The 57,671-nt window shown below is 62.8% G+C and carries 40 protein-coding genes and 1 tRNA gene (2 of these 41 running past the window's edge); 22 read left to right on the top strand and 19 right to left on the bottom strand.

The features are described from left to right. A protein-coding gene (selB, locus tag ACCQ08_RS16695) for a selenocysteine-specific translation elongation factor (RefSeq protein WP_373450425.1) crosses the window boundary here: on the top strand, positions 1-482 show its end. Its footprint begins 1,444 nt before the window's first position; only the last 482 of its 1,926 coding nucleotides appear in the window; the start codon falls outside the window, past its left edge; the stop codon is at positions 480-482. Positions 483-571: 89 nt separating this feature from the next. After that, positions 572-667: transfer RNA gene (locus ACCQ08_RS16690), tRNA-Sec, on the top strand. 245 nt (positions 668-912) lie between these two features. Here ACCQ08_RS16690 and ACCQ08_RS16685 read toward each other — a convergent pair. Continuing rightward, a complete protein-coding gene (locus ACCQ08_RS16685; RefSeq protein WP_239809349.1) occupies positions 913-1,992 on the bottom strand; it encodes an acyltransferase in 1,080 nt (359 codons plus the stop codon). 80 nt (positions 1,993-2,072) lie between these two features. Further along, positions 2,073-3,863 (bottom strand): hypothetical protein, encoded by a 1,791-nt coding sequence (locus tag ACCQ08_RS16680; protein ID WP_373450424.1) that lies wholly within the window; start codon positions 3,861-3,863, stop codon positions 2,073-2,075. Positions 3,864-5,158: 1,295 nt separating this feature from the next. On the opposite strand from ACCQ08_RS16680, the gene selD reads away from it, so the two are divergent. Next, positions 5,159-6,205: a selenide, water dikinase SelD gene (selD, locus tag ACCQ08_RS16675; RefSeq protein WP_373450441.1), complete on the top strand. Its 1,047-nt coding sequence runs from the start codon at positions 5,159-5,161 to the stop codon at positions 6,203-6,205. Positions 6,206-6,589: 384 nt separating this feature from the next. Then, the gene (locus ACCQ08_RS16670; protein ID WP_373450423.1) at positions 6,590-7,651 is read left to right on the top strand and encodes a class I SAM-dependent methyltransferase; all 1,062 of its coding nucleotides are present in this window, start codon (positions 6,590-6,592) and stop codon (positions 7,649-7,651) included. Positions 7,652-7,735: 84 nt separating this feature from the next. On the opposite strand, the gene ffh is transcribed toward ACCQ08_RS16670, so the two are convergent. Next, positions 7,736-9,115: a signal recognition particle protein gene (ffh, locus tag ACCQ08_RS16665; protein WP_239809352.1), complete on the bottom strand. Its 1,380-nt coding sequence runs from the start codon at positions 9,113-9,115 to the stop codon at positions 7,736-7,738. Positions 9,116-9,503: 388 nt separating this feature from the next. Between ffh and ACCQ08_RS16660 the strand changes: the two genes are divergently transcribed. The 13 genes from ACCQ08_RS16660 to groL all read left to right on the top strand — a co-directional run bounded on the left by ACCQ08_RS16660 (position 9,504) and on the right by groL (position 28,216). Beyond that, a complete protein-coding gene (locus ACCQ08_RS16660; RefSeq protein WP_373450422.1) occupies positions 9,504-13,373 on the top strand; it encodes a response regulator in 3,870 nt (1,289 codons plus the stop codon). A 47-nt stretch (positions 13,374-13,420) separates the two neighbouring features. Next, positions 13,421-14,347, top strand: coding sequence for a diguanylate cyclase (locus tag ACCQ08_RS16655; protein WP_239809354.1), 927 nt, complete (start codon positions 13,421-13,423; stop codon positions 14,345-14,347). A 211-nt stretch (positions 14,348-14,558) separates the two neighbouring features. Beyond that, positions 14,559-15,365, top strand: a complete 807-nt coding sequence (locus ACCQ08_RS16650) for an inner membrane protein YpjD (RefSeq protein WP_239809355.1) — start codon at positions 14,559-14,561, stop codon at positions 15,363-15,365. Positions 15,366-15,371: 6 nt separating this feature from the next. Further along, entirely contained in the window at positions 15,372-15,605 is a 234-nt protein-coding gene (locus tag ACCQ08_RS16645) for a PP0621 family protein (protein ID WP_312412438.1), read from the top strand. Positions 15,606-15,641: 36 nt separating this feature from the next. After that, positions 15,642-17,306 carry an ATP-binding protein gene (locus ACCQ08_RS16640; protein ID WP_373450421.1) on the top strand — a complete coding sequence of 555 codons (1,665 nt, stop codon included), beginning with the start codon at positions 15,642-15,644 and terminating at the stop codon, positions 17,304-17,306. Next, complete coding sequence (locus ACCQ08_RS16635; protein ID WP_373450420.1) at positions 17,303-18,832, top strand: sigma-54-dependent transcriptional regulator; 1,530 nt, start codon at positions 17,303-17,305, stop codon at positions 18,830-18,832. The genes ACCQ08_RS16640 and ACCQ08_RS16635 overlap by 4 nt, the downstream gene beginning before the upstream one ends. A gap of 31 nt (positions 18,833-18,863) precedes the next feature. Next, positions 18,864-19,478, top strand: coding sequence for a 1,6-anhydro-N-acetylmuramyl-L-alanine amidase AmpD (gene ampD, locus ACCQ08_RS16630; RefSeq protein WP_373450440.1), 615 nt, complete (start codon positions 18,864-18,866; stop codon positions 19,476-19,478). A gap of 396 nt (positions 19,479-19,874) precedes the next feature. Continuing rightward, positions 19,875-22,772: a ribonucleoside-diphosphate reductase subunit alpha gene (locus ACCQ08_RS16625; protein ID WP_373450419.1), complete on the top strand. Its 2,898-nt coding sequence runs from the start codon at positions 19,875-19,877 to the stop codon at positions 22,770-22,772. Between the two features lie 60 nt (positions 22,773-22,832). Further along, on the top strand, positions 22,833-23,942 hold the full coding sequence (locus ACCQ08_RS16620) for a ribonucleotide-diphosphate reductase subunit beta (RefSeq protein ID WP_239809360.1): 1,110 nt from the start codon (positions 22,833-22,835) through the stop codon (positions 23,940-23,942). A 195-nt stretch (positions 23,943-24,137) separates the two neighbouring features. Beyond that, positions 24,138-24,926: a histone H1 gene (locus ACCQ08_RS16615; RefSeq protein ID WP_373450418.1), complete on the top strand. Its 789-nt coding sequence runs from the start codon at positions 24,138-24,140 to the stop codon at positions 24,924-24,926. A gap of 147 nt (positions 24,927-25,073) precedes the next feature. Next, positions 25,074-25,754, top strand: coding sequence for a TetR family transcriptional regulator C-terminal domain-containing protein (locus ACCQ08_RS16610; RefSeq protein ID WP_239809362.1), 681 nt, complete (start codon positions 25,074-25,076; stop codon positions 25,752-25,754). 359 nt (positions 25,755-26,113) lie between these two features. Then, a complete protein-coding gene (locus ACCQ08_RS16605; protein WP_021025779.1) occupies positions 26,114-26,404 on the top strand; it encodes a co-chaperone GroES in 291 nt (96 codons plus the stop codon). Positions 26,405-26,572: 168 nt separating this feature from the next. After that, entirely contained in the window at positions 26,573-28,216 is a 1,644-nt protein-coding gene (gene groL / locus ACCQ08_RS16600) for a chaperonin GroEL (RefSeq protein ID WP_239809363.1), read from the top strand. A 195-nt stretch (positions 28,217-28,411) separates the two neighbouring features. Here groL and ACCQ08_RS16595 read toward each other — a convergent pair whose 3' ends face one another. The 5 genes from ACCQ08_RS16595 to ACCQ08_RS16575 form a co-directional block, all read right to left on the bottom strand. Next, complete coding sequence (locus ACCQ08_RS16595) at positions 28,412-29,668, bottom strand: Zn-dependent hydrolase (protein WP_373450417.1); 1,257 nt, start codon at positions 29,666-29,668, stop codon at positions 28,412-28,414. A 16-nt stretch (positions 29,669-29,684) separates the two neighbouring features. After that, positions 29,685-31,154, bottom strand: a complete 1,470-nt coding sequence (gene hydA / locus ACCQ08_RS16590) for a dihydropyrimidinase (protein WP_373450416.1) — start codon at positions 31,152-31,154, stop codon at positions 29,685-29,687. Between the two features lie 45 nt (positions 31,155-31,199). After that, entirely contained in the window at positions 31,200-32,705 is a 1,506-nt protein-coding gene (locus ACCQ08_RS16585; RefSeq protein ID WP_239809366.1) for an NCS1 family nucleobase:cation symporter-1, read from the bottom strand. Between the two features lie 127 nt (positions 32,706-32,832). Continuing rightward, positions 32,833-34,155 carry an NAD-dependent dihydropyrimidine dehydrogenase subunit PreA gene (gene preA / locus ACCQ08_RS16580; RefSeq protein ID WP_239809367.1) on the bottom strand — a complete coding sequence of 441 codons (1,323 nt, stop codon included), beginning with the start codon at positions 34,153-34,155 and terminating at the stop codon, positions 32,833-32,835. A gap of 43 nt (positions 34,156-34,198) precedes the next feature. Then, positions 34,199-35,560, bottom strand: a complete 1,362-nt coding sequence (locus ACCQ08_RS16575; RefSeq protein WP_373450415.1) for an NAD(P)-dependent oxidoreductase — start codon at positions 35,558-35,560, stop codon at positions 34,199-34,201. A 692-nt stretch (positions 35,561-36,252) separates the two neighbouring features. Here ACCQ08_RS16575 and ACCQ08_RS16570 point away from each other — a divergent pair. The 3 genes from ACCQ08_RS16570 (at position 36,253) to ACCQ08_RS16560 (ending at position 40,478) form a co-directional block, all read left to right on the top strand. Further along, a complete protein-coding gene (locus ACCQ08_RS16570) occupies positions 36,253-36,810 on the top strand; it encodes a sigma-70 family RNA polymerase sigma factor (protein ID WP_312412400.1) in 558 nt (185 codons plus the stop codon). A 41-nt stretch (positions 36,811-36,851) separates the two neighbouring features. Continuing rightward, entirely contained in the window at positions 36,852-37,958 is a 1,107-nt protein-coding gene (locus ACCQ08_RS16565) for a FecR domain-containing protein (protein WP_373450414.1), read from the top strand. Between the two features lie 114 nt (positions 37,959-38,072). Beyond that, positions 38,073-40,478 (top strand): TonB-dependent siderophore receptor, encoded by a 2,406-nt coding sequence (locus ACCQ08_RS16560; protein ID WP_373450413.1) that lies wholly within the window; start codon positions 38,073-38,075, stop codon positions 40,476-40,478. 175 nt (positions 40,479-40,653) lie between these two features. On the opposite strand, the gene ACCQ08_RS16555 is transcribed toward ACCQ08_RS16560, so the two are convergent. The 8 genes from ACCQ08_RS16555 to tal all read right to left on the bottom strand — a co-directional run bounded on the left by ACCQ08_RS16555 (position 40,654) and on the right by tal (position 51,634). Then, entirely contained in the window at positions 40,654-42,141 is a 1,488-nt protein-coding gene (locus tag ACCQ08_RS16555) for an amidohydrolase family protein (protein ID WP_373450439.1), read from the bottom strand. Between the two features lie 63 nt (positions 42,142-42,204). Beyond that, positions 42,205-43,176 (bottom strand): Bug family tripartite tricarboxylate transporter substrate binding protein, encoded by a 972-nt coding sequence (locus ACCQ08_RS16550; protein WP_373450412.1) that lies wholly within the window; start codon positions 43,174-43,176, stop codon positions 42,205-42,207. A 293-nt stretch (positions 43,177-43,469) separates the two neighbouring features. After that, the gene (locus tag ACCQ08_RS16545) at positions 43,470-44,678 is read right to left on the bottom strand and encodes a PLP-dependent aminotransferase family protein (protein ID WP_373450411.1); all 1,209 of its coding nucleotides are present in this window, start codon (positions 44,676-44,678) and stop codon (positions 43,470-43,472) included. Between the two features lie 72 nt (positions 44,679-44,750). Then, complete coding sequence (locus tag ACCQ08_RS16540; RefSeq protein WP_373450410.1) at positions 44,751-46,190, bottom strand: FAD-binding oxidoreductase; 1,440 nt, start codon at positions 46,188-46,190, stop codon at positions 44,751-44,753. A 3-nt stretch (positions 46,191-46,193) separates the two neighbouring features. Next, positions 46,194-47,567, bottom strand: a complete 1,374-nt coding sequence (locus tag ACCQ08_RS16535) for a VOC family protein (protein ID WP_313332661.1) — start codon at positions 47,565-47,567, stop codon at positions 46,194-46,196. 289 nt (positions 47,568-47,856) lie between these two features. Next, complete coding sequence (locus ACCQ08_RS16530; protein WP_373450409.1) at positions 47,857-48,747, bottom strand: transporter substrate-binding domain-containing protein; 891 nt, start codon at positions 48,745-48,747, stop codon at positions 47,857-47,859. A 276-nt stretch (positions 48,748-49,023) separates the two neighbouring features. Next, the gene (gene pgi, locus ACCQ08_RS16525) at positions 49,024-50,631 is read right to left on the bottom strand and encodes a glucose-6-phosphate isomerase (protein ID WP_373450408.1); all 1,608 of its coding nucleotides are present in this window, start codon (positions 50,629-50,631) and stop codon (positions 49,024-49,026) included. 55 nt (positions 50,632-50,686) lie between these two features. Continuing rightward, positions 50,687-51,634: a transaldolase gene (tal, locus tag ACCQ08_RS16520; protein WP_373450407.1), complete on the bottom strand. Its 948-nt coding sequence runs from the start codon at positions 51,632-51,634 to the stop codon at positions 50,687-50,689. A 186-nt stretch (positions 51,635-51,820) separates the two neighbouring features. Between tal and zwf the strand changes: the two genes are divergently transcribed. Then, positions 51,821-53,290: a glucose-6-phosphate dehydrogenase gene (gene zwf / locus ACCQ08_RS16515; RefSeq protein WP_373450406.1), complete on the top strand. Its 1,470-nt coding sequence runs from the start codon at positions 51,821-51,823 to the stop codon at positions 53,288-53,290. Positions 53,291-53,333: 43 nt separating this feature from the next. Beyond that, entirely contained in the window at positions 53,334-54,179 is an 846-nt protein-coding gene (locus ACCQ08_RS16510) for a MurR/RpiR family transcriptional regulator (RefSeq protein WP_133857719.1), read from the top strand. A gap of 95 nt (positions 54,180-54,274) precedes the next feature. On the opposite strand, the gene ACCQ08_RS16505 is transcribed toward ACCQ08_RS16510, so the two are convergent. The 3 genes from ACCQ08_RS16505 to ACCQ08_RS16495 all read right to left on the bottom strand — a co-directional run. Next, complete coding sequence (locus ACCQ08_RS16505) at positions 54,275-56,152, bottom strand: bifunctional UDP-sugar hydrolase/5'-nucleotidase (RefSeq protein WP_373450438.1); 1,878 nt, start codon at positions 56,150-56,152, stop codon at positions 54,275-54,277. Between the two features lie 160 nt (positions 56,153-56,312). Then, entirely contained in the window at positions 56,313-57,374 is a 1,062-nt protein-coding gene (locus tag ACCQ08_RS16500; protein ID WP_373450437.1) for an ABC transporter ATP-binding protein, read from the bottom strand. A 14-nt stretch (positions 57,375-57,388) separates the two neighbouring features. Further along, positions 57,389-57,671, bottom strand: the 3' portion of a protein-coding gene (locus ACCQ08_RS16495) for an ABC transporter ATP-binding protein (protein ID WP_312412363.1). Its footprint extends 716 nt past the window's final position; only the last 283 of its 999 coding nucleotides appear in the window; the start codon falls outside the window, past its right edge — the gene reads right to left on this strand; it ends in the stop codon at positions 57,389-57,391.

The raw sequence follows: 57,671 nt of genomic DNA, 5'->3' as shown, positions 1-57,671 counted from the left end.
ATGCGCTGATCGCAACCGGGCACATCGCCAGCAGCGGCGCCTGGCTGCATCTGCCCGGTCACACCGTGCAACTGAGCGACGCCGAGCAGGCATTGGCCCAGCGCCTGCTGCCCGCCATCACCGAAAGCCGCTTTGACCCGCCCTGGGTGCGCGACCTGGCCCGCGACCATGGCGCCGGAGAGGAAGTGGTGCGCCAGCTGCTCAAAAAACTCTCGCGCCAGGGCCTCGTGTTCCAGGTGGTCAAGGACTTGTTCTATGCCGCGCCGTCGATGGATGCGCTCGCGGCACTCACCGCAGAGCTCGCGCAACAGGCCGAACGCGGAGAGGTGCAGGCCCATGTGTTCCGCGACGCTACCGCCCTGGGCCGCAAACGCGCCATCCAGATTCTGGAGTTTTTCGACCGCGTAGGCTACACCCGCCGCGTGCGCGATACGCATGTGCTGCGCCCGGGTGTCCGTTGGCAAGCTGGCACCACTTCGTAAGCCACCCAAAGGTCAGCGGCAGCACCAGCCGCAGCCGCCGCGCAGAGCCGCTACAATCGGCGATCTTGCCCAACACGCAGGTGTTGCAGGGAAGGCAATCGTGCCCGGTGGTGCGGCCGGGCTTCAAACCCGGTGAGGGGTGTCAGCCACTCCTGGGTTGGTTCGACTCCAGCTGTCTTCCGCCATCTCGGTCACCACATAGGTGATATACACCGAGTGATACAGCTTCCCCATCTTCCTCTGACGATTCAGTGACTCAACACGCTGCGGTCAACCTGCTTCACCCATTACTAGCCACAAAAAGAAATGCGGCTGACCATGATGGTAGCGCGACCTACAGGATTCAGCCGAGCCACCTGAATCTGTCGGCGTTGTCAGTGCCGAACCCTACATAGCAAATTAATATCTCAATGCTTTACCCAGGGGCGGCCTAAGTGGCAGATGCACCCACCCAACGCTTGGCGTTAGCACGGAAAAACATATAAATAGGATGCTCCACCCAGCGGTAATAGAAGGCTGATGCAATTAATAAACAAACCATAGTAGCAAAAGCAGCCAGCAAGCGAGCATTATCTTCAAATTCAGCCCAAGGCAGCAAATTCAACAACATATTAAATGCCAATATATGCAGCAAATATATGGAATACGAATAATCACCAAACCTTACCAATATCAATGAGATAATATTTTTTGGAGCTGGCAATGTCAAAGCCACGCCTACGATGGCCAACGCAGCTCCGCCCACCAAAACTGAGCGCTCCGACCAATAATAAGAATTCGCCAAGCCATATGGGTAATCAGAGAAATTGGGTATTAAATAAACAATCAACCCGATAAAAATTACAGCCACAAGGCTCCATATTTTCCATGATATACGCAAAGTTGGCTGAAGGTAATTATATAAAAAATAACCCATGAAAAACTCAATAACAAGGGGGGATAGAAAAAACATCTTTATCCAGTTTATTTCAGAATCAGGATAGAAACTGGATCGATTAATAAAAATAAAGATATTTACCAGCAGAAGCATTATAAAAATCATGGCAAATATCAAGTCACGCTGATGCCTCGAAAAAAACAATCCAATTGAAAGAATAATGTAAAAGTACAACTCAAACATCAAAGACCAAATAGCAATATTGATCAACCCAGATAAATCTGTATAATAAAGAGTAAACGATGACAGTAAATTAATTGGAGGACCAAGTTGGTGAGTGAATTCAAAAAAAATGATATACAGCAATAATGCAGGCCACCAACCAGTATAAATTCTAGAAAACCTGATAATCAAAAAAGCAGCAGCAGTCTTTAGTCCGTGACCAAGACTCTTTGTGGAGTGAGCCATAATGACTCCGCTGATCACAAAAAATATATCAACGCCTGCATAGCCAAAATTAACAATAAAGCCCACCAATGAAGGCAAGCCCGTAAACACGCCAGCCATCGCACCATGAAAAATAGCAACCCACAATGCTGCTATAAATCGAAGCATTTGTATATTTTTAATCATTATTAATTATAAAAACTGTTTTCTTGAAATCCCAGGGGAGATTCACATCAATGTCACTACCCCGGGATTACATCACCACATCAATAGTTAGTTATGGTGGGTGCCCATAGTCCATACCAAATATTGCTATCATTATTATCTACTTGCTCAAGTGACCACTCAACATGGCTCACAATCAAAGGATCAGGCAAAGTTGCTATCTTGCCCTCTTGTGCCCACGCACCGTTCCTTGCCAAACATGCGATGGTTGAATACAAGTTCATTCTAACATTTTGTATGGCATTCGGATTGTTAGGCCCAAAATTACCATTGACAAAAGACTTGTATGTATTGGCAGCCGGATTCGAGATGACCGGAAGGGGAACATAGTAAGGATCAGTTCCACATATTTGATTGAGATTATAAGACGTATATTGTGCATACACCGCACCTGGATAATATCGCGACTTCTTAATATTCCAATTCCAAAGGTAATTTTTCATTGGAAACTGACTGGAGTTGAAAAAATTACCTGGATTACTCAGATTATGATCAATAGTCGCGAGAAAACCTCCTACATACGAACTTGGCGAATTCATGGTCTGAATTGTCACCATTCTATCGATGCCATCAGACCACCCTGAAGTCTTGAGAACAATCTGCAAGAATGTTATCGAAGCTGGGTTAACAGTCATAACCGCAGATCTAAAATTTAGATATGGATTATAGCTACGGGAAGCAGTTGCTAAGGCAATGGGCGCTTGGTTGCCCTGATTTGCATTTGAGGAAAGTGACATGTATGGTAGATTGCCACCACAGTCATTGGGATCATGATTGAAACCCAGGCTTGCCAAATTATAGTTACCTATAGCAGGGTCCGTCGATGTCGTTAATTGGTTAAACGACAAATTATACCCAGCTTGGCCAAAAGCAGGCCCGATCGCCAGGGGCCTGCTTTGATTAGCTGGACCATAGTTATTAGAGCATCCATTGGTCGGAGTCTCAGTATTAACACCTACCGCCCAATACGGATTTCCATCCAAATAGTTGTCTGAAGCATACCAATTGGATTTTTTTGCCATTGGATAAGGCCCACTTGCTGCACCGTAGCACTCAATACTGGTGCTACTGGCGGTACCCCCACTTGGAGTCGGCCCAGCAGTTAGTATTTTCATTCCATAAAGCGCCGCGTTATTGGACAGGCAATCGCCTGTATAGAAGGATGTTGTGTTTTGAGGCAAATCGGAACGCCATGCCGCTTGCGCGAACAAAGGATCGGAAAATCCATACCCTATTTGACTTGGCGTGGTGAGGATGACGGAATCTATAAACGCGGTGGCATCTTGGGTACTAGTGCCAACAAATGATAGTACTATGTTGCCGCCACCCCAATTGCTTAGACTAGCAGCATATGTAGTGAAATAACCTTCAGGTGGTGTAAAATATTCGCTCGTTAAACCTACACCATTCACATCCGAACCAAATTTAATAGGCAAAGGTTGACCATTTGCCAACAACCTTATCCTTTGCTTATTTCCATTATTTATTCTTTGCGTCGCACTGAATGTCAAAATTGAGCCAGGCGGAACATATATAGATTGAGATATTGACCCAGTCGTTTGGATAAATGCCACTTGTTTTCCCGCCGGTATTTCTGGAAGACTGGGGTTCCAAAAATCACTGTTTGCTCTTGTAACTCCAGCGCCGGTAAAATTCCAGGATGCTCCTACAGGATTGTATTGGAAAGTAGCATCTGAGAGTTGAGGTGCTTCAAAGCTTCCATTACTGACACCATTGACAAATGCGGAGGCATTTATTGAATAACCACCAAATATCGCAATTAAGGTTAGTCGAAAGCTGTATACAGCTAGCTTTCTGAATAAGTTCAACATGTTATTACTCCACTTAAATATAAATGTTATTAACGCAAAGCGAACACCGAGTAAAGCTCCTTTCTTTGACATTTCAATTCACATAGACCTTTGATAAATCTTTTAGCGAGCAATCAGCAGAATACCAAAGTAACTTCTCAAAACCCTTAATATTAATAGACATACTCACCAAGCAAATGAATGCAGTCAAATATCAATAGTTATTTGAGATATCAGCAACTATTGTATTTGCTTGAGCACGACACTACGACCCATGATTTCATAGTTCTTTGGGACTGACAAGTTCTTGTTGTAGCGATGACATGGAATACGTCGAATCTAGGAAAGTGGTATGCCCTATGAATTCGTGTAGCTCTCAATGCGGCAGCATCGAAAGCCGCGATGCAGAAACATATGCCATAGAGCACGAAACTGATGCACATGAGATCTGAACCATCCTCGCTCGAGTTGATTTGAGTTCCAGGAAATTGAGCGAACCCTGGCGATGAAATATTGACATCTCAGCACAATTTTCTCAACCCGACTGCTTGCCCCCTCCCAAGGACCACTTTCGGCTCAATGATACATTTAGAAATAAATCGCATACCAGAATATGTGATACATTTTGAAGCGACTTTGTTTGGAACTCCTTATTAAAGCTATCAAACACTGACTTTCCTAAATTTCTGCTTATGTAGAAGTGAAATGTAAACAAATTTGAATGCGAGGATGGCTTTGGACCACGCGTTAGCTGGGCAGTCGGTAGCGATTCAAAAAGCTAGCATCAACCCACGTCCGAGGCAGATACCAGTTCATCGAAAAGGAAATATTCAACGCGTTCGGAACGAGGCTGTCTTCACACAGGCAAATAAAGTCTTGAGAGTGCTAGGGCAATGGCATCGTTGCCGCACCACGGCTAAGTTTGCTATGCAGCGAGAAGTGTTCCGGTTCCAGATCGTCATCAGCCCGCTGAATAAACACCGAAACGAAAACTGAAATCCACAGCCTTGGAAAAATTCTCAGTTTTATAGAAGCCAAACGACGTTCGTTGAACTCCGCGCCCGATCAGGATTTGGCCGAGAACTCAAATACACAAGCTCTACGAGATGCTTGCCAATTTGGCCTGAAGGAAAGAGTTCAAAAAGTAGTCGCCCTCCGCAGTCCCGTTTTATCTTCTTGCTCCCGGCAAAACAGCACAGCACAGCGCACGCCCGCCAGCCAACGCGCCGATAATGGTGGGCCGCCCTCGGCGGCGCCGCTTTGCCCGCTCGTCTGTAACCCTTGAGGATGTCTGTATGAATGCCCCCACCACGCCCCTGTCCGCCTCGCCGCGCCTGACCTCGCTGTCGCATGGCGGTGGCTGCGGCTGCAAGATTGCACCCGGGGTGCTGGCTGATCTGATGAGCCGCAGCGCGGTACCCAAACAGTTCTATGCACCTTTGCTGGTGGGCACCGAGACGGCAGACGACGCGGCGGTCTACCAGATCAACGACACGCAGGCGATTGTCGCGACCACCGACTTCTTCATGCCCATCGTGGACGACCCCTATGACTTTGGCCGCATTGCTGCGACCAATGCACTGTCGGATATCTACGCGATGGGCGGCACGCCGCTGATGGCGCTGGCCATTGTCGGCATGCCTATCAATGTGCTGCCCCATGAAGTCATCGCCAAGATTCTCGAAGGCGGCGAATCGGTCTGCCGCGATGCCGGCATCCCGCTGGCCGGCGGCCACTCCATCGACTCGGTCGAGCCTATCTATGGCCTGGTGGGCATCGGCATCGTCAACCCCGCGCAGCTCAAGCGCAACCGCGATGCCCAGGCGGGCGATGTGCTGATCCTGGGCAAGGCCATCGGCGTCGGCATCCAATCGGCCGCGCTGAAAAAAGGCCTGCTCAGCGACAGTGCCTACGCCAGCATGGTGCGCACCACCACCCAGCTCAACCGGCCCGGTGCGGCGCTGGCGCAGCTGGCCGATGTGCATGCGCTGACGGACGTCACCGGCTTTGGTTTGCTGGGCCATACGCTGGAGCTGGCACGGGGCGCGCAGCTGACGGCCGTGATCGACAGCCAGGCGCTGCCGCTGCTGCCCGGCGTGCTGGACCTGGCCCAGCAAGGCGTGGTGACCGGCGCATCGGGCCGCAATTGGGCGTCCTACGGCAGCCATGTGGCGCTGGATGCGCAGGTGACCGACGCGATGCGCAGCCTGCTGACCGATCCGCAAACCTCCGGTGGCCTGCTGGTCTCCTGCACCCCGGATGCTGTTGGCCAGGTGCTGGACATCTTCAAGACCCAGGGCTTTGGCGACGCCTGCGTGGTCGGCCATATGCAGACAGGCGAGGCCCAGGTCGTGGTGTCCTGAGCACCAGCATCTCAACACGCCAACGCCTGCTGCCTGCAGGCGTTTTTTTATGCTTGCTTCTCCTCGGCTTGCGTCTTCATGATCTGGCAACAATCGCTCGACAGCCGCGCAATACCGCAAACGCACACTCCAACCTTGGTTCAAAGATCTTCACTAGAGAGACAAGAAAGGACGACATCCATGTTAGGGAGACTGGCAGAACAGCTTTTGGCGCGCAATTTGGCGCCCCTTGTCGTGACTGGCGTGCTGGAGGTGGCCTTCCCCTCCGGCAAAAGGAATCTCTTTGGCGCCGGGACCTCGCCCACGGCAAGCATTCGCTTCAGTGATACGCGTGCGGTCTGAGCCATTCTTCGGGATCCGGACCTGAATTTTGGCGAGATGTTCATGCAAGGCCGTCTGGTGGTGGAGAAAGGCACCATCTACGATGTGCTGGAGCTGCTGCTCCGCCACGTGAAGAACGTGCCGGTGTCGGCCATGGTGCGCACCTTGGATGCCTGGCGCATGCGCCTCAAGCCCCTGCTGCAGAACAACCTGCGTGGCAAGGCGCGTGCCAATGTCGCCCACCACTATGACCTCGATGACCGGCTCTACGAGCTGTTCTTGGATGGCGAGCGCCAGTACTCCTGTGCCTACTTTGAGCAAGGCGATGAGCCGCTGGACGTGGCCCAGGTCGCCAAGATGCGGCATATCGCCGCCAAGCTGCTCGTCGAGCCCGGTCACCAGGTGCTCGATATCGGCTGCGGCTGGGGCGGGCTTTCGCGCTACCTGGCCGAGGTCGCCGGCGCAGGCCAGGTCACCGGCATCACGCTGTCGGTGGAGCAGCTGGAGGTGGCCCGCCAACGCGCGGCCTCATCCGCCAGCGCCGGCCAGTTGGACTACCGCCTGGAGGACTACCGCGACACCCAGGGGCCTTTTGACCGCATTGTGTCGGTCGGCATGTTCGAGCATGTCGGCACCGCGTTTCATGATGCGTTCTTCCAGCAATGCCGCTCGCTGCTGCGCGAAGACGGCGTCATGCTCCTGCACTTCATTGGCAACAGCGATGTGCCTGATTTCAACAACCCCTGGATTGAGCGCTATATATTCCCCGGCGGGCATATTCCGTCGATGTCCGAGTTCATGCCCGCGCTGGAGCGCTCCGGCCTGGTTGTCACCGATATCGAGGTGCTCCGCCTGCACTACGCGCTCACCCTGCGGCACTGGCGCGAGCGTTTCATGGCCAAGCGTGCCCAGGCCATGGCGCTCTACGACGAGCGCTTTTGCAGGATGTGGGAGTTCTACCTGTCCATGTCCGAGACCGCCTTCCGCTACCAGGACATTGCCATCTTCCAGGTGCAGATTGCGCGCAAGCAAGAGGCGGTGCCGCTGACGCGCGACTACATCAGCGCACGCAAGGCCGACTTGGCGGAGCGCGAGCTGCTGCGCGCTGCAGCCGCCAACGGCTAGAAGCGGAAAGTGAAAAGGCGCCCTGTGCAAGGGCGCCTTGGCGATGAAGGGGCGCTGCGAAAGCACCTCGAATGCAGGAGGTTCTTAGAACGGCAGCTTGGGCATGCCGCCGCCCATCATGCCTTTCATTCCGCCCATCTTCTTCATCATCTTCATCAGGCCGCCACCCTTCATCTTCTTCATCATCTGCTGCATCTGGCCAAACTCGTTGAGCAGGCGGTTGACCTCCTGCACCTGCACGCCAGCGCCCGCTGCAATGCGCTTCTTGCGTGTGGCCTTGATGAGTTCGGGCTTGGAGCGCTCGAAGGGCGTCATCGAGCAGATGATGCCTTCCTTGCGGCGCACCTCGCGCTCGGCCTTGTCCATGTCGACCTGACCGGCCTTGCCAGCCAGCTCGGAAGGGAGCTTGTCCATCAACGTCGACAGACCGCCCATCTGCTTCATCTGCTGGAGCTGGCCGAGGAAGTCGTTCAGGTCGAAGCCGTCGCCGGACTTGATCTTCTCGGCCATCTTCTGGGCCGCCTGCAGGTCCACACCCTTGGAGACCTGCTCGACCAGCGCGACGATGTCACCCATGCCCAGCACGCGCTGCGCATGGCGCTCGGCATCGAACACTTCCAGGCCGTCGATCTTCTCGGACACGCCGGCGAACTTGATCGGCGCACCGGTGATCTGGCGCACCGACAGCGCTGCACCGCCGCGCGAGTCACCGTCAAGCTTGGTCAGCACAATGCCGGTCAGCGGCAAGGCTTCCTTGAAGGCCTTGGCGGTGTTGATCGCATCCTGGCCCTGCATGGCATCGACGACGAACAAGGTCTCGACCGGCTTCAGGGCGCTGTGCAATTGCTGGATTTCGGTCATCAGCACTTCATCGATCGCCAGCCGGCCGGCCGTATCGACCAGCAGTACATCGAAGTAATGCTTCTTGGCGTAATCCAGCGCAGCGTTGGCAATGTCCAGGGGCTTTTGGTCGGGGGTGCTGGGGAACCATTCGGCACCGGCTTGCTGGGTCACGGTCTTGAGCTGCTCGATCGCCGCAGGGCGGTACACGTCACCGGAGACGGTGAGCACCTTCTTCTTGCGCCGCTCGATCAGGTGCTTGGCCAGCTTGGCCGTGGTGGTCGTCTTGCCAGCACCTTGCAGGCCGGCCATCAGGATCACCGCAGGCGGCTGGGCCTGCAGGTTGATGTCGGCCACGCCTTCGCCCATTGTGGCGGCGAGCTCCTTGTTGACGATCGACACCAGGGTCTGGCCTGGCTTGAGGCTGCCCAGCACTTCCTGGCCCAGCGCTTTTTCCTTGACGCGGGCAATGAAATCGCGCACCACGGGCAAGGCCACATCCGCCTCCAGCAGGGCCATGCGCACTTCGCGCAACATGTCCTGGACGTTGGATTCGGTGATACGGGCCTGGCCACGCATTTCCTTGACGAGGCGCGAGAGTTTATCGGTCAGTGCGGAAGCCATAGGGTGGAGTCTTGAGTAATCGTGGCAAAGGTGGCGCCGCAGTCATGCAGATACCCGGTGGCCGGGCGCAGAGGGCTGGCGCCAGGGGCTGTAAGCCACAGCCCTGCAAACCTTTGATTCTACCCGCTTGCCCCCGGCAGGCCCGGTGGCGGGGCTCCCGGGCTGCTGGGGAGCGCAAGAAACTATGACCCGTCCTCGACCATAGCCAAATCTTTGCCCGGGAAGTGCCAAACGAATTTAGGCTCTGAGCTTGCGCCCAGGCCTGCCTGCAGCCACGACAATGTTTGACGAGCCGCCGCTTGCCCACATGGCCGTTGCAGGGTGGCCCGCCATGCCCCATGCCCTGCCCGCCACCCCCAGGTGGCGCTTTCTTTGACCAGGACCACCGATGCCAGATACGCCGTATCGCCACTTGCTAGACCATTTTTCGGACGCCTTCTTCGTGACCGATGTGCAAGGCCGGATCCTGGATGTCAATGCCCAAGCCTACCGGGAGATGGGCTACAGCATGGCCGAGTTGATGGCGATGAACGTGGCCGATTTTGCCCTTGACGCCTCGGCGTCGGAGTTGCAGGCGCGGTGGCAGAAGATGGAGCCAGGCGCACGCAAGGTCGTCACCAACACCCACCAACGCAAGGACGGTTCCTGCTTTCCGGTCGAAGTGCACATTACCTGCCAGCTGGTCGATGGCGAGAAGCGCTTTTTCACGATCGCGCACGACATCACCGAGCGGGTGCGCCGCGACCAGGAAATTCAATTGCTCCATGCCGCGCTGGAGCAGCAGGTCGAAAAAAGCACGCAGCAATGGCGTCAGTCGACAGACCTGCTCGACGCGGTGATGCGTGGCACCTCGGATATCGTCTTTGTCAAGGATCGGCAGGGCCGCTATGTGTTCGCCAATCCGGCCGCCGAAGCTATTGCCCAGGTGCCGCCCGGCGGCCTCATCGGCAAGACCGACGCCGAAATCCTGGGGGGCCGCAACAACTTCGCGGAGGACGATGCCGCGGTGTACCGCACCACCACGCCGTTGGTCTCGGAGTCACATGCGCTGATAGAAGGCCGCAAGCTCAGCTTCCAGTCCATCAAAAGCCAGTACCGCAATGAGCATGGCGAGGTGATCGGGCTGCTGGGCATATCGCGCGACATGACGCAGATGCGCGAGTCCGAAAGCCAGCTGCGCAAGAGCTATGACTCGCTGCGCCGCGCAGAGCGGCTCTCTCGCATCGGCAGCTGGACCCTGGACCTGGCCAGCGGTGAGATTGAAGCCTCGGAGATGATGTACGAGATGAATGGCCTGGACCCGCAGGGGCCCAAGCTGACACAGGACAACATTGCCCAGATGATGCCGCCGCAGGACTATGCCAAGGTCATGGCGGCCATTGCCCAGTGCGCCCAGACCGGCCAGCCGTACCGCCTCGACGTGACGCATTACACCCCCGACGGCGGCCAGTTCCCCGCCAGCATTCTGGGCCAGGCCGACTATGACGGCAGCGGCCGCATCGTCAGCCTCAGTGGCACCTTGCAGGATCTGTCGGAGCGCGAACAGGCGCGCCAGCGGCTTGAAGCGCTGGCCGACAACCTGCCCAGCGGAGCAATCTACCGGGTTGAGGCAACGTCCGCCAGCCTGCGCATGAGCTATATCAGCGCCGGCATTGAAAAGCTGATCGGCGTCAGCGCTCAGGCGATCATGGCCGACAACGCCGCCTATACCCGGACCATCCACCCGGCCGATCTGGCCATGTACCGGCAGCAGCAGCGCGAGGCGCTGGAGCGCCTGAGCCTGTTTGATTGCAGCTTCCGCATCATCCGGCCCGATGGCGGCTTGCGTTGGCTGCGCTGCCGCTCGGCGCCCAGCCGCCAGGAGTCCGGCACGGTCTGGGATGGCATCATGCTCGACATCACGCGCGAGCGTGAGGCCGAGCTGGCCCTGCAAAAGGCCAAGGAGATGGCCGAGGCCGCCGAACGCGCCAAGTCCGAGTTCCTGGCCACGATGAGCCATGAGATCCGCACCCCGATGAACACGGTCATCGGCATGACGCGCCTGATCCAGCAGACCCCGCTGCTGCCCAAGCAGCGCAACTACCTGGAAAAGGTCGAGCTGTCGGCCAATGCGCTGCTGTCGGTCATCAATGACATTCTGGATTTTTCCAAGATCGAAGCGGGCATGCTCACCTTGGAGAATGTGGAGTTTGCGCTCGACGATGTACTGGAGACCGTGTCGGCGGTCACCACATTGCGCGCCGAGGAAAAAGGCATCGAGGTGGTGTATTCGGTCGCCCCCGATGTGCCCCGGCAGCTGAGCGGTGACCCGCTGCGCCTGAGCCAGGTGCTCAACAACCTGGTGAGCAACGCCATCAAATTCACGCACCTGGGCGAGGTGGTGATCAGCATCCGCACCACCGCGGCTGCCGGCAACCGGCCGCTGGCGCCTGGCAAGATCGGCCTGGAGGTGACCGTCAAGGACACCGGTATCGGCATGAGCGCCGCGCAGATGAGCCAGCTTTTCCGCCCGTTTTCACAAGCCGACAGCCAGACCACGCGGCGCTATGGCGGATCGGGTCTGGGGCTGGCGATCTGCCAGCGCCTGGTCGGCCAAATGGGCGGCGAGCTCAAGGTCGAGAGCAGCCCGGGTCTGGGCAGCACCTTTTACTTCTCGGTGCAGCTGCAGACCGCACAGGCCCAGCAAGCCCCCAAGCCGGCCCGCTACCATGGCACGCCGGTGGACCGCGTGCTGATCGTTGACGACAATGCCAGCGCACGTGACATCCTGGCCGAGATGGTGCGCGGCTTCGGCATGCGGGCCGATACGGTGGACTCGGGCGAGCAGGCGCTGTCCGATCTGCAGCTCGCCTCTCGTGTCGGCACCCCCTATGGCCTGGTACTGATGGACTGGCGCATGCCGGGCATGGACGGACTGGAGGTCGCCCGCCGCATTCGCGAGGAAGAGCACCTGTCCGCCACCCCTGCGGTGCTGATGGTGACGGCCTACGGCCGCGACGAGGTGATGCGCAAGGCCGAGGCCTTGCGCCTGCAAGGTCTGCTGATCAAGCCCGTCACGCAATCGGTACTGTTCAATGCCATCCTGGAAGCCTTGCAGTCGCAAGGCGGCGGCGTCTCGCGGCGCGCACTGTCCGAGCCGGCGGCCCATCCTCAGAGCCTGCATGCCGACCTTTCCCAGCTGTATCCGGACCTGCGCGGTAAAAACGTGCTGGTCGTGGATGACAATGCGCTGAACCGCGAGGTTGCGGCCGATTTTCTCAGCCTGGTGGGCGTGCAGGTGAGCCTGGCCACCAACGGTGCCGAGGCGCTCAGCATGCTGGAACACCACCGCTACGATGCCGTGCTGATGGACGTGCACATGCCCCAGATGGACGGGCTGGACGCTACGCGCGCACTGCGCCAGCTCCCCCATCTGCAGCAGCTGCCCGTGATTGCGCTGACTGCGCAGGCCCGGGTCGAAGACCGCAGCGCCATCGAAGAGGCGGGCATGAACGCGCACCTGACCAAGCCCATCGATGAGCGCAAGCTGTACGAAACGCTGACCGAATGGATCGCAGGCCCCGGCAGCCAGGGTGGCGACCTGGATGCGCCAGAGTCCGAGTTCCTGCGCGATGAAGCCCGCTTCGTCGCCCCCTCGGGGCTCAACCACGCCAAGATGCTGCAGCGCTTTCAAGGCAATGCCGAGCGGGTAGAACGGGTGCTGGCGGGCTTTTACCGCGATTTTGCGGACGCCCCCCACACCCTGGTGCTGCATGCGCAGCAGTCGGCATGGCAGCCGCTGTCGATGCTGGCCCACTCGCTCAAGGGCGCGCTCGGCTACCTCGATGCAGCAGCGCTGGTGCAAGCGGCCGAGTCCATTGAAAACCAGGCCCGGGAGCAGGCACAACAGCCACCCTCCTCTGCCCCACCCGATCCCAGGCTGCACGCCGAGACCACGGAGTTTGCGGCGCAGCTGCAGACCTTGCTGCAGGGCCTGGCCACCCGCCACAGTCCAGCCTCCGCGCCTGCGCCGGCGTCGGAGGAGGCCCCAGCTCCCCACCCTGCTCCGGCCACCACTTTGCGCCAGGATCTCCAGCACCTCAAACGCCTGGTGGCCGATGGGGATTACGCGGCAGTCAGCGAACTCGAGCGCATGCTCGGCGCCAGCCCTGCCGCCCGCTGGACGCCTTTGCTGCAGCAAATCCTGCAGCATGTCGAGGACCTCGATGCCGATGCTGCGCTCGCCGCGATCGAGCGCCTGGAACAGATTTTGCCCTGAGCGCCTTCGTCTGCGCTATTGAGATTTGAGTTTTTGGATCACGCACCATGCAAGCCGAGCCCGATAACGACCAACCCACCATCCTGATTGTGGATGACGAGCGCGTCAACCGCTCCATGCTCGCGGAGCTGCTGGGCCAGCAGTACCGCGTGCTGCTGGCCAAGGACGGCCCCAGCGCGTTGACGATTGCCGCCCGCGAGTCACACCGCCTGCTGCTGGTGCTGCTGGATGTGAGCATGCCCGGCATGAATGGTTACGAGGTGTTGACGCAGCTGCGCAAACAGGAAGCGACTGCCGGTATCGCCATCATCTTCATCACCGGCCAAAGCGATGCCGCTGCCGAGGAGTACGGACTGCGTTTGGGCGCGGCCGACTACGTCTCCAAGCCGATACGCCCGGCCGTCGTCAGCGTCCGGGTGCGCAACCAGATCGATCTGGCGCTGCAACGCCAGGCGCTGCAGCGTCTGGCCCAGGTCGACGGACTCACCAATCTGGCCAACCGCCGGCATTTTGACGACATGCTGCAGCGCTGCCACCGCATGTGCCTGCGCAGAAACGACCCGCTGGGCCTGGCACTGATCGATATTGATCACTTCAAGCTGTACAACGACCACTACGGCCACGTGCAGGGCGATGAGGCGCTCAAGCAGGTGGCGGGCACCTTGGCACGCCATGCCCGCCGACCCTATGATCTGGCCGCCCGCTTCGGCGGCGAAGAGTTTGCGCTGATCCTGCCCGGCCACGCCGATGCGTTGGAGGTGGTGGAGCGCTTTCGCCAGGAGGTGCAGGCCATGGCCATTGCCCATGCAGCGTCGACGACCGCGCCAGCGCTGACCGTCAGCTGCGGCGTGCTGACCGTGCACTGCGGCCCTGCCGACAGCATGGAAGACTGCCTGCGGCGCGCCGATGAGCTGCTGTACGACGCCAAAACCCATGGCCGCAACCGCGTCTGCGCGACCAGTATCGGCCTCTAGCAGCCCGTGGCGGCACCCACGCGACGCCGGCGGGGAGAACGACGCCGCCGAGATTGTCTGTGGCGCGTGCTGCGCGCGGGCGGCGCCGACCGCGGCCATCATTCTTGATCGCCGGCCATCGCCAGCCACTGCCTGCAATAGCCGGTAGATTGACAGGCGCTGCCGCAGGCGCAGGCCGCACAGGGTTTCTGCCGCCGCTATGATAGCGGGCATGCTCTCTCCCGCCATTGCCGCAGCCAGCACCAGCCCCATCGGCTGGGCGCTGGCCATTGCAGCAGCCATTGCCTACGCCATTCCCGCACTTGCGGCCCGACGCCTGCAGGAGTCCAGCGCACGACTGGGCTTGCGCGCGGCCTGGGCGCTGCATCTGGCAGCGATTGCCTGGAGCCTGATGGGCGACACGCCCCACTTCGGCTTTGCGCCGGCCCTGTCGGTGACTGCCTGGCTGGTGCTCACGGTCTACGTGGTCGAGCAGCAGCTCTACCCGCAGCTGCGCTCGCGCTGGCCGCTGTCGGCGATGGGCTGCATCGCCGTGCTGCTGGCCGGCGTGTTCCCCGGCAGCCCCTTGCATGTCAATGCCTCGCCGTGGCTGCCGCTGCACCTGGCACTGGGCATCGCCTCCTATGGCCTGTTTGCTGCCGCCGTGGTCCACGCCGCACTGATGACCCGGGCCGAGCGCCAGATGCGCCAGGATGGCAGCCACGATGGCGGGCTGCCGCTGCTGGCATTGGAGCGGCTGACATTCCGCTTTGTCACGGCGGGTTTCATCCTGCTGTCGGCGACCCTGCTCGCGGGCTGGTGGTTTGGAGAAGCGCTGTACGGCAAGGCCTGGGTATGGAACCACAAGTCGGTGTTTTCGCTGCTGGCCTGGCTGACCTTTGCCGTCCTGCTGGTGGGCCGCAAGCGCTTTGGCTGGCGCGGACAGCGCGCTGTCAACATGCTCTATGTGGGCGCCACCTTGCTGCTGCTGGCCTATGTGGGCTCGCGCTTTGTCCTTGAAGTCATCTTGAAACACTGAGCCACCATGAAGTATTTGCTGGTATTGCTGGTGCTGGCCGTGGGCTGGCACATGTGGCGCAGCCAACGGGTCAAGAACATGCCCCCACCGCCCAAGAAAGGGCTGGCCAAGCCCGAACCCATGGTGCACTGCGCCCACTGCGGCGTGCACCTGCCCCAGTCCGATGCGATCAGCTACCAGGGCGCGCATTACTGCTCACAAGCCCATCTTGCCCAGGCCGTGCCGCCTGGCCGGCGCTGAGCGTTGGGCGCTTCCACCATGGCAGCGCTGGAGTTGATGGAAACCCCATTCAAGCGCCTGTGGCGCGGCTATCTGGTGGCCCGCGTATTTGTCGCGCTGCTGCTGGCGCTTGGGGCGATGGCCATCACGCCGGTGCTATCGGGCCCGCTGCTGTCGCAACTGGCGCTGCTGGGTACCTACGGCGTCTCGGCGATGCTGTACGCCGCGCTCAGCCACAAACCACCTCCGCAGCGCCGCGTCTATGCCTGGCTGCCGACGGTGGGCATGGACCTGCTGCTGATCTCGCTGCTCGAAGTGACGAAGACCGGCACCTACACGCTGACGCCGATGTTTGGCCTGGCCGTGCTGTTTGCCGGCACCTTGGGCGGCTGGCTGGTGACCTTGGGCAGCTGCGCCTACATCACGATCTTCCTGATTGTCGAATCCCTGAGCTTCCGCACCTCGGTGTTTGAACTCGATGCGACACAGAACACCGTGCAGGCCGGGCTGGCAGGCGCTGCCTATTTTCTGGTGGGCATTCTTGTGCGTCTGCTCGCCTCGCGGGTGGAGCGCGAAACCTTGCACGGCCTGCGCAATGCCGCTGCGGCCAACCAGCAAGAGCAGATCAATGCACTGATCCTGCAGAACCTGCCCGATGGCGTGCTGGTGGCCGACCAGGCCCTGCAGGTGCGTATTGCCAACCCCGCCGCGATGGCCTTGCTCGGCCATCCCCATCTGCCGCTGGAGCTGGCCCAGTTACCAGCCTGGCGGGCAGTGGTGGAGCAGGTCACCCAGACCTTTGCCGGGCAAAAACCTCTGTCACAGGATCTGGCGCTCACGGCGCCGCAGACCGCGCCGATCGGCCTGCATGTGCGCACATGGTTGACGCACCCGCTGCCGACCTTCGGCAGCATCGGCAGCCATGACAACGACCCCCTGTGCCTGGTGTTTCTGCATGACCTGCGCGAAATTGAAGCGCGTCTGCGGACGGAAAAAATGGCGGCCATGGGCCGCATGTCGGCCGCTGTCGCCCATGAAATCCGCAACCCGCTGACCGCCATCACCCAGGCCAATGCACTGCTGGACGAGGAGCTGACCGACCCGGGCCAGAAACGCCTGACCTACATGGTCGAGCAAAATGCCCAGCGCCTGGGCCGCATTGCCGAAGACATTCTGGACATCGCGCGCGTGCACAACCAGATCCAGCCAGGCGACGGAGAATCCGTCGCCCTCAACGAGACCGTGCTGCAGATCTGCCACGACTGGATGTCGCTGGCCCCTGCTGCGCATACCTTGGCGCTGGCGCTGGACGCCGATAACAGCCTGGTGGCCTTTGATACCGGTCACCTGCGCCAGCTGCTCTACAACCTGCTCAACAACGGCCAGCGCTATCGCAGCGCGCATGCGGGCTCGCTGCGCGTGGGCACCCACAGCAGCCTGACGGGCACCACCACCTTGGTGGTCTGGAGCGATGGCGCGCCGATCGAGCCGACGATCGAGAAACACCTGTTCGAGCCCTTCTTCTCATCCGAGAGCCGCTCCAGCGGCCTGGGCCTCTACATCTGCCGCGAACTGTGCACCCGCCATGGCGCTATGATCCGCTATGAAAGGCAGAGCGCAGCGCTGCCCGAGCTGGCACAGGGCAATGCCTTCATCGTGCAGTTTCGCCGCGCCGCCAGCCCTGCGCACCCCCTGCAGACTGAATTGATCCACCAGGCATGAGTTTTGAAAACACCACTGTTCTGGTCGTGGACGACGAGCCCGACCTCCGAACGCTTTACGAGCTGACCCTGCTGCGTGAAGGCTACCGGGTCTTTACGGCGGGCTCGGTGCAGGAAGCGCGCGCCCAGCTGCAACAGCGCCGCTTCGAGATTCTGATCACCGACATGCGCCTGCCCGACGGCCTGGGCATGGAGCTGCTGCAGGACCTGCGCCGCCAAAGCCGCAGCGAGCGCGCCATCGTGATGACCGCTTACGGCTCGGCCGACAACGCGGTCGCGGCGTTGCGCGAGGGGGCATTTGACTACCTGACCAAGCCCGTCGATCTCAAGCAGTTCCGCCAGGTGGTGGCATCGGCCAGCCAGGGGCTGCAGGATGCGCCTGCGCAAGCCCCGTCGCCGGCCGCTTTTCAAGCGCCGGCGCAGCCGGGCACGCCCCCATTGCCGCAAGACGCTTCGCAGCGCGAACTTATTGGCCCCTCGCTGGTCATGCAGCAGGTGCGCGAGCGCATTGCCAAGGTGGCCGGCAGCATGGCACCCATTCTGGTGCGCGGCGAGTCGGGCACCGGCAAGGAGCTGGTAGCCCAGTCGCTGCACCGCCGCAGCCAGCGCGCCAGTGGCCCGATGGTGGCAGTCAACTGCGGCGCCATCCCTGAAAACCTGCTCGAAGCCGAATTCTTTGGAGCCCGCAAAGGGGCCTATACGGGCGCCAACCAGGACCGGGACGGCTTTTTCCAGGCCGCCCATGGTGGCACGCTCTTCCTCGACGAAATCGGCGAGCTGCCGCTGGCGATGCAGGCCAAGCTCCTGCGGGCGATCCAGGAGCGCAAGGTGCGGCCGCTGGGTGCCCAGCAGGAGGAAGCCGTTGATGTGCGCATCGTCAGCGCCACCCACCGTGACCTGGCCGCCGATGTGCAGGCAGGGCGGTTCCGCCAGGACCTGTACTACCGCCTCAACGTCATCGATATCTTCATCCCGCCGCTGCGCGAACGCCGCGAGGATCTGCCGGCGCTGTGCGAGGTGCTGCTTGCGCGCATTGCCCACGAAAGCGGCCAGCCAGTGCCCCAGCTCGGCCCGGAGGCCTTGCAAGCGCTTGCCGGCCACGCACTGCCGGGCAACGTGCGCGAACTGGAGAACCTGCTGCTGCGCTCTGTCGCGCTGAGTGACGGGCCGTTTCTGCATATCGAGCCTGCGCGCTCCGGGGGGCCTGCGAACGCTGCAGTTCAGAGCATCGCTGCCGAGCAGACCCCTGCCTACCTGGCGCCCGCCGCGCCACGGGTGGCCGCAGCACCGCCCGTCCCCTCGGCGCTACCGGCCCACGGCGAGCGCTTTCCCCTTCCGCAGGATCTGCCAGCCGATCTGCAGGCCTGGCTCGATGCCATCGAGCGCGATATCCTCGTGCGTGCGCTGCAGGAGTTCGGCTTCAACCGCACAGCCGCCGCCAACCGGCTGGGCATCAGCCTGCGCCAGATCCGCTACCGCATGGAACGGCTGCAGATCCACGATCCCAGCGATGGGGTACAGCCCTAGGACTGACGCCATGCCCCAAGACCTGCCCGAGATGCCGCCCGGCGCGGACGCCCGCCCCCCGGCGGCGGCGCATGCCGCGCTCTGGCACCAGGGTTGGCTGCGCACGGCCACGCCGTGCCCCTCGCCCAACTTCGGGCCCCGCCCCGGCGGCGCCTGCACCGATCTGATCGTCGTCCACTCGATCAGCCTGCCACCGGGCATCTACGGCACGGGCGATGTGCAGCGCCTGTTCACCAACCAGCTCGACTGGGATGCGCACCCGTACTTCCAGACCATCCGCGGGCTGCAGGTCTCCTCGCATTTCTTCATCACCCGCGAAGGGGCCGTGTGGCAATTTGTCAGTGCCGACGAACGCGCCTGGCATGCCGGCCAGTCGTTCTGGCGCGGGCGGCCGCGCTGCAATGACGACTCCATCGGCATCGAACTCGAAGGCCTCGAGGGCGAGACCTTCGAGCCGGCGCAGTACCAGAGCCTGGTGCAGCTGTGCCAGCAGATCCGCGCGCAGTATGCGATTGCCTATATCGCCGGCCACGAACACATCGCGCCCGGCCGCAAGAACGATCCCGGCCCCGGCTTTTCCTGGCGCCGCCTGCAGCAGGAGCTGGACTGGCCTGCCGCGATGTTTCCACCTTCCATCGGGCTGTAGATCTGCCATCGGTGCAAAGGCCCTTTTTCGCCGCGCGTTGGCATTTTTGCAGGCCCAGACGCCTGCGAAATGTGGGATTTTCTCCTGTTTGAAAAATTATTTTTTCTGTGCGCTGGCCCCGTTTTGCGCAGGCTGGCAACGGGGATCGCCCCGCAACACACGCACAGCGGTGGTTTGCATGCCCAAATGACGACGCCATGCGCAGTTGCCGCTGTTTTGCTGCGCAGCATGGCGACAGCCCCTGCACACAAAATGCGCAATGCCCCATACACTACAGGTAGTGTCCAGCGCTCAAGAAAACACTACATGTAGTGTGATGCGGTTTCCAGAGGCTTGGTGATACCGGCATACCACAGCGCTGTTTCTCCGGTTTTTTGCACCCACTGAGAGGACATCATGAGCGCTGCTTCGCTTTCCGAGCTACAGGCCGCACCGGCCACCAGCTCCCGCACCCTGGATGGATTCACCGTACTGCCGGACTACCAGATCATGCGGCGCAACGGCGCAGTTGTCCCCTTCGAGCCTGCAAAGATCACCACCGCCATCATGAAGGCCTTCCTGGCCGTCCATGGCAGCCAGGGCTCGGCATCGGCCAGCGTTCGCGAAGTGGTCGAGAACCTGACCCACACGGTGGTACGCGCCCTGATGCGCTCGCGCCCCAGCGGCGGCACTTTTCACATCGAAGATGTGCAGGACCAGGTGGAGCTGGGTCTGATGCGTGGCGGCAACCACGAGGTCGCGCGGGCCTACGTGCTGTACCGCGAGCGCCGCAACCAGGAGCGCGCGCAGTTGCAGGCCCAGCACACACCCGCCCATGTCAGCCTGCATGTGCAGGACCGGGGCCAGCCGGTGCTGCTCGACGTCAAAAAACTCCATGACCGCATTGCGGCCGCATGCCAGGGGCCGGGCCAGGACGTCGACCCAGCACCGATCCTCAGCGAGACCCTGCGCAATCTCTACGACGGCGTTCCGATGGACGAGGTGTTCAAGGCATCGATCCTGGCAGCGCGCACCTTGATTGAAAAAGACCCCGACTACAGCTTTGTCACCGCGCGTCTGCTGCTGCACACCATCACGCGCGAAGTGATCGGCCAGGATGTCAGCAGTGCCGACATGGGCGCGGCCTACCGCAGCTACTTCCCCGGCTTTGTCGCGCAAGGTGTCGCGCATGAACTGCTTGCGCCCGAGATGCTGGACTTCGACCTGCCGCGCCTGGCCGCAGCCCTCCAGCCCGAGCGCGATCTGCAGTTTGACTACCTGGGGTTGCAGACTCTGTACGACCGCTATTTCCTGCATGTGCGCAAGCAGCGCATCGAGCTGCCCCAGGCCTTCTTCATGCGCGTGGCCATGGGCCTGGCGCTGAAGGAGGACGACCGCAATGCAAGGGCCATTGCGTTCTATGACCTGCTCTCGTCGTTCGACTTCATGTCGTCCACCCCCACCCTGTTCAACAGCGGCACCTTGCGCTCGCAGCTGTCGTCCTGCTATCTGACCACGGTGGCCGATGACCTGGGCGGCATCTACGATGCGATCCGCGAGAACGCGCTGCTGTCCAAGTTTGCCGGGGGCCTGGGCAATGACTGGACCCCCGTGCGTGCGATGGGTGCCCGCATCAAGGGCACCAATGGCGAGTCGCAGGGCGTGGTGCCTTTTCTCAAGGTGGTCAACGACACGGCCGTCGCCGTCAACCAGGGCGGCAAGCGCAAAGGCGCCGTCTGCGCCTACCTGGAGACCTGGCACCTGGACATCGAGGAGTTTCTGGAGCTGCGCAAGAACACCGGTGATGACCGCCGCCGCACCCATGACATGAACACCGCCAACTGGATTCCCGACCTGTTCATGCAACGGGTCATGGAAAAAGGGACCTGGACCCTGTTCTCACCCTCGGACGTTCCTGACCTGCACGACCGCTTTGGCAAGGATTTCGAGCGGGCCTACACCGCTTACGAGGCCCAGGCCGCGACCGGCGAACTGGCGCTGAGCAAGACGCTGCCGGCGGTCGATCTGTGGCGCAAGATGCTGTCCATGCTGTTCGAGACCGGCCACCCCTGGATCACCTTCAAGGATGCCTGCAACCTGCGCTCGCCACAGCAGCATGCGGGCGTCGTGCACTCCTCCAACCTCTGCACCGAGATCACGCTCAACACCAGCGACACGGAAACCGCCGTCTGCAACCTGGGCTCGGTCAACCTGGCGCGCCACCTGAAAGATGACGGGCAAGGCGGCCTGGCACTGGACCATGACAAGCTCAAGCGCACCGTCGCCACGGCCATGCGCATGCTCGACAACGTCATCGACATCAACTACTACGCGGTGGACAAGGCGCGCGACTCCAACCTGCGCCACCGCCCGGTGGGTCTGGGCATCATGGCCTTCCAGGACAGCCTTTACCAATTGCACATCCCCTACGCCAGCGATGCGGCGGTGCAGTTTGCCGACACCTCGATGGAGGCGGTCTGCTACTACGCCTATTGGGCATCGACCGAGCTGGCGCGCGAGCGCGGTGTCTACAGCAGCTACCCTGGCTCGCTGTGGAGCCAGGGCATTCTGCCGCTGGACACGCTGGACCTGCTCGCCCAGGCCCGAGGCCATGCCGACTATGTCCAGGTGGACCGCAGCATGCAGCTGGACTGGGAAGCACTGCGCCGCAAGATCGCGCAGGACGGCATGCGCAATTCCAACTGCGTGGCCATCGCACCCACCGCCACGATCTCCAACATCGTCGGTGTCGATGCCTCCATCGAACCCTCGTTTGGCAACCTGTCGGTCAAGTCCAACCTCTCGGGCGAGTTCACCGTGATCAACCAGTACCTGGTGCGCGACCTCAAGAAGCTGGGCCTGTGGGACGACGTGATGGTGATGGACCTCAAGCATTTTGAGGGCTCGCTGCGCCCCATCGACCGCGTGCCCCATGCGCTCAAGGCCCTGTATGCCACGGCCTTTGAAGTCGATCCCGTCTGGCTGGTGGAAGCGGCCTCGCGGCGGCAGAAATGGATAGACCAGGCGCAGAGTCTCAATATCTATATGGCAGGGGCATCGGGCAAGAAACTCGACGATGCCTACAAGCTCGCCTGGGTGCGCGGCCTCAAGACCACGTACTACCTGCGCACCACCAGCGCCACGCAGGCTGAAAAGTCCACCATCCAAAGCCGCGTACTCAATGCCGTGCCCAGCAGCCAGGCCGCGCCCGCAGCCCAAGCGGTGGCAGCCGCGGCCGCTGCCCAGCCCACCGCGCCCGGCACCGACATCCGCTTTTGCGCCATGGATGATCCCGGCTGCGAAGCCTGCCAGTGACTCCCGCACATCGTCCGAACCTGAACCACCACACCGGCCCCCACCAGGAGCGCACCACCCATGCTGAGCTTTGAAGAAGATTCCATCGACGCGTTGGCACCGCTCGCAGCCACTGCTGCGCTGCCCGCTGCACCACCACCTGCAGCGATGTTCAAGCGGGTCAACGCCGCCGACAAGCGCATCATCAACGCCAAGACCGATGTCAACCAGCTGGTGCCGTTCAAATACAAATGGGCCTGGGAGAAATACCTGGCTACCTGTGCCAACCACTGGATGCCACAAGAGGTCAACATGACGCGCGACATCGCGCTGTGGAAATCCCCGAATGGCCTGACCGAGGACGAGCGCCGCATCGTCAAGCGCAACCTGGGCTTTTTCGTCACGGCCGATTCACTGGCCGCCAACAACATCGTGCTGGGCACCTACCGCCATATCACCGCGCCCGAGTGCCGCCAGTTTCTGCTGCGCCAGGCATTCGAGGAAGCCATCCACACCCATGCCTACCAGTACATCGTGGAGTCGCTCGGGCTGGATGAATCCGAGATCTTCAACGCCTACAACGAGGTCCCCTCGATCCGCAACAAGGATGCTTTCCTGATCCCGTTCATCGACGCGATCATGGACCCCAACTTCCAGACCGGCACCTCGCAGACGGACCAGACCTTGCTCAAAAGCCTGATCGTGTTTGCCTGTCTGATGGAGGGCCTGTTCTTCTATGTGGGCTTCACGCAGATCCTGGCGCTGGGCCGGCAGAACAAGATGACCGGCGCGGCCGAGCAGTACCAGTACATCCTGCGCGACGAGTCCATGCACTGCAACTTCGGCATCGACCTGATCAACCAGCTCAAGCTGGAGAACCCTGACCTCTGGACTGCTGCATTCAAGGACGAGATCAAGGCCTTGTTTATTCAAGCAGTCGAACTTGAATATCAATACGCAGAAGACACGATGCCCAGAGGTGTGCTGGGCATGAACGCCGCGATGTTCAAAGGCTACCTGCGCTACATCGCCAACCGCCGCGCAACGCAGATCGGCCTCGATGCGTTGTACCCCAACGAGGACAATCCGTTCCCGTGGATGAGCGAGATGATCGACCTGAAAAAAGAGAGAAATTTCTTTGAGACCCGCGTCATCGAATACCAGTCCGGCGGCGCGCTTTCCTGGGATTGACGCCGACCTTGATGTGCAAACCCCGTCAGAATGTGGTTTTCCTGAGAGAAAACTGTGAAATTTGGCGTCTTTATTGAGGTTTGCACTATGCCAGTTGCTAGCAGCTGATGCACAATTCAGTTTGCTATCAAAACTTCGTGTCGAATTCAATCAGGCATGAAGTCTGCTTTCTAAATTGACCCGAAGGAGAAGAGCATGGCAACGTCCAAAGCAAGCAAGAAAACTGCTGACACCAAGGCAACTGCCAAGAAGGCAGTCGCAACCAAGGCAGCCGCCCCCAAGGCTGCTGCAAAGCCAAAGGCCGCTGCCAAGCCAGCCGCCACCAAGGCAGCTGCAAAGCCTGCTGCCAAGGCCGTTGCCAAAAAGGCAGCTGCTAAGCCAGCCGCCGCAAAGAAGACCGCCGCCAAGCCCGCAACCAAATCCACCGCAGCCGCCAAGACTGCCGTGAAGAAGGCTGCCGCTCCTGCGAAGAAGGCTGCTGCTCCTGCCAAGAAGGCCGCAGCTCCGGCAAAGAAGGCCGCAGCTCCAGCCAAGAAGGCTGCAGCTCCGGCAAAGAAGGCCGCAGCTCCAGCCAAGAAGGCTGCAGCTCCGGCGAAGAAGGCCGCTGCTCCAGCCAAGAAGGCTGCTGCTCCTGCGAAGAAGGCCGCAGCTCCAGCCAAGAAGGCTGCTGCTCCTGCGAAGAAGGCCGCTGCTCCAGCCAAGAAGGCTGCCGCTCCAGCCAAGAAGGCTGCTGCTCCTGCGAAGAAGGCCGCTGCTCCTGCGAAGAAGGCTGCCGCTCCTGCGAAGAAGGCCGCTGCTCCAGCCAAGAAGGCTGCTGCTCCTGCCAAGGCTCCAGCACCTGCCAAGAAGGCCGCTCCCGCAAAGAAGGCTGCCGCTCCTGCCAAGGCCCCAGCTGCTGCTGCGCCTGCTGCTGCAGAGCCCGTCAAGACCGTGCTCAGCACCAATGCTGCATGGCCTTTCCCGACCAACAGCCGCCCACAATAAGAAAACCAAGCCGGGCAATATGCCCGGTGCCGCAAGGCACTGCTTGGTCAGCAAGGCAACGCGATGCGTTGCCTTTTTTCTTGTCTGCGGTGCAGCGCTATTCATGTCTGGCTGCAAGGCCTCCCAAATGCCAGACAATACGGGCTCATGAATGATGCCCTTCCGACACCGCAAGCCCACGCGCAAGTTGCCACTGCAGCGATGGCGCGCAAACCCAGTGCAGCCCGCCTGCGCAAGATTGACATGATCCTGGGCTCGGCAGAGCGGCATTTCGCGTTGCTGGGTTTTGAAGGTGCACCGCTGGAGCAGATCGCACAGGACGCCGGCTTCAGCCGCCACAACCTGCTGTACTACTACCCCAGCAAAGAGGCGCTGTACCAGGCCGTGCTGGTATCGGTGATCGATGACTGGCTGGGCCATATGACGGGCCTGTCCAAGGATGGAGACCCGGCGCAGCAGATCCGCCAGTACATCCGTGAGAAGTTCGAGTTCGCGCGTACCCGCCCTTTCGGCAGCCAGTTGTTCACCAAGGAGATGATTGCCGGTGCGCCATTTGCCGCCTCCGCAGTGCGCGAACGCATCGCACCATTGCTGGCGGCCAATGTGGCGGCGTTCACGCATTGGGCAGGCCTAGGCCTGATCGCGCCGGTCAACTTCCAGCACCTGATGTTCAGCATCTGGGCCATCACCCAAGGCTATGTCGACCAGCAAACCCAGTTTGCATTGCTGCAGGACAAGGCAGCGCTCGATGCTGGTGATTTCGCCCAGGCCGAGACCCTGCTGGTGCAGATGCTGTCGGCCACGCTCAAGATTGACCTGCCCGGCTGAGCCGCTGCTGGCAGCTTGCAGGCTGTGCCACCAAGAGGCTCGGCACCGCGCAGATATCGCGGCCCGGGGGCGCTGCGCTGCATCGGCCAACCGCCTGCGCTGCATCCATTTTGATAGCAAGATGCCAAGCATCTATCGCCGCTTGCGTCATTTCCGCAGTGAGGGTTCGTGAACAGGCAACGCGTCCGCCACGAATTTTTCACCCCCGCAGTCTTGAACTGTCATCAAATGACCTTATTATTAGCACTCGAAGGGGTAGAGTGCTAAAACCACCGCTTCTCAAAAATTTTTGCGTATTTGGCGCGGCGGCTGCCGGGCCATCTTTCATCCAACCTGGTATTGAAATTGAAGGAGTTGTTATGAACCTGCGTCCTCTGCACGATCGCGTGATCGTTAAGCGTCTGGAAAACGAAACCAAGACCGCTTCGGGCATCTACATCCCCGACAACGCTGCTGAAAAGCCAGACCAAGGCGAAGTGCTGGCGGTTGGCCCAGGCAAGAAGAACGACAAGGGCGAGTCCATCACCTTGGGCGTGAAGGTCGGCGACCGCGTGCTGTTCGGCAAGTACTCCGGCCAATCGGTCAAGGTGGACGGCAATGAACTGCTGGTCATGAAGGAAGAAGACCTGTTCGCTGTCGTCGAGAAATAAAGCTACTGCGCAGGCGTCATGCGTCGTTGCGCGGTGCTCGCAATCCTCACGTACCCAAGTACGTTCCGGTTGCTGTGCTCCGTGCGCCTAGCCTGACACCTGCTCGCTACGCTTTCTTTCCCGAGCATTCATTCTCATTTCAAGTTTTCAAGTATTTAGGAGCCAAAAATGGCAGCAAAAGACGTAGTATTCGGCGGTGAAGCACGTGCACGCATGGTTGAAGGCGTGAACATTCTGGCTAACGCCGTCAAAGTGACCCTGGGCCCCAAGGGCCGCAACGTGGTGCTCGAGCGTTCGTTCGGCGCCCCCACCGTGACCAAGGACGGTGTGTCCGTGGCCAAGGAAGTGGAACTCAAGGACAAGCTGCAGAACATGGGCGCCCAGCTCGTGAAGGAAGTGGCTTCCAAGACCAACGATATCGCTGGTGACGGCACCACGACCGCTACCGTGCTGGCCCAAGCCATCGTGCGCGAAGGCTCCAAGTACGTGGCCGCCGGCCTGAACCCCATGGACCTCAAGCGCGGTATCGACAAGGCTGTCGCTGCGCTGGTGGAAGAGCTGAAGAAGCAATCCAAGGCCACCACCACCTCCAAGGAAATCGCCCAAGTCGGTTCGATCTCCGCCAACTCCGACGAATCCGTGGGCAAGATCATTGCTGACGCGATGGACAAGGTCGGCAAGGAAGGCGTGATCACCGTCGAAGAAGGCAAGTCGCTGGACAACGAACTCGACGTCGTTGAAGGCATGCAGTTCGACCGTGGCTACCTGTCGCCCTACTTCATCAACAACCCAGAAAAGCAAGCCGCGATCCTGGACAACCCCTTCGTGCTGCTGTTCGACAAGAAGATCAGCAACATCCGTGACCTGCTGCCTACGCTGGAAGCCGTGGCCAAGGCCGGCCGTCCGCTGCTGATCATTGCAGAAGACGTCGAAGGCGAAGCACTGGCAACCCTGGTGGTCAACACCATCCGTGGCATCCTGAAGGTTGTGGCTGTGAAGGCTCCTGGCTTCGGCGACCGCCGTAAGGCCATGCTGGAAGACATCGCCATCCTGACCGGCGGCAAGGTGATCGCTGAAGAAGTGGGCCTGTCGCTGGAAAAGGTGACCCTGGAAGACCTGGGCCAGGCCCAACGCGTCGAAATCGGCAAGGAAAACACCACCATCATCGACGGTGCTGGCCAAGCCGCTGAAATCGAAGCCCGCGTGAAGCAAATCCGCGCTCAGATCGAAGAAGCCACCTCCGACTACGACCGTGAAAAGCTGCAAGAGCGCGTGGCCAAGCTGGCCGGCGGTGTTGCCGTGATCAAGGTGGGCGCTGCCACCGAAGTCGAAATGAAGGAAAAGAAGGCCCGCGTGGAAGACGCGCTGCACGCGACCCGCGCTGCTGTGGAAGAAGGCATCGTGGCCGGCGGTGGCGTGGCGCTGCTGCGCGCCAAGCAAGCGGTGGGCGCTCTGGCTACCGGCAATGCCGAGCAGGACGCTGGTATCAAGCTGGTGCTCAAGGCCATCGAAGCGCCTCTGCGCGAAATCGTGTCCAACGCTGGTGGCGAGCCATCGGTGGTGGTCGATGCCGTGCTCAAGGGCAATGGCAACTTCGGCTTCAACGCTGCCAACGACACCTACGGCGACATGCTGGAAATGGGTATCCTGGACCCCACCAAGGTGACCCGCACCGCGCTGCAAAACGCTGCGTCCGTGGCTTCGCTGCTGCTGACCACCGAGTGCATGATCGCTGAAGCCCCCAAGGCTGAATCCGCTCCTGCGATGCCCGACATGGGCGGCATGGGTGGCATGGGCGGCATGGGCATGTAATTGCCCCGGCTGTCATAGCGCACCGCCAAGCCTGCAAGACCTCTTGCGGGCTGGGTGCCAGACACCCAAAACCCGGCACCGTCAAGGTGGCCGGGTTTTTTATCGTCTAGGGCGAAGGTTCGCAACCCTGCCATGCCCTTGCATAGCCGGATCGCTGCAGAAAGTAGCACCTGCAGCCATCCCATCCGCACCGACTCAGCGGCAGGCGCGCTCCAGCATCGCATGCAGCAGCACATTGCAACCTGCGGTGATGTGCTCGGGCTTGGCGTCTTCGATCTCGTTGTGCGATATGCCATCCTTGCAGGGGATGAAGATCATGCCCGCGGGCGCCAGGCGCGCCATGTAGACGGCATCATGGCCCGCGCCCGAGACGGCATCCATATGGGAATAACCCAGCATCTGCGCGCCGCGCCGCACGGCATCGATGCAATCGGGGTTGAAGGGCTGCGCGGTGTAGCTGGATACCAGATCGATCCTGATCGGCAGACCGGTCTCCTGGCTGATGCGCTGGGCCACCGCGCGGATGTCCTGGTCCATCGCCTCGCAATCGGCATCGGTGGCATTGCGCAGGTCGATGCTGAATTTCACCTCGCCCGGAATCACGTTGCGGCTGTTGGGGTGCACATGCACCATGCCGACCGTGCCGCGCCCGTGCGGCGGGTGGCGGTGCGCGCAGGCCACCACTTCCTGCATCACCTGGGTGGCGACCTGCAACGCATCCTTGCGCAGCGCCATCGGCGTGGGGCCGGCATGCGCCTCCATGCCGGTGACCGTGCAGTCATACCAGCGGATGCCGAGCACGCCGGTCACGACACCAATCGTCTTGTCATGGTCCTCCAGCACCGGGCCTTGCTCGATATGGGTTTCAAAGTAGTAGCCAATCGGGTGGTCACCCGGCTCCTGCGGGCCGATGTAGCCGATGCGCTCCAGCTCGTCCTTGACGCTCTTGCCATCGGTATCCTTGGCGGCATAGGCATGCTCCAGGCTGAAGGCCTTGGCAAACACGCCCGAGCCCATCATCACCGGCACAAAGCGCGAGCCCTCCTCGTTGGTCCAGAAGGCCACCTCGATGGGCGCCTCGGTCTCGATGCCATGGTCGTTGAGCGTGCGCACCACCTCGATGCCGGCAAGCACACCATAGTTGCCATCAAACTTGCCGCCGGTGGGCTGCGTATCGATATGGCTGCCCGTCATGATCGGCGGCAGGCTGTTGTTGCGGCCCGGGCGGCGCATGAAGCCATTGCCGATCTTGTCGATGGTGACGGTCATACCCGCCTCTCTGGCCCAGCGTGTCACCAGGTCGCGCCCCTGGCGGTCCAGGTCGGTCAAGGCAAGGCGGCACACGCCTCCTTTGGCCGTCGCACCAATCTGGGCCAGCTCCATCAGCGATGCCCAGAGCCGGTCGCCATTGATGCGCAGCTGGCTGGTATCGGTCTTCACTTTCGTGTCCATGCTCGATCTCCTTGTTTCATTGCGCACGCGCCACGGCCGTCGGCGCCGTCTCTTGCGCACGCTTTTGCACCGCCTGGAAGTTGGGGCCAAAAGCCGGGCGCTTGAAATACTGGCCCGCGCCCTTCTCGGCCCGCAGGTCGCCGTTGGCGTACACCACCCGGCCTCGGCTGATGGTGTGGCTGGGCAAGCCCGTCACCTGCCGGCCTTCAAAGATGTTGAAATCGCCCTTGGAATGCTGGGTCTTGGCCGACAAGGTCTTCGTGGCCTTGGGGTCCCAGAGCACCACATCGGCATCGGCGCCCACGCCGATAAAGCCCTTGCGCGGATAGACGTTGAAGAGCTTGGCCGTATTGGCCGAGGTGACCGCCACAAACTCGCTGGGCGTCAGACGCCCGGTGTTCACCCCCGCATCCCAGACCACGGCCATGCGCTCTTCTACGCCGCCGGTGCCATTGGGCGTCTTGGCAAAATTGTCCCGGCCCACCGCCTTTTGCTCGGCGCAGAAGGTGCAGTGGTCCGTCGCCGTGGTGTGCAGATGCCCGGCCTGCAGGCCACGCCACAGCGCTTCCTGGTGCTCCTTGGGGCGGAACGGCGGGCTCATCACATAGGCGGCGGCAGTGGCGTAGTCGGGATGGCGGTAGACGCTGTCGTCAATCGTCAAATGGCCAGCCAGCACCTCGCCGTAGACGCGCTGGCCGCGCGCGCGGGCGCGGGCAATCGCATCTGCCGCCTCAATGCAGCTCACATGCACCACATAGATGGGCACGCCCAGCACATCGGCAATCGCAATGGCCCGGTTGGCGGCCTCGGCTTCCACCATGGGCGGGCGCGACAGCGGATGGCCTTCCGGGCCGGTGATGCCCATGCGCGCCACCTCCTGCTGCAGCAGGTACACCAGCTCGCCGTTTTCGGCATGCACCGTGGGCATCGCGCCCAGCTCCAGCGCGCGCCGGAAGCTGTTGACCAGCGTTTCGTCGTCACACATGATGGCGTTCTTGTAGGCCATGAAGTGCTTGAAACTGTTGATGCCCTCGTCGCGCACCAGCACGCCCATGTCCTCGCGCACCTGGTCGCTCCACCAGGTCACCGCCACATGGAAGGAGTAGTCGGCCGCCGACTTCTCGGCCCAGCCGCGCCACCTGCGGTAGGCCTCCATCAGCGGCTCCTGGGGCGCGGGAATCACAAAGTCGATGATGCTGGTGGTGCCGCCGGCCAGTCCCGCAGCGGTTCCGGTGAAAAAGTCATCGGCCGTCACCGTGCCCATGAAGGGCAACTGCATATGCGTGTGCGGATCGATGCCGCCGGGCATCACATACTGGCCGCTGGCATCCAGCGTTTCGGTGCCGGCCGGCGCCTGGGCCGCAGCCCCTTCACCGACGGCCGCAATCCTGCCGTTCACCAGCAGCACATCGGCGCGCTCTTCACGGTCCGCATTGACGACGGTACCACCTCGGATCAGAAGGGGGTGGCTGGCTGTGCTCAGCATGTCTCTCCTTGGTATTCAGGTCACAGAAAGGGCGGCAGCTGCTGCTCAGGCGCGCCGCAGCAGGGCCTGTGAAGCCGCCACATGGCTGGCCATGCCGATGCGGTACACCACGGCGGCGATGAACAGGCCTATGAACCAGGCATAGGCGTACAGGTCTTTGAACAGGGCCCCCACATTGGGGAAGCTGGCAGGAAACGCGGCGTTGAGAAAGCCCGGAATATTGGGCGCCACACCGCAGGCAAAGGCGGCAACGGCCACCCAGTTCCAGCCGCCGGAGTAACTGTATTTCCCGCCCTCGCGGTAGAGCTCTTCCACATCCAGCTGGGTGCGGCGGATCAGGAAATAGTCGACCATCAGGATCCCGGCGATCGGGCCCAGCAGCGCGGAGTAGCCGATCAGCCAGGTGAAGATGTAGCCCTGGGTGGATTCCAGAATCTTCCAGGGCATCATCAAAATCGCAATCGCCACGGTGATGTAGCCGCCGGTGCGGTAGCTGATGCGCTTGGGGTTCAGCGCCGAAAAGTCATAGGCAGGCCCCACCAGATTGGCGGCGAGGTTGACACTCACCGTGTCCACCAGCAGCACGATGAGGGCGATCAGCACTGCAGCGCCCGTCATGCGCGCCGCCACGTCCACCGGATCCCACAAGGCCTTGCCATAGATGACCACGGTGGCCGACGTGACGATCACCGCCAAGGCCGCGAGCAGACCCATGGGCACCGGCAGGCCAATCGCCTGGCCCACCACCTGGTCCCGCTGCGAACGGGCAAAGCGGGTGAAGTCCGGAATGTTCAGCGCCAACGTGGCCCAGAAGCCAATCATGGCCGTGAGCGACGGCCAGAAGGTGCTCCAGAACTGGCCCGCCTTGGCTTCGCCGGGCGCAAAGGCCGACGGCTTGCTCAGGATCGGGCCAAAGCCGCCCGCCTTGTCATACACCCACCACAGCAGCACAAAGCAGATCACGATCTTGGCAGGCGCGGTATAGGTCTCGAGCTTGCGGATGGACTCGATGCCATGCACCACAAAATAGAACTGGATGGCCCAGAACACCAGAAAGCAGACGAGCTGCGCAATGTTGATGCCCAGCCACGAGATCTTCTCGCTCTCCAGCGGATGGCCCAGGATCACCCCGAGCAAGGTGTAGATCATCAGGCCGCCGAACCAGGTCTGGATGCCATACCAGCCGCAGGCCACCAGCGCGCGCAGCACCGCAGGCAGCTTGGCGCCCTGGGTGCCGAACGAGGCGCGGGCCAGCACCGCATAGGGGATGCCGTATTTGGCGCCCGCATGCCCGATCAGCAGCATCGGCACCAGCACGATCACATTGGCCAGAAACACGGTCATCACCGCCTGGAACGCCGACATGCCGCCCTCTACGAGGCTCGCTGCCAAGGTGTAGGCAGGAATGCACATCACCATGCCGATCCACAACGCCGTGAAGTGGTACCACGTCCACGTTCGCTGCGAAGCTTGCGTGGGTGCGAGGTCGTGGTTCCAAAGGCCGCCGGCATCACTGCCAGTGGCACCCCCTGCTTGCGCGTCATGGGACATTGCTCACTCCTTGAGAGGTGTTATCAATACGTTCTAAGCATCCAAATCCAAAGCCTTGCGTTCCATCCTGCCGCTCCACACCACCATGCAAAAAGCGCGCCACCATTGCTGGCGGTGCGCCTGCCGTTCAAGGTGCCATCTGCGCGGCCACCCGTGCCGGATTGTTGGGGTGGGTGGTCCAGTTGGCGTACTCGCCGGTGACGACCTTGCCGGTGCGCGCATCCACCTCGCCGGGCTGCAGGCTGCGCATCACAATCGTGTCGGGCACCGGGCAGATCGATACGCAGAGGTTGCAGCCCACGCATTCGGCCTCGTTGACCTCAAAGCGGCGCTCGCCGGCATCGCCCTTCTGGTAGAAGATGGCCTGGTGCGAGGTGTCTTCACAGACCACATGGCAGCGGCCGCACTGGATGCAGCTGTCCTGGTTGATCACCGCCTTGTCGATATGGTTGAGGTTCAGGTCCTTCCAGTCCTTGACGGTGGGCACGGCACGGCCCTGAAAGTCTTCGATGGTCTTGAAACCATGGGCATCCATGTAGTTCGACAGGCCGTCGCACATGTCCTGCACGATCTTGAAGCCATACACCATCGCGGCGGTGCAGACCTGCACCGTGCCGCAGCCCAGCGCCATGTATTCGGCGGCATCCCTCCAGGTGGTGATACCGCCAATGCCCGAAATCGGCAGGCCCGCAGTCTGCGGATCGCGCGCGATCTCGGCCACCATGTTCTGGGCGATCGGCTTGACCGCCGGCCCGCAGTAACCGCCATGCGAGCCTTGTCCATCGGTGCTGGGGTGCATCACCAGGGTGTCCAGGTTCACGCCCATGACGGAGTTGATCGTGTTGATCAGCGACACCGCATCGGCGCCACCGGCCTTGGCGGCACGCGCCGGAAAGCGCACATCGGTGATGTTGGGCGTGAGCTTGACGATCACCGGCAGGCGGCTGTAGTGCTTGCACCATTCGGTGACCATCTGGATGTACTCGGGCACCTGGCCCACGGCCGCGCCCATGCCGCGCTCGCTCATGCCGTGCGGGCAGCCAAAGTTCAGCTCAATGCCATCGGCGCCGGTGTCTTCCACCATCGGCAGGATGCGCTTCCAGCTCTCCTCCACACAGGGCACCATCAGCGAGGCAATCAGCGCGCGGTCCGGCCAGGCCCGCTTTACGCGGGTCATCTCGTCCAGGTTGATCTGCAGGGGCCGGTCGGTGATCAGCTCGATGTTGTTTAGGCCCATGACGCGCCGGTCCTGCGACATCAAGGTGGAGTAGCGCGGCCCGTTGACATTGACCACATGCGGGTCCTCGCCCAGGGTCTTCCAGACCACACCGCCCCAGCCTGCTTCGAAGGCGCGGGTGACATTGATTTCCTTGTCGGTCGGCGGCGCAGAGGCCAGCCAGAAGGGGTTGGGACTGCGGATGCCCAGAAAATTGCTGCGAATATCGGCCATGGCGATTCCTTGGTTCGGTGGATGGAAGGCTGGGGCTGCGCCGTCAGGCGCTGATGCCCACTTCGCGCATCAACATGCGGTGCATCGCGGCTGCGGCGCGTTTGCCGTGCTCCACGGCTTCCACCGTCAGGTCACGCCCGCCCCAGCGGCAGTCACCGCCCGCCCACACCCGCTCCAGGCTGGTCTGGCCGTCTTCGTCTGTGGCGATCCGCCCCGCCTTCAGGGCAATGCGCGCACCGGCTGGCTCGGCGATGTAGCTCTGACCGATGGCCTTGAGCACCATGTCGGCCGCCAGCACCGTGGTCTCGCCGGTGGTCTGCAGCTTGCCATCCACCTGCTGGGTGCTGGCCAGGCGGATGCCGGTGACCGACCCGTTCTCCACCAGCACCTCCTGCGGCGCCGCCCACAGCCGGATCGTCACACCATGGGTCTGCGCCCATTGCTGCTCCACCGTGGAAGCCGACATCGCATCCTGCCCACGCCGGTACACGATACTGACCTCTTCAGCGCCCAGCAAGCGCGCCTGCACGGCAGCATCGACGGCCGTCATGCCGCCGCCGATCACGACCACGCGCCGGCCGACCGGTACCGTGGATTTGTCCGAAGCCTGGCGGATATCGGCGATGAAATCGACCGCATTGCGCAGGCCCTGCGCGCTGGGCTCGGCAATGCCCAGGTCATTGACTCCGGCCAGGCCCAGGCCCAGAAACACCGCATCATGGCTGGCCAGCAGGCTGTCGATGGTGAAGTCGCGGCCCAGGCGCTGGTTGTTGCGCGGGGCAATGCCACCCACCGACAGCAGCCAGTCGATTTCCTTCTGCGCAAAATCGTCGGTGGTCTTGTAGCTGGCCAGGCCGTACTCGTTCAGACCGCCCAGTTTGGGTTTGGCATCGAGCAGGCTGACATCATGGCCCTGCAAGGCCAGCAGATGGGCACAGGCCAGCCCGGCCGGGCCTGCACCGACAACCGCCACTTTCTTGCCCGTCGGCTCGGCGCGCTTGAACAGCGGCGCGCCGCCTGCGGCCATGAAGCGGTCGGTGGCATAGCGCTGCAGCGCGCCGATTTCCACCGGCTTGTCCTCGTTGGTGTTGCGCACGCAGGCCTGCTCGCAGAGCACCTCGGTCGGGCACACCCTGGCACACATGCCGCCCAGCGGGTTCGATTCGAGAATGGTCTTGGCCGCGCCCCGGATGTTGTCCTGCGCAATGCGGGCAATGAAGCTGGGGACATCGATGCTGGTCGGGCAGGCCGTCGCGCAGGGCGCGTCGTAGCAGTAATAACAGCGCTCGGCTTCGATCGATGCCTGCGCCCATGTCAGCGGCGGATGCGCATCCGAGAAATTTTCAGCGTATTGGTCCGCGCCAAGCCGTGCTGCGCGCACACCGCATCCCGTGGGTCCATTCATGGCTCATCCTCCTCGACTGGGTTACCAGCGCGAGTGCGGGCGGCTCCATCACCATGCCGCCTGCGACCGCGCCACTGCATCTACTACGGGTCCGGCAAATGGCATTGCTGCGCAACCCATTCACCGCCAAAGCTGCACCAACCAGGGAGGGTTCATCAGGCCCTCATCGTGGGTGTTTTATCTGTCCTGCGCCACTGTGTTCGCAGCGCTTATGAACTATTAAATGCCCGAATAAAATTTTACGCACTGGTAAAAACACTAGGCTATGACAATCAGTGGATAGGCATAACCCTGTGCGAGACGGCGACCCGGCACGCGTCGGAGATGCGGTTTCCGGGCCATCCAAAGGGATGGAGGAAACCGCCCTCGCTGGCGTCGCAGGCCGCATGCGGTGGAGGCGTGAGGAGATTTCGCGCCAGCGGTCACGCGCCAGAAAGCCACGCCTGCTGGGCTGGCATCGGCCAGGCCGCGGTTCGCGCGCGCCGACGCTGATTGCAGGCGCGATGGCATTCAATGCCTGGCCCAGGACGGCGGGCCACAGCATGGACCCATCAACGGCATTGCCCACTGTGGCCGCACAATCAGCGATAATGATAACAATTCCCATTTGCGTGTGTAGCAGGCTTGCGTTCCCCAATGCAACGACAGCCTCCACCGGTTGCGAAGACCCCCTCTCTCTTTTTGGCTACCTGGTGTTTGAGCGCTACTACCGCGAACTGCTGAACTTTCTGTCCCGATCCGTGCATGACCGTGATACGGCAGCCGATCTGGCCCAGGAGAGCTATGCCCGCGTGCTGGCGGCCCAGCAGACCGGGCAGGCCGTGCAAGACCCCCGCGCGCTGCTCTACCGCACCGCGCGCAATCTGGTGATCGACCAGCACCGGCGCAGCAGCATTCGGGCGGAGCTGGAGACGGCACCCCCATCGGCAGGCGATGAACCCGCACTGGAGCACCTGCCGGGCCCGCGCAGTCTGGAGCCCGAGACCATCCTGGCCTCCCGCGAAGGCCTGGCGGCGCTGGTTGCGACCATCGACCAATTGCCTCCGCGCTGCCGCGAAGCCTTTATGCTCTACAAATTCGACGGCCTGAGCTATGCCCAGATCGCAGAGCAGATGGGCATCTCCCCGCGCACCGTCGAGATGCAGTTGCAGATCGCGATGCAGGCCTGCTGGCGTTGCCAGGACCGGCTCGATGGTGTGGCACCGCCTGCCACGCATCGGCGGCCCCGCAGCAAACGCGCGCTGCCATGAGCGGTCCAGACTGTCCCCCAGAATCCAGCATTGACCACGAGATGAACGCACCGCCCCTGCCACCAGACGACACCGCCGGCCTGCGCCAGCAGGTGCTGGACTGGTTTGTCCGGCGCCAGCGCGCGGGCTGGGGCGCGGCGGACGAGCAGGCCTTCCAGCAGTGGCTGCAGGCCGACGCCACGCACAGCAGCGCCTATGCACAGTGGGAGCAGCACTGGAGCGCCATCGATGCCATGCCCGCCGACGCCATCGCCCAGTTGCGCCGCAACCTGGCGCATGACAAGGCGCAGCTGAGCGCTGCCCAACAGACGCCGCCGCGCGCGGCCACCGCACCTGCAGCGCCTGCGGGAGCCATCACAGGCCTGCGCCGCCGCTGGCTGCTGCCCTCGCTGGGGATGGCCGCTGCGGTCGTCGTGACCAGCGGCACAGGCCTGCTGGCCTGGCAGCATTGGAAGGCACAACCTGTGTTCCGGCAGGCCTATGCCTCGCAGCGCGGCCAGCAGCTGGAAGTGCAGCTGCCCGATGGCAGCCAGCTGCGCCTGGACGCCGCCACCCGGCTGGAGGTCGTCTATTACCGTGACCGCCGCGAAGTGCTGCTGCACGAGGGCCAGGCGGTGTTCAGCGTGCAGGCCAGTGCGCAGCGCCCCTTCCATGTGCTGAGCGGCCCGGTCGGCATCACCGTGGTGGGCACGCGGTTCTCGGTACGCTACACGCCGGGGCTGGCCGGCAGCGACGGCGTGCGCGTGGCGGTGGAAGAAGGCCAGGTCCGCGTGGTACGCCGCGATGGCGCGCCCGGCCCCGCGCTCGCACAGATCGCCGGCGCCCAGACCCTGGGCGCTGGTCAGCAGATCAACGCTGACGGCCAGGGCCGCCTGGGCTCGCTGCAACCCGTCGCCGCCGAAGGCATTGCCGCCTGGCGCGAGCACCGCATCAGCTTTGTCAACACGCCGCTCGCGCAGGCACTGGCGGAGTTTGAGCGCTATGGCAGCACCGGCCTCACGATCAACGATCCGGCGGTGGCCGCGCTGCGCCTGAGCGGCACCTTTGACCCCAGCGACACACCGACCCTGCGCAAGCTGCTGCCCCATGCACTGCCGGTGCGGCTTCAGCCCGTGGCGGGCGGACTGGAAATAGGCGCGCTGCGTTGAGCTCGCCACGCTGCAGACATTTTTTAATAAATTTTCGCTGCCACTACCGTATTTCTCGCATCCCGTGCGTCTACCTCAGTAGGAATCATTTGCATTGACTACTTGAGGACCTCCATGTCGTACCCCCTTTTGCGTCCCGCTCCACTGGCATTGGCCATTGCCCTGGCTCTGGGCTCGGTGGCCGCCCATGCGCAAAGCGCCGCACTGCCGGCGGCGCCGCTGGCCTTCCGCATCCAGGCCCAGCCGCTGGCCGAGGCGCTCAATGACTGGGCGCGGCAAACGCGCATCCAGCTGATAGCCCAGCAATCCCTGGTCGCCGGCAAGCAGGCCCCCGCCATCGTCGGCACGTTGACACCCAACCAGGCGCTGGACCGCCTGCTGGCCGGCACCGGCCTGGTGGCCACGGTGGAGGGCCAGGCCGTGGTCATCAAGGCCGCATCGGTGGGCGAGGAAGGTGCGACCCTGGCCACCGTCACCGTGACAGCGGGTGCCCAGCGCGACGGCGCCACCGAAGGCACCGGCAGCTATACGCAGCGCGGCCCCAGCGCCACGGCCACCGGCTTGAACCTGAGCCTGCGCGAAACCCCGCAATCCGTCAGCGTGATGACGCGCCAGCGCATGGATGACTTCAAGCTCGACACCTTGACCGATGTGATGGAACAGACCCCGGGCATCGGCACCTACCGCCAAGGCAATGCCACCGATTTCCAGGCGCGTGGCACCTCGGTCAATCTGCAGACCGATGGCATGAGCCAGGTGCGCAGCGGCTGGTACTACCTGACCAGCACCTTGTTCTCGCTCGACGACATGGCCGAGATCGACCACATCGATGTGCTCAAGGGCTCGTCGGGCCTGGTGGTAGGCAAGGGTGAGTACGGCGCCACCGTCAACATGGTTCGCAAGCGCCCCACCCGGAGCTTCCAGGCCAGCGTACAGGCCAGCGCCGGCAGCTGGGACAGCTACCGCGCACAGGCCGATATTGGCGGGCCGCTCAATGAAGCGGGCACCCTGCGCGGCCGCCTGGTGGCATCGGCCACCGATGCCGGCAGCTTTCGCGACCATGAAGACAGCAGAGGCAAGATGCTGTTCGGCACGCTGGAGGCCGATCTGAGCCCGGACACCTTGCTGAATGTCGGCTTCACCTACCGCCAGCGTGCGGCCAATGGCATCGGCACCACCCAACCCATCCAGGGCTATACCCGTGCGGGTGTCCAAACGCCCGACCGGCCGCGTTCGTTCAACACCGGCGCGCCATGGGGCGGCTATGACCAGAACGCGACCACCCTCTTCGGCAGCCTGGAGCAGCGCATGGGCAATGGCTGGACGAGCAGCCTCAAGTTCTCGCACCAGCAGGTGCGCATGGACGACATGTTTGCCGGCTACCTCTACGACCAGGACCGGGTCAACTACGGCCGCTGGACCGACATGCGCAACAACAACTGGACCGTGAACCTGGACATCAAGGGCCCTTTCAGCCTGCTGGGACGCGAGCATGAGCTGCTCGCCGGCATCGGTATCTCGCGCTTCCAGAGCAGCGTCAAACTGCCGCTGAACGCGCAGGCCCTGCTACCGCTCGCTGGCCTGGGCACCAGCTACGACCAGGGCGGCGCCTACCTGCCCGAGCCCGACACCAGCAGCTGGATCTATGGCGATAACCGCTTCAGCCAAAAGCAGCGCTATGCCTATGCGGCAGGCCGCTTTCAACTCAGCGATCCGCTGCAGCTGATTGCCGGCTTGCGCGTGACCAAGTTCGAAGAGCGCGACACCACCCCCTACTGGTGGAACTACGACATGAACGAGAGCGCGGTCTACACGCCCTACGCCGGTCTGGTCTATGACTTCCACCCCAACATGTCCGCCTACGCCAGCTACGCCAGCATCTTCCAGCCGCAAACCTCGCAGGATGAGCAGGGCCGCACCCTCAAGCCCGAAGAAGGCAACACCTATGAAATCGGCATCAAGGGCGAGTTCTTGGACAAGCGCCTGAACGCCAGCATCAGCCACTACTGGATCAAGACCAAGAACACCGCCGAGGAGACGGGCGGCCTCACCCCTGGCGGCGATACCGCCTACCGCTCCGTCGCCTCTGCCACCCGCCACGGCTGGGAGCTGGAGCTGTCGGGCGAGTTGGCAAGGGGCTGGCAGGCCCAAGGCAGCCTGGTGCGGCAGAACAGCTCGCTGAGCAACACCAGCCAGTACCCCGAGTACCAGTTCAAGCTGGGCAGCACCTACCGCTTTGACGGAGGCGCCCTGCGCGGTCTGACCGTCGGCGCCTCGACCCGCTGGCAGGACAAGACCTCGGTGAGCAACAGCGCCGCCACCCTGGCGCAAGGCAGCTACGCGCTGCTGGACCTGATGGCCCGCTACCAGGTCGACAAGCAGCTGTCCTTCAGCCTGAACATCAACAATGCATTGGACAAGCACTACAAAGCCGGCGTGAACAATTTCAGCGCCATTGGCTTGTACTACACCTGGGGCGCACCGCGCAGCGTGAATGTGGGGATGCGCTACGACTTCTGATGGCTGGCCATGGCGCAGGCCTGGGCGGATGGACCAGCGGCAGCACCGACGCGTTTTTGGCTGCAGAAGAGCCCGCATCCTGACTTGGGATGCGGACGCGCTTCACTGGTGCACCACGGCTTGCGGTGGTGGCTGACGGTAAATTCGATGAACGCGGCACCGGCTGCCCACTGCCTCATGGTTCAGGTGGCACCTGCCATCCCGGGCTGCTGGTGGCAGGTACCGTGCGCCGCAGCACCGTACCGGTCCGGCTACCCAGGTACGCCCCCTGCGCGTAGGCCATTTCTCCATTGACGATGACGCAGTCGATGCCCGTAGCGGGCTGCTGGGGGTCGTCAAAGGTGGCAGTATCGCGCACGGTCTGCGGGTCAAATATGCACAGATCGGCATAGTGGCCTTCGGCCAGAACGCCACGCCTGTCGATGCCGAAGACCTGGGCGGTGAGACCGGTCATTTTCCAGACAGCGGTCTCCAGCGGGAACAGACCAAGCTCACGGCTGTAGTGGCCCAGCACGCGGGGAAAGGTGCCCCAAAGGCGCGGATGCGGGCGTTCGTTGGAGGGGACGCCATCAGAACCAATCATCGTCGGGCCAAAGGCCAGGATGCGCCGCACATCGCTTTCCTCCATATTGAAATAGATGGCGCTGGCCGGCTGCAGACGCGCTGAGGCCTCGGCGCGCGAGACCTGCCAGCGCCGGGCAATCTCGCCCAGCTCCTGGCCCTGCAGCTCCGGATGGGACTTGCTGTCGGCAATGACGATTTTGCCCGCCAGGCGCTCCTCTCCCAGGTGCAGGATGGTGGAGCTGGCATGGTAGGGATAGCAGTCGAGTGACACACATTGGTGCTGCATCGCTGCGGCGATCTGCGGCAAGGTTTGTACCGACCTCCCCCAGTTCGCCGGACCTTGCAGCTTGTGGTGGGAGATGAGCACTGCTGACCGCGCAAACAAGCCGATCTGCAAGGTCTCGTCGATGGCTTCCTGGCTGTGCGCTCCCTCGTTGCGCAGATGGCTCACATACAGCGCACCGTATTGAGCGAGCGGCTGGGCCACCCGGCACAGCTCCTGGGTGCTGGCCGCTGCTGCCGGGGGGTAGTAAGTACCGGAAGACAGCCCGACGGCCCCGGCCTCCAGGGCTTCGCGCAGCAAGGCCTGCATCTGGGCGATCTCGTCCGGGTTGGCGGCCCGGCTCAGATCGGCCATCGCCACGACCCGCAAGGTGGTATGCCCCACCAGCGGAATCACATGCACCGCCGGCGGTGCGGCGCGCAGCGCTTGCAGATAGGCCCCGAAGCTGGCAAAGCGCGTGGCGGCATCGCTGAGCAGATTCAGCGGTGCGGGCACCGGCGTGCCGGGATGGAGCGGCGCCGCGCTGATGCCGCAGTTACCGGTGACCACCGCCGTCACGCCCTGCGAGAGCTTGAACGGCATCTGCGGCTGCAGCAGCAGCGCCTGGTCATCATGCCAGTGCGCATCGATAAATCCGGGCGCGACGATCTTGCCGCTGGCATCGACCACGCGGTCTGCCACCGCGCCAGCCAGGTCGCCCAAGGCGACGATCCGGGTAGCGCTAATGCCGACATCGGCGCGGTAGCGGGGGCGCCTGGTGCCATCGATCACCTCACCGCCTTGAATCAGCACATCAAAGGTCTCTGTCTTCACCAGGTGGACCTCCCCAAAAGGATGGATAAACGCGCTGCGTCCATGCGCTGCGATGCGCCCGCGCGCTCATTCGACCCGGGCCCCACTGGCTTTCACGACGGCTCCCCAATGCACACGCTCCGAATCGGCAAGCGCTTTGAAATCCTCAGGCGTGCCCGCCAGCGGTATATAGGCCATTTTCTCCAGTTGCGCCAGGATGTCAGGCGAGCGCAGCCCCTGGTTCAAGGCCGTGTTCAGGCGCATCAGCACATCGCGTGCTGTACCGGGCGGCACCAGCAGACCACCCCAGGCGTTCATCACAAAGCCCTGCACGCCCGCCTCCTGCATGGTCGGTATCTCCGGGTATTGGGGCGAACGCTGGGCGCTGGTCACGGCCAAGGCGCGCACCTTGCCCGCTTTCAGTTGCGGCGCGGCAGTGACGATGTTTTCAAAATAGAACTGCAAGCTGCCAGTGACCAGATCGTTCAGCGCCTGCGGGGAACCCTTGTAGGGAACGTGTACCGCCGACGACAGCCCCATCCTGGTCTTGAACAACTCCGCGCCCAGGTGGCTGGTGGTTCCAATGCCGCCCGATCCATAGTGCACCGGCGCATCCGAGCTGCGGATATAGGTGACCAATTCTTCCACCGAATGGACGGGTACCTCGGGGTTGACCAGCAAGAAGCTGCTGGTCGTCGCTATACCGCCCACCGGCAACAAACTGCGCGGGTCATAGGGCAGTTTGCTGAACAGAAACTCGTTGGTCGTCAACGTGGCGTTGTTGCCATAGCCCAGGGTATAACCATCGGGCGCCGCGGCCATCAAGGCTTGCATGCCGATGTTGCCGCCCGCCCCACCCCGGTTCTCGATGACGACCGGCTTGCCCAGCTGCAGCGCCAGCGCATGGCCGACCAGGCGCACCAGCACATCAGGGCTGCTGCCAGCCACGCTGGGCACAATGATCTTGATGGGTTTGTCCGGGTAGGCGGAATGGGCCGAACAGGCCAGCAAGCCGGCAGCGGCGATCAGCCAGCGACGTGAGAAGGGTGCAGCAGCCATGGGTTTCTCCAGAAGATCGGAGTGCAGCCCAGGGGGAGCGCCGCGCCAACGGACCGCGCCCCTCGGGCTTCTCCGGTTGAACCTGAGATCCTGCACGGCATCGCGTTCAGGACAGACCCATTGTGTTCGGCTGGTTTGCAAAAATCTCCACAAATAACAACAACCTACCCAAGCAACAACTGGCAGAAGCGGCAATACCGCGTAAATGGCGGCAGTACCCCACCCAGCCGAGCAAGAAAAAAGCCCGCCGGCTTGTGCACCGACGGGCTAGGTTGCTATGGCTTGGATAGCGCTTAACTGGCTTTATGAAACGCTTCTGTCAGCCTATCGACCGCCTGCTCAATCTGGGCCACATCGGGCGCCGCAAACGACAGCCGCATCGAATGCAGGTTCGCATTGTCGGCATAGAAGGCCTTGCCCGGCACAAAGATCACATGGGCCGCCACTGCGGCATCAAACAGCTTTTGCGGATCAATGCGGGCATCAAAGGTCATCCAGACAAACATGCCGCCAGCGGGCTGCACAAACTGCACCAGTTCGCCCAAACGCGCCTTCAGGCCCTGGGTGAGAGCCAGCATGCGGCGCTGGTACTCGGCACAGGCCTTGGCCACCGCCTGGCCATAGCGGCCCGACTGCAGGTAGCTGGCGGCCACGGCTTGCGCCAGTGGGGAGGTGCACAGGTCATTGGTCTGCTTGGCCACGGTGCAGCGGCGCAGCACGGCCGGGTCGGCCACCATCCAGCCCACGCGCAGGCCGGGGGCCACGGTCTTGGACAGGCTCGACAGGTAGACCACGGGGTTCTCACCCTCGCCCACGCGCTGCTGGGCTGCGGCATAGACCGGTGCGGGGCGGGCATCGGTGAAGGCCAGCTCGCCATAGGGATCGTCTTCAACGACGACAAAGCCATACTGCAGCGCCAGCTGCACCAGGCGCTCGCGGCGCTGCTGCACCAGCAAGGTGCCGCAGGGGTTGGAGAAGTTGGGCACGGTGTAGAGCAGCTTGGGGCGCTCAGCCACCGGCAGCGCCGCCAGCATGGTGGCCAGCGCCTCCACATCCAGGCCATCGCCATCCACCGGCGTACTCAGGATCTTGGCGCCCGCCTGGCGCAGCGCCGCAATGGTTGCGGGATAAGCAGGGGTCTCTACACAGACGGCATCACCGGGCTGGATCAGCACGCGCAGCAGCAGGTCAAAGCCCTGCTGTGAGCCGGTCGTCACCAGCACGTCGCCAGCGCTGCAGCGGATACCCCGGGCCTGGCACTGCGCGGCCAGCTGCTCGCGCAATGCGGGCGAGCCTTCGGTGGCTCCATACTGCAGCGCCGTGGCGCCCGTGGTCATCGCCTGCGCGGCGGCAGCGGCCAGGCCTTCCTGGTCGAACAGGCTGGGCGAGGGGTAGCCGCCCGCCAGCGAGATCATGCCCGGCCGGCTCAGGTAGGGGAACAGCTCGCGTATGGGCGAGCCCTGGGGGTTGGCAAAGGCGGGAGTGAATTGAAAAAAGGACATGGCCTTATCTCGCTGGTTTGTCTCTGGTGGTGGTTATGGGCCATGCCTGCCAACGCGGGCATGGCCAGGGTCTCAGTTTTTAGCAGTGCCCAGATCCACGATGCCGCACAGGTGCCGGGGATCGAGCCGGTCGCGCCAGCCATCGGCCCATTGCTGCAGCAGCGGCGGCGTAAAGCGCTGGTAGTAGGTCAGGTTGTGCGGGCCCACGCCATGCTCGGCGCTGTAGCTGCCGCCAAAGTCCTGCACCACCATGCCGTAGATGGCATCGCGCAGGCGCTGCACCACGGCCGGGTCGTACTGCTCGGGCGCATCCTTGCGCCAGATGACGTTGAAGTGCACACCGCCGTCGGCGATATGGCCAAAGTCCACCACCGTGAGGAAGGGGTAGTCGCGTGCCACCAGCTCGCGTCCTTTGCGGCAGAACTCCATGATGCGCGAGCGCGGCACCGACACATCAAACGCAATGGGCTTGCCCAGCGCACGCGCGCCTTCGCTGATGCTATGGCGCAGGTGCCACAGCTCGGTGGCATTGCCCAAGGCCGCGTTGACGATGGTCGACTCAAACTGGTCTTCCAGGAAGCTGTTGAGTGCTTCTTGCAGATCCAGCTGGCTGTACTTGGGCGAGGCATTCGCTTCCAGCTCGACCAGGATGGCGAACGCAGGCGCATCATCCGGTGCAAAGGGGTTGCGCAGGTTGGGCACATGGTCAATGGCCGCCTGCATCGCATTGCCCGAGATGCCTTCGAACGCGGCCAGCCAGTCACCCAGGTCGCGCTCAAAGGCCTGCAGCAGCGCCATCACCGCCTCGTCCGAGGCTGGCACCACCAGCGCCGTGGCGCGTTGCGCCGGGCGGGCATGCACCTGGATGGTGGCCTGCGTCACGATGGCGCCTGCGCCGGAGCCGCCGACAAACAACTGCTTCCAGTCCACCCCGGTATTGTTCTTGCGCAGCGCGCGGCCCAGCTCCACCACCTCGCCGGGCGGGTCCATCAGCACCACTTGCAGCGCCATCAGGTTGGAGCGCACATCGCCGTAGCGGATCAGGCGCGTGCCACCGGTGTTGGTGGCCACCATGCCGCCGATCGAGGGGTTGGCCCCCAGATCGATCGGGAACCACAGGCCATGGGGTTCGAGCTGGTCATTGAGCTCCTGCAGGGTCACGCCAGCGTCCACCACCACGCTGCGGTTGGCCACATCCACCTCGCAGCGGCTGCGCAGGCGCGACAGGCTCAGCACCAGCTGGGTGCCGCTCATGTCCGGCGTGCTGGCGCCCACCATGCCGGTGTTGGCGCCTTGGGGCAGCAGCGCAAGGCCGCGTTCGGCGCAGAGCCGCACCACCGCCTGCACCTGCGCCACATCGGCAGGGCGCACCACCAGGCGCGCACGGCCCTGGCCGTAGCGCGCGCCTTCTTCGTAGGCGGCCATGTCGGCGCCTTGCAGCACCCCGGCTTCGCCCACAATGGCGTGCAGCGCGCCCAGCAACTCGCGGTTGTCCAGATCAGAGGCGGCCATCGCTCAGGCCACGCTTTCTGCCACAGCGGCTTGCGCCAGGGCCTCACGCACTGCTTGCAACGACGCATCCTGCATCGCCTGGTACAGCGCGATCTCGTCATGCACCTGGGCGCCCAGGTCGGCCTCGAACGCCTGCTGCGCCTGGTTGGCTTCATAGTGCTTTTGCTCTTCACCGCCCAGGTTGGACTGGAAGATACCGGCCGCGCTCACCGGCAGAAAGTCCTCGTACACGATCGGCTCGGCGCGCACCACACCATCGGCAATCAAGGTCTCGATATCAGCCGATGCATCGCCTACGGGCTGCTGCAGCACATAGCGGTAGAAGGCCAGGCCCTGCTGGCGCATGGCGTCATGGCTGTCGGGGAAGGCCGCGAACGACGACTCCAGGCGGTCCTGGTAGTTGGCGCTGGCGCTGCCGGCATTGCCCATGCTGCGCACATTGGCCAGCAGGCTGTCGTACAACGCACGGCCCTTGCGGGTCAGCGCCACGCCGCGCTGCTCGATCTCGCCAAAACGGGCGGTGTGCGTGCCCTGGTCATCGCTGCCGGGGAAGTTCACGCGCTCCTGCAGCGCCTTGAAGCTGGTCTGGCGCAGCAGGATCGGGCAGGCGCGGCGGGGTGGGCCTTCGACCACATCCTTGGCATCCATGCCATGGGCGGGCATGCGCTGCTGGGCAGCATCGATATCGAGGGTGCGCGGCGTCAGGTGGTTGATATGCGGGCCCTTGAAGCAGACCACATCGGCCACCAGGCGGTGTGCCTTGTGCAGCTTGTCATAGGTGGCAGCGTCCACGGTCGCCTCGCTGTGCCAGCGGAAGGTCTCCAGCGCTTCGCGCACAAACTCATCAGCCTCTGCATCGGTCAGGCCGCCGGCGGCTTCGCACTGGGCGATCAGCGCCAGCGCGCGCTCGGTAAAGATCTGGCGGCGGGCGAGGATGGCGGCAGCCTCCTGCCGCAACGCTGCATCGGCCAGCAGATCCAGGCGCAGCAGCGACGTGAACACGCGGAACGGGTTGCGGTTGAGCGAGCTGCCCAGCACAGGGCGGAACGCAGTGGAGTGCACCGGCACGCCGGCCACCGACAGGTCGTAGTAGCCCACGGCTTCCATGCCCATCACGGCAAACAGGCGCCGCAGGGTGGACAGCTCCTCCTTGGTGCCCACGCGGATCGCACCATGGCGCTCCACATCCAGGCGGTCCAGCTCGTCGGCCTGCGCCATCGCCTGCGCCAGCGCGGGCTGGGCCTTCAGCACTTCGCCATTGACCTGGGCCACCAGGGCCATCAGGTTGCCGTATTGCGGCACTTCGTCGCGGTACATATCGGACATGGCGCGGGAGAAGCGCGAACGAACCTCATCGGGGTGCACAAATTGGGTCATCGTGGGTACCAGATCAATAGCTAATAAAACGGGGAAACGGGCCTGGTGCCAGCCACTACAGACAGCGGGCGCACCAGGTCAGCACTGCGCGTCATGCTAGGCAGAGCGTTGTGCCAGGTCAAACGACAATAGCGCGGCACATTATTCCAATTACGCACAACATGGCCGAAGCGGTGGCTGCGATGCGCGATGCGATGCTGGCTGCGCCCCTGCATGGCCGTTGTACGCGGCCTGCAGGCATAAAAAAACCCAGCCGGGGCTGGGTGGATGCAAGGTGCAAGCGCGTCGCTTACTGGTCCGCGTAGGCTTCCAGGGGCTTGTCGTTAGGCTCTTGCAGCAGCTTCTTCAGCGTATCGCTCATCGGCAGGTTCAGTGCCTGGCCCTTGGGCGGGATCGGTTGCATGAACCACTTGTCATAGACCTTGGCCAGCTCGCCGGACTTCATCATCTTGGTCAGGCTGTCGTCCACGGCCTTCTTGAAGGCGGGGTCGTCCTTGCGGAACAGCAGCGCAATCGGCTCCGATCCCAGCGCCTCGCCGACAATCTTGTAGCCCGCCGGATTGGCCGAGTTGGCAATCACGCCGGCCAGCAGGTTGTCATCCAGCACAAAGGCATCGGCACGGCCCGATTCCAGCAGCATGAAGCTCTCGAAGTGGTCCTTGCCCAGGGTGGTGGGCAGGTTGATGCTGTTGTCCTTGGCAAACTTGCGCAGCAGCTGCACGGCGGTGGTACCGGCCGATGCGGCCACCGTCTTGCCATCGAGCTGCTTGACGCTGGTGATGTTGGAATCGGCACGCACCGCTGCGCGCACCTGGCTCACATAGGTGGTCACCGCAAAGGCCACCTGCTTTTGGCGGCTGAGGTTGTTGGTGGTGGGGCCGCAGCCGATGTCCACGGTGCCGTTTTGCACCAGTGGCATCGTGTTCTGGGCCGTCAGCGCCATGTATTCGATCTTGGCCTTGGGCGCGATGTCCTTGAGCACGCGCTCGCACAGCTCGACGTGGTAGCCGCCGAAGGTCTGGTTGGAGCCGATGGCGTAAGCCATCGGGGCCGAGCTTTCGCGCACGCCTACCACCACCTTGCCGCTGCTGTTGATCTTGTCGAAGGTGCTTTGCGCAAACGCCGCGCCGCCTGCGGCAAAAGCCACCGCTGCAGCAAGCATCTTGATGCTGAATGTCATTGTGTACTCCTTGGAAATGATGAATTGGCAGCCAGGCGTGGGGCCGAAGCTGCTCCACCAGCTTTGTGGTTGCGCTGGTCTTGGTGCGCTGCGCATGCGCGCTTGAGAGCAAACTGGATGCACTGGCTTTGCGCCAGCGCATCCAGCCTCCAAGTATTCCAGAGAGTCGCGCCAATCCCTAGCGCGGATTCCGAAGCATGTGTTGCTGTTTTGGAAACACCGTGCTGCACTGCCGTATCTGCGGTAGCAGCAGACGGCAGTGCCTGGCGAGCGGCCTCAGGGAGCCAGCCGGCTCACCAGCGCCACGGTCGAAGGGTCCACGCTCTGCCAGTCGCCCTGGTCGCGGCGCGCAAACAGGTCCTTGGCCAGTTGCTTGCCCAGCTCCACGCCCCACTGGTCAAAGCTGTTGATGCCCCAGAGCGCACCGCTGACGAACACGCGGTGCTCATACAGCGCGATCAGCGCGCCCAGCGAGGTGGGGGTGAGCTTGTCCATCAGCAAGAACGTGCTGGGCCGGTTGCCCGGGCAGTACTTGGGGCCCTGCTCTTCGGTGCGGCCCACCAGCAGCGCCTGCGCCTGCGCAATGGCATTGATGACCAGGTTGTTCTGGTGGCTGGCGAGGTTCTTGCCGCCCTCGCGTGCGGCGATGAACTCCACCGGGATCACATCGCGGCCCTGGTGGATCATCTGGAAAAAGGCATGCTGGCCATTGGTACCCGGCTCGCCCCAGACCACCGGCGACGTGGCATAGGGCAGCGGCTGGTTCTGCACATCCCGGCCCTTGCCGTTGCTCTCCATCTCCAGCTGCTGCAGGTAGGCCGACAGCCGGCGCAGGCCATGGCTGTAGGGCGCGACACAGCGCGTCGCAAAGCCGTGGAAGTTGCGGTACCAGACGTCGAGCAGGCCCAGGCGCACCGGCAGGTTCTGCGCCAGCGGCGCGGTCTTGAAGTGCACATCCATGTCATGCGCGCCTTGCAGCATTGCCCGGAAGGACTCGGCCCCCACCGCAATCGCAATCGGCAGGCCGATCACCGACCACAGCGAGTAGCGGCCGCCGACCCAGTCCCAGAAGCCCAGGGTGGTGTCGATGCCAAAGGCTGCAGCCGCCTCGGTATTGGTGGTCAGCGCCCAGAAATGCCTGGAGATCGACAGCGCGGCGCTGCGGTCCTCGCTGCCGCCTTGCGCGATGAACCAGTCGCGCGCCGAATGGGCGTTGACCATGGTCTCCAACGTCGTGAACGACTTGGACGCGACCAGGAACAAGGTGCTCTCAGGCCGGGTCTGCGCCAGCACATGGCCCAGCTCATGCCCGTCCACGTTCGACACAAAGTGGAAGCGCTTGCCGGCAATGCGCCAGTCCTCCAGCGCATTGACCACCATGGCCGGGCCCAGGTCGGAGCCGCCAATGCCGATGTTGACGATGTCGGTGATCTGCGGATTGGCGCGCACCTGCTCGGCCAGCGCCAGCATCTGGGCCAGGCTGTCGTGCACATCCACCAGGGCCTCGCGCACGAAAGCGGGGCTATCTGGCAACCAGTCCTCCAGGCCCTCGGCGGGCTGGCGCAGCAGCCAGTGCATGGCCGCCCGGCCTTCGGAGCCATTGACCTGCGCGCCGGCAAACATCGCATCGCGTGCCTGCGCCAGGCCGCATTCGCGGGCCAGCTGCAGCAAGATCTGCTGGCTTGGGTGGTCGATCAGGTTCTTGGACAGGTCGGCAAACAGATGGGGCGCCTGCTGGCTGAACGCGTCCAGGCGCGTTGCGTCACCGGCAAAGGCTGCGCGCAGATCCAGGCCCCGGCCCTCAGCGTCGTAGTACTTTTGCAGTTCTTGCCATGCGGGCGTTTCATCGCAGCGCTTGCGCTGTGTCGCACATTCTCGGTTCATACGGGCAGTGTAAATTGCTCACCAGCGCTGCCAGACCTCGCCGGCAGCGGCCAGCTCAGGCGGATTGCAACAACTTGTCGAGCTTGATGGCATCGGCCACAAAGGCGCGGATGCCTTCGGCCAGCTTTTCGGTGGCCATCGCGTCTTCGTTCAGTGCAAAGCGAAAGCCCGCTTCGTCGTACTGCACGCGCTCCAGCGACAGTGCCTTGGCGGCTTCGGCATTCAACGCGGGCTGCAATGGTGCATCGGCCGCGGCCAGCTGGGCCAGCAGCTCGGGCGAGATGGTCAGCAGATCGCAGCCGGCCAGCGCAGTGACCTGGCCGATATTGCGGAAGCTCGCGCCCATCACCTCGGTGGGGATGCCGAAATGCTTGTAGTAGTCAAAGATGGCCTTGACCGACTTCACACCCGGGTCGTTGGCGCCGGCCATTGCGGCCTCGTCCCAGTTGCTGCCGGCCTGCTTCTTGTACCAGTCATAGATACGGCCCACAAAAGGCGAGATCAGCTGCACCTGGGCCTGGCCGCAGGCAATGGCCTGGCACTGCGCAAACAGCAGGGTCAGGTTGGTGTGGATGCCCTGCGCCTCCAGCGCCTTGGCGGCCTGGATGCCTTCCCAGGTCGAGGCGATCTTGATCAGCACGCGGTCGATGTGCACGCCCTCGGCCTCATACAGCGCGATGAGGCGCTGGGCACGGGCCACCGTCGCATCGGTGTCGAACGACAGGCGGGCATCGACCTCGGTGGACACACGGCCCGGAATGATGGACAGGATCTCGGCGCCAAAGCGCACCAGCAGGCGGTCCATCACCTCGTCCAGCGGCTTGCCGCGGAACTTTTGCACGGTCTCGGCCAGCAGCGGCGCGTAATCGGCCTTCTGCACGGCCTTGAGGATCAGGGACGGGTTGGTCGTCGCGTCTTGCGGCTGGAACTGGGCCAGCTGGTGAAAGTCACCGGTGTCTGCCACCACCGTGGTCAGCGCTTTGAGTGCATCGAGTTGGTTCATGGTCTGCTCTTGGTCAATATCCGGTCTGACGTGCTTGTCTCCCCTGCTGCGCACGGCGGCCAACACGGGGGGCGCTCAAGCTTAACCGAACTTTTGCGCGGTTTGAGGCTGTCTGCATTCTACGGCTTCCCCCATCACCATGAAACTGAGTTACATTAATCCCTGCCTTGATGTTCAGGAAGTTTCATGCGTTTTGATCTGGTTTTATTTGGCGGCACCGGCGATCTGGCCTGGCGCAAATTGCTGCCCGCGCTGTTTCAATCTTTCCGCCATGGCAGCCTGCCTGCCGACGGGCGCATCATCGGCGTAGGCCGTGGCGCGATGAGCGACGACGAATATCGCGCGCTGATCGCCCAGCGGCTGGCCGAGGTCGAAGCCGACAAGCGGCCCAGCGATGCGGAATTTGCCCGCTTTGCCCAGCACCTGCACTACCTGCGCATGGACCTGTCCCAGCCGGCCGACTATGCTGCGCTGCGCGAGCTGCTGCAGGCGCGCGATGCCGACACCGTCGTGATGTACCTGGCTACGGCACCGTCGCTGTTCACCACGGTCTGCGAGCAGCTGGGCGCGGCGGGCCTGGCCACCGAGCGCACCCGCGTGGTGCTGGAAAAGCCGCTGGGCCATGACCTGCCCTCGAACCGCGCCATCAACGCGGCCGTGCGCGAGGTGTTTTCCGAAACCCAGATCTTCCGCATTGACCACTACCTGGGCAAGCCATCGGTACAGAACCTGCTGGCGCTGCGCTTTGGCAATGCCATCTTCGAGCCACTGTGGCGGCGCGAGAACATCGCCAGCATCGAGATCACGATGGCCGAGCAGCTGGGCGTGGAAAAGCGCGGCGAGTTCTACGAAAGCACCGGCGCGCTGCGCGACATGGTGCAAAACCATGCGCTGCAGCTGCTGTGCGCGATTGGCATGGAGCCGCCCATCAGCGCCGATGCCGATGCGATCCGCAATGAAAAGCTCAAGGTGCTGCAATCGCTCAAGCGCTGGACGCCGGAGACGGTGAGCCGCGACGTGGTGCGCGGCCAGTACGCGGCCGGCCAGATTGCCGGCAAGCCGGTGCCGGGCTACCGCCAGGAAGACGGCGTCTCGCCCAATAGCCAGACCGAAACCTTTGTGGCGCTGCGCACCGAGATCAGCAACTGGCGCTGGGCCGGCGTGCCGTTTTTCATCCGCACCGGCAAACGCCTGGCGGGGCGCGAGGCCTCGATCGTAGTGCATTTCCGCCAGGTGCCGCATGCCATCTACCGCACGCCGCTGGGTGCGGCCAACCGCCTGACCATCCACCTGCAGCCCAAGGATGGGCTGACCCTGCAGCTGATGGCCGCCGCGCAGAGCCAGGCCGATACCGGTGGTGTGCAGACCTTGTCGCCCGCCGCGCTGGACCTGGACTTTGACCAGCGCTTTGGCACCGAGCGCGTGGGCGCCTACGAACGCCTGCTGCTCGATGTGATCGCCGGGCGCCTGAACCTGTTTGTGCGCGCCGACGAGCAAGAGGCCGCCTGGCAATGGGTGGAGCCGATTCTGGAGGCCTGGCAACAGGCCAATGCCCGCGGCGAAGGCCCCCGCCCCTATGTGGCCGGCCATTGGGGCCCGGGCGCCGCCAGCGCGCTGGTGGCACGCGACGGCCACAGCTGGATGGAAGAGTTTTGACCGCCACCGCCCACTACCGCTTCACCCGCTTCAAGGTAACGCCATGCTAGACCGCATCACCGCCTCCCTTCCCTCGCTGGCACCGGCCGAGCAGCGCGTGGCGCGCCTGGTGCTGGCCGATCCGCGTGCCTTTGCCTCGCGCCCCGTGCGCGAGCTGGCCGAACTGGCCCATGTCAGCAAACCCACCGTGGTGCGCTTTTGCCGCAGCATGGGCTATGACGGCCTGGCCGATTTCAAGCTCAAGCTGGCCGGCAGCGTCAGCGAGGGGGTGCCCTTCATCCACCGCAGTGTCGATGCTGATGACAAGACCAGCGATGTGCTGGTCAAGGTGGTTGACAACTCGGTCGCCGCCTTCCTGGCCTACCGCAATGCCGCCAGCACCACGGCGCTGGAGGCCGCATCCAGCGCCATTGTGGCGACCTGGCAGGCAGGCAAGCGCATCGAGTTCTATGGCGTGGGCAACTCCGGTATCGTCGCGCAGGATGGGCAGCACAAGTTCTTCCGCCTGGGTGTCACCAGCCTGGCGACCAGCGATGGCCATATGCAGGTGATGAGTGCCACCATGCTGGGCGCGGGCGACTGCGCCATCGTCATCTCCAACTCCGGCCGCACGCGCGACCTGATGGATGCCACCGACATTGCCAAGCGCAATGGCGCCACGACGATTGCCATCACCGCCAGCGGCTCGCCGCTGGCCCGTGCGGCCAATATCCACCTGGCCGCTGACCACCCCGAGGGCTACGACCGCTACAGCCCCATGGTCTCGCGCCTGCTGCACCTGCTGATTCTGGATGTGCTGGCCACCAGCGTGGCACTGCGCATTGGCGAGCCACTGCAGCCTGTGCTGCAGCAGATGAAGGACAACCTGCACGCCAAGCGCTATACCTGACAGCGTTTTCGGCTGGACGCAACGAAAAACGGGGCAGCCAAGGCTGCCCCGTTGTCATGCGGCGCGTGCAGCGGCGTTTGCAGCCGCGTCAGCATTCAACGCACATTGGCAAAGCGCTTGGTGCTGTACAGGTCGGTGGACAGGCGCTTGAGTGCGGGCAAACCGGTGCTGGCGTCCTTGGGCTGCGATTCGATGTAGTTGAAGAACACATCGGCATCGAGCACGCCGATGTCGAGGCGGCGCGCCGCAGGCACCGAGGCCAGGGTCTTGTAGCCGTCACCGCCGTTGGCGTTGAAGCTCAGCACGAACAGGCGGTAGGTCTTGCCCGGGTCCAGCGCAGCCCATTGGCCGGTCGTGGTGTCGCGCACTTCGATGCCTGAGACACGGCTGCCCAAGGTGGCCTTGGCATTCACGTCAAAGCGCATGCCACCGGTATAAGGGTAAGGACCGGTCGAGCCGCCAGCGCCGTACACGGCTTCCAGGCCGTCTTCGAGCATGCCCTTGACTTCGGTGCCGGTGACATCCAGGCGGAACAGCATGTTGCCAAACGGCAGCACCTGGATCGCATTGGCAGCGGTCACTTCACCATTGAGCGGAATGCGCACGCCACCGCCGCTTTGCAGCGAGATGTCGGCACCGCCGTAGTGTGCATTGGCCACTTCCAGATAGGACTGGGCCACCAGCTGCTGGATGTCACCGCCGCGCAGGCTGACACTGCCTTCGGCATTGCAGGCCGCGCTGGAGCGGCTGTAGTCGGAGCTGCCTTCGCCACCGGGCACCCGGCGCGAGCACAGCTCTTGCGGTGCATAGGCGACCTTGGTCACGTTGAAGCTGGCGACCTTGTCGCTGAAAGGCTTGAGCACGGCGGCGGCCTGCGCAGAAGGCGCCGTGATGCGCAGGAAGCCGGCGGCATTCACGCTGCTGATGATGGACGCGCGCTGGGTTTGGGTCGCGGCAGTGCCGGCGATCTTGAAGTCATCGCCGATCAGCACATGGGGCGTGCCTTCGCACTGGCGGACCACGCCGTCCTTGTCGAACTTCACCTTCAGCTCGCCCACGACCTGCGAGTACTCCAAGGCCTGCACGATGCAGACGGGCTTGCCGTCAAGGTCGGTGGTGTTGGTGGGGTAGGCGCCGCCTGGCGTGCCCACGCCGATGGTCTTCATCGCGTCCGGGCCCAGCAAGGTGTGCGAGTCACCGCCGACGATCACGTCCACACCACGCAGCTTTTTGGCGATGCTGCGGTCGTTGTCGTAGCCGATGTGGCTCAGCAGCACGATGCGCTTGACGCCCTGGGCCTGCAGCCTGTCGATTTCGCGCTGGGCCGCCACGGCTTCGTCTTCGAACAAGGTGTCCTTGTCCGGGCTGGACGAGGCCTTGGTCTTTTGCGCAATGGTCAGGCCGACGATACCGATCTTCTGGCCGCCCCGCTCCACCACGGTGGAGGGCGAGACCGCGTTCGGTGCGCGGCTGGGGTTCAGCGCCGAGTTGGCGCCAAACTGCACGTTCGCACTCAGCACCGGCGTGGCGCATCGGCCCGTCTTGAGGCGGTCCAGGATGCCCTTGAGGCCCGAATCGCCCTTGTCGAATTCGTGGTTGCCCAGGGTGTAGGCATCAAAGCACACGGTGTTGAGCATGGCCATGTCGGCCTCGCCATCGGCACCTGCGCGGTTGAAGTACAGGGTACCGGTCACCGCATCTCCGGCGTGCAGTTTCAGCACATGGGTCGACTGGGCGGCGATCGCGTCGATGGCGGCCGTCACGCGCGGGAAACCTGCGGCGTCCACGGTCACGGCCGTGGTCTTGCCATCCACCGGCAATTGCAGGGTGGCTGTCTTGCTGGCCAACGTGGAGTGGTGGTCGTTGATGTGCAGGATCGTCAGCACATCGTCTTTTTCGCTGTCGTTGTCGCTGGAGCCGCCCCCGCAAGCCACCAGCACGGCGGCTGTCACACCGCACACCGCCCATACCATCACCTGACGTGCACCCTCTCGCACTGACAATGCAACCATTTCTGCGCTCTCCGTATAAACAAAGGGCTCTATGGTTTGTCTGCCAGATGACGTAGGTGTGACTTTCTGTAATAGCAAAGGGGCTTAGCCAGCGGATGTGCCCCACAGCAAGACCGGTGTTTTACAGCACCGGAATGCGCCCTTCCTCGACCGCATGGCAGGCCACCTTCACGCCGGCATCATCGATCAGCTGCGGGCGCTCGCTGCGGCAGCGCTCATTGGCCAGCGGGCAGCGCGGGTTGAAGGCGCAACCGGTCGGAGGGTTCAGCGGATTGGGCACCTCGCCCTGCACGGGCGTGCGCGCCTTGCCGGTGTCATGCATCTTCGGGATGGCATCGAGCAGCATGCGCGTATAGGGGTGGCGCGGCTTGGCAAACAGGGTTTGCTTATCGGCCAGCTCTACAAGCCTACCCAAATACATGACACCCACCTGGTCGCTGACATGGCGCACCACGGCCAGGTTGTGCGAGATGAACAGATAGGTCAGACCGCGCTTTTTCTGCAGGTCCTTCATGATGTTGAGCACCTGGGCCTGCACCGAGACGTCGAGCGCCGAGGTGGGCTCGTCGCAGACCAGAAACTCCGGCTCGGTCGCCAGTGCGCGGGCGATGGAGATGCGCTGGCGCTGCCCGCCCGAGAACTGGTGCGGGTACTTGAGCATGTCCATCGGCGCCAGGCCCACCTGCACCAGCAGCTCGGCCACACGGGCCTTGAGTTGCTCGGTATTGGTGATCAGGCCATGCTCCTTGAGCGGCTCGCCGATGATCTGCTCGACCGACCAGCGCGGGTTCAGGCTGGCATAGGGGTCCTGGAAGATCATCTGCACGCGGCGGCGCATCGCGCGCGCGTTCGGGTCGCGGAAGGCGGCATGCGCATCCTGGCCATCAAAGGTGAAGGTGCCACGCGTGGGGCCGTACAAACCCACCAGCAGGCGCGCCACCGTGCTCTTGCCGCAGCCGGACTCGCCCACCAGGGCCAGGGTCTTGCCCTTTTCAATGTCAAAGCTCACGCCATCGACGGCGCGCAGCAGGCTGCGCGGCTTGCGCTCCAACACCCGGTTGAGCCACGGTGCGGACACATCAAAGGTCTTGGCCAGGTCGCGGGCCTGCACCAGCGGCTGCTTGTCGCCTGCGCCTGCGTGGCCTTGTGCACTCTGCAGCGGCGCTGGATCGTTGTTCGTCATGGTTGCCATCTCGCTCATACCGTGTCCTCGGTGGCAGCCACTTGGGGCTGGTTATCGGCTGCATGCAGCCAGCAGGCGGCCTGGGTGGCGCCAGCGGCCATCAGCTCGGGGCGCTGCTCCATGCAGCGGTCAAACACCTGGGGGCAGCGCGGGTTGAATGCGCAGCCCTTGGGAATGGCATTGAGCCGGGGCATGGCGCCGTCGATCTGGTTGAGGCGTTCGCGGTCGGCTTCCATATCAGGGATGGACGCCATCAGGCCCCGGGTATAGGGGTGCGCCGGGTGGTTGATCACCTCA

This window comes from Comamonas sp. SY3, assembly GCF_041730275.1.
Taxonomy (GTDB): domain Bacteria; phylum Pseudomonadota; class Gammaproteobacteria; order Burkholderiales; family Burkholderiaceae_C; genus Comamonas; species Comamonas sediminis.
Note: the sequence above shows the minus strand (reverse complement) of the source record. Positions and strands in the feature narration are given on the sequence as shown.

Excerpts from the sequence above, each read along its gene's own strand:
- ACCQ08_RS16685 (WP_239809349.1), bottom strand. The coding sequence starts at position 1,992 with ATGATTAAAAATATACAAATGCTTCGATTTATAGCAGCATTGTGGGTT.
- ACCQ08_RS16680 (WP_373450424.1), bottom strand. The coding sequence starts at position 3,863 with ATGTTGAACTTATTCAGAAAGCTAGCTGTATACAGCTTTCGACTAACC.
- ACCQ08_RS16670 (WP_373450423.1), top strand. The coding sequence starts at position 6,590 with ATGCAAGGCCGTCTGGTGGTGGAGAAAGGCACCATCTACGATGTGCTG.
- ffh (WP_239809352.1), bottom strand. The coding sequence starts at position 9,115 with ATGGCTTCCGCACTGACCGATAAACTCTCGCGCCTCGTCAAGGAAATG.
- ACCQ08_RS16660 (WP_373450422.1), top strand. The coding sequence starts at position 9,504 with ATGCCAGATACGCCGTATCGCCACTTGCTAGACCATTTTTCGGACGCC.
- ACCQ08_RS16655 (WP_239809354.1), top strand. The coding sequence starts at position 13,421 with ATGCAAGCCGAGCCCGATAACGACCAACCCACCATCCTGATTGTGGAT.
- ACCQ08_RS16650 (WP_239809355.1), top strand. The coding sequence starts at position 14,559 with ATGCTCTCTCCCGCCATTGCCGCAGCCAGCACCAGCCCCATCGGCTGG.
- ACCQ08_RS16645 (WP_312412438.1), top strand. The coding sequence starts at position 15,372 with ATGAAGTATTTGCTGGTATTGCTGGTGCTGGCCGTGGGCTGGCACATG.
- ACCQ08_RS16640 (WP_373450421.1), top strand. The coding sequence starts at position 15,642 with ATGGAAACCCCATTCAAGCGCCTGTGGCGCGGCTATCTGGTGGCCCGC.
- ACCQ08_RS16635 (WP_373450420.1), top strand. The coding sequence starts at position 17,303 with ATGAGTTTTGAAAACACCACTGTTCTGGTCGTGGACGACGAGCCCGAC.
- ampD (WP_373450440.1), top strand. The coding sequence starts at position 18,864 with ATGCCGCCCGGCGCGGACGCCCGCCCCCCGGCGGCGGCGCATGCCGCG.
- ACCQ08_RS16625 (WP_373450419.1), top strand. The coding sequence starts at position 19,875 with ATGAGCGCTGCTTCGCTTTCCGAGCTACAGGCCGCACCGGCCACCAGC.
- ACCQ08_RS16620 (WP_239809360.1), top strand. The coding sequence starts at position 22,833 with ATGCTGAGCTTTGAAGAAGATTCCATCGACGCGTTGGCACCGCTCGCA.
- ACCQ08_RS16615 (WP_373450418.1), top strand. The coding sequence starts at position 24,138 with ATGGCAACGTCCAAAGCAAGCAAGAAAACTGCTGACACCAAGGCAACT.
- ACCQ08_RS16610 (WP_239809362.1), top strand. The coding sequence starts at position 25,074 with ATGAATGATGCCCTTCCGACACCGCAAGCCCACGCGCAAGTTGCCACT.
- ACCQ08_RS16605 (WP_021025779.1), top strand. The coding sequence starts at position 26,114 with ATGAACCTGCGTCCTCTGCACGATCGCGTGATCGTTAAGCGTCTGGAA.
- groL (WP_239809363.1), top strand. The coding sequence starts at position 26,573 with ATGGCAGCAAAAGACGTAGTATTCGGCGGTGAAGCACGTGCACGCATG.
- ACCQ08_RS16595 (WP_373450417.1), bottom strand. The coding sequence starts at position 29,668 with ATGGACACGAAAGTGAAGACCGATACCAGCCAGCTGCGCATCAATGGC.
- hydA (WP_373450416.1), bottom strand. The coding sequence starts at position 31,154 with ATGCTGAGCACAGCCAGCCACCCCCTTCTGATCCGAGGTGGTACCGTC.
- ACCQ08_RS16585 (WP_239809366.1), bottom strand. The coding sequence starts at position 32,705 with ATGTCCCATGACGCGCAAGCAGGGGGTGCCACTGGCAGTGATGCCGGC.
- preA (WP_239809367.1), bottom strand. The coding sequence starts at position 34,155 with ATGGCCGATATTCGCAGCAATTTTCTGGGCATCCGCAGTCCCAACCCC.
- ACCQ08_RS16575 (WP_373450415.1), bottom strand. The coding sequence starts at position 35,560 with ATGAATGGACCCACGGGATGCGGTGTGCGCGCAGCACGGCTTGGCGCG.
- ACCQ08_RS16565 (WP_373450414.1), top strand. The coding sequence starts at position 36,852 with ATGAACGCACCGCCCCTGCCACCAGACGACACCGCCGGCCTGCGCCAG.
- ACCQ08_RS16560 (WP_373450413.1), top strand. The coding sequence starts at position 38,073 with ATGTCGTACCCCCTTTTGCGTCCCGCTCCACTGGCATTGGCCATTGCC.
- ACCQ08_RS16550 (WP_373450412.1), bottom strand. The coding sequence starts at position 43,176 with ATGGCTGCTGCACCCTTCTCACGTCGCTGGCTGATCGCCGCTGCCGGC.
- ACCQ08_RS16545 (WP_373450411.1), bottom strand. The coding sequence starts at position 44,678 with ATGTCCTTTTTTCAATTCACTCCCGCCTTTGCCAACCCCCAGGGCTCG.
- ACCQ08_RS16540 (WP_373450410.1), bottom strand. The coding sequence starts at position 46,190 with ATGGCCGCCTCTGATCTGGACAACCGCGAGTTGCTGGGCGCGCTGCAC.
- ACCQ08_RS16535 (WP_313332661.1), bottom strand. The coding sequence starts at position 47,567 with ATGACCCAATTTGTGCACCCCGATGAGGTTCGTTCGCGCTTCTCCCGC.
- ACCQ08_RS16530 (WP_373450409.1), bottom strand. The coding sequence starts at position 48,747 with ATGACATTCAGCATCAAGATGCTTGCTGCAGCGGTGGCTTTTGCCGCA.
- pgi (WP_373450408.1), bottom strand. The coding sequence starts at position 50,631 with ATGAACCGAGAATGTGCGACACAGCGCAAGCGCTGCGATGAAACGCCC.
- tal (WP_373450407.1), bottom strand. The coding sequence starts at position 51,634 with ATGAACCAACTCGATGCACTCAAAGCGCTGACCACGGTGGTGGCAGAC.
- zwf (WP_373450406.1), top strand. The coding sequence starts at position 51,821 with ATGCGTTTTGATCTGGTTTTATTTGGCGGCACCGGCGATCTGGCCTGG.
- ACCQ08_RS16510 (WP_133857719.1), top strand. The coding sequence starts at position 53,334 with ATGCTAGACCGCATCACCGCCTCCCTTCCCTCGCTGGCACCGGCCGAG.
- ACCQ08_RS16505 (WP_373450438.1), bottom strand. The coding sequence starts at position 56,152 with ATGGTATGGGCGGTGTGCGGTGTGACAGCCGCCGTGCTGGTGGCTTGC.
- ACCQ08_RS16500 (WP_373450437.1), bottom strand. The coding sequence starts at position 57,374 with ATGACGAACAACGATCCAGCGCCGCTGCAGAGTGCACAAGGCCACGCA.